Origin of the sequence: Eubacterium sp. AF36-5BH, assembly GCF_003460505.1 — a bacterium.
Classification (GTDB): domain Bacteria; phylum Bacillota; class Clostridia; order Lachnospirales; family Lachnospiraceae; genus Eubacterium_G.
Genome location: NZ_QTVG01000008.1, coordinates 1 through 57,671, shown reverse-complemented (window position 1 = coordinate 57,671; position 57,671 = coordinate 1). Strand labels below are relative to the sequence as shown.

Below are 57,671 nucleotides of genomic sequence, written 5' to 3'. Positions count from 1 at the left end.
GTACGATAAGTAATAATGCATTTGATTATGAGTATCGTATAACAGAAGGGTATCTTGAAAAACTTCGAATGAGTAAAATATTTCATACTGATTTCAAAAATATGGAGTCACCAGAGTTTTTAGATTTTGCACAAAAAGCCAAAACTGCATTGTATAGGGGAAGAGGCTTTTTTGGTGTATTATTTGAAAGTAGAAACTTTATTGCACAAGGTGCTTTAATGATAATATCTGCAACATTGATTGGAATTCAAAATGTCTTTGTGATGATATTCTTTATAATAATCTCTTTTGGCATTGCAAAAATATTAGCATTTTTTACCAGACTTGATAAAGAAAAGTTTACTGATAAAATGGCTCCGGTATGGCGTAAGATGACATATTTAGAAGGAGTTACCAAAAACTTTGATTTTGCTAAGGATATTAGAATATTTAGTATGTCAGATATTTTTGGTAGAGAATTAAATAGTACTAACGATATATTTAACAAATTAAATAAAAAACATCATAATAGATGGATTATATGCAGCGTAGATATGGAATTGGTATTATTAATGCAGAAAACTCTTATGTACATATGGCTTGTATACAATGTTATACAAGGAAATTATCAGATATCAGATTTCATTCTATATGTTGGTTTGGTAATCACTTTTCATGATTCAGTGGGATATGTAAACTGGATTTTCTCGAACATCAGAGGTAATTGTCTTTTGATTAATGATTACAGAAATTTTTTAAACTGGGAAGAAAGTAAAAAGAACGTTGTTGATAAAGAGAAAAATCATAGTTTTCATGACGGCAAATATTCCTTTGAGTTCCAGAATGTGAGTTTTAAATATCCGGGGCATGATATTTATGCATTGAAAAATATTAATTTAAAAATTAGTGACGGAGAAAAACTTGCCATAGTTGGTGTGAATGGTGCGGGAAAAACAACTTTAATTAAACTGATTATGAAACTGTATGAACCTACTCAGGGAAGAATTCTCTTAAATGGTGTAGATATAAAAGAATATAATCGAGAAGAATATTTCAAATTATTCTCTCCGGTATTTCAAAATGTAGAGTGCTTTGCAATGCCAATTTATGAAAACATATCTTTTGAAGAAGAAAAGAATACAGATATGGACAAAGTAAGAAAGGTGCTTGAACAGAGTGGATTAAAATCCAAAATAGATTGTTACGATAAAGATTTGTATTCTAATTTGCTAAAAATTTTTGATAAAGAAGGAATTGATTTGTCAGGAGGAGAAAAACAAAGACTAGCAATGGCTAGAGCAATGTACAAAGGTGGAGAAGTTATTATTTTAGATGAACCTACGGCAGCTTTAGATGCACTTGCAGAAGATAAAATGTATCGCGAATTCGATAATATGATTCAAGGAAAAACAGCTATTTTTATTTCTCATAGGTTGGGAAGTACAAGATTCTGCGACAAGATAGCGATGTTTGACGGTGGAGAGATTGTGGAAGAAGGTACACATGATGAATTAATTGCAAATAATGGAAAATACGCTTATATGTATGAAGTGCAGTCACAATATTATAAAGACAAAAATGAAATGGATGGAGGACAATACGATGAAAAATAGTAAAGAAAATATTCGTTGTTTTAAGTTCTTTGGTAAATTTGCATGGCAAAATGACAAAAAATATTATCTGTTTTTACTAATGAATATAATTGTCAATTCAGTTTCGCCATTTATTTCAATTATAGGAACACAGTATTTGATTGATGAAATTGTTGATGGTTCAAAGAGAAATATAAGTTGGATAGTATTTTGGGTAGCGTTTATTTGTATTGGCAATTTTATTATTGCGACCATGATAAAATATGTTGGAGAAAATATTGCCAGAATAGGGGAAAAATTTGATAGGATTTTCAAAACAGATTTGTGCATGAATTGTGTCAATATGAAGTTTAAATATACTGAAGATACCGAGGTTTTGGATGTTATAAAAAACGCAGAAAGGGCATTAAATGAAACCGGACAGGTAAATGGGTTAATTAATTCTTTAGCTGGGATAGCTTCGAATTTTATTGTTGCGCTGGGTGTTGTTACATTAGTTTGTACTAGAATTCCATTATTGATGATTCCTGTTATTATTTCATTTATTGTGAATTCATATACAACCGCTAAGGTTAATAAGGTAAGAAAAAATCTCTTTTCTGAAATGGGAAATCTTGAAAGAGGAAGTACATATTTTAATACTGAATTACTTGAAAGCAGATATGCTAAGGATATACGTTTATATGATGCATCTGAATTATTTGAAAAGAAATATGATGGATATGTAGATAAGTTATATAACACTAACAAAAAATACAATATAAAGTTTGTTAATTTTTGGAATATTAATAATGTATTTCGTGCCATATGTAATACTTCAATTTATATATTGTTAGCAGTTAATATATTTAATAAAGTGATTTCAATTGGTGAGTTTTCAAGTTTATTCCAGGCCACTTCAAAATTTGGAGATGCCATTAGTGGAATAGTAGATTCCTATTTGGGGATGAATTATACATCATCAATATTAAAGTATTACATTGATTTTGTTGAGAGTGTAAAATCAAAAAATGAAGAATTGATTCATGTGGATTGTAATACAGATGCTCCTAGCAGATGTGATATTGAGTTTGATAATGTTAGTTTTAAATATCCAAACACTGAAAGATATATTTTAAAAAACATATCCTTAAAAATAAATTCTGGAGAGCATCTTGCAATTGTTGGGCAAAACGGAGAAGGCAAGACAACGTTTATTAAGCTTTTGTGTCGATTATATGATAACTATGAAGGTAAAATAATTATTAATGGGAAAGAAGCCAGAGAATACAATGCAGCAGAATATATGAATATGCTATCAGTAGTATTTCAGGATTATAGATTATTTGCATTTAATATAAAAGACAATGTTACAGTATTTAAAGAGAGGAACGAAGATTTAAGTGAAATATACAAATTAGCCGGAGTTGATGAGTGGATTAATAAGCTTGAAAACAAGGACAATACGTATATATATAAAATGTTTGTTGAAGATGGTGTTGAGCCTTCAGGCGGACAGGCTCAAAAACTTGCAATTGCGAGGGCACTGTATAAAAATGCTCCAATAGTAATATTGGATGAGCCAACGGCTGCACTTGATCCCATATCAGAATATGAAGTTTATAATAATTTTGACAAATTAGTAAATAAAAAAACTGCGATATATATTTCTCATAGATTGTCTTCATGTAAATTCTGCGACAGGATAATAGTGTTTAGTGGAGGAGCAATTATTGAGGAAGGGAGTCATGAAGAGTTAATTAATAACACTTCAGGACTTTATTATAAAATGTACAATACGCAAGCAAAATATTACAAATAAAAAGGGGAATAGCATATGTGTGATAATAATTCAATAAGTTTACCGTTTACAATACCAAAATATAAGACGTATCCTTTGAATACTGCCATAAATGGTATTCTTAAAGCTGTTAATGACGATAAGATTTGGTTATATAATAATTACATTTCATTATGGATATATGCAAACAAATATGTAAAAGGTTACATGGGAGATTTTAAGTATGATATGAACTCAGAGTACTATGAACAGTGTCCTATGTTGAAAAACGAAATAATTGAATTATATAAAACAGATAACATTATTGAGATTATAAAAGATAGCATTAGAGCAAAAAAATATATTTTTACCGAGGTTGACACCTACTACATAGATTCCTGGTGGCTTGAAAGTGAAACGAAAATTCATAGTTCACATGAGATATTTGTAATGGGGTATAACGAAGAAAAGAAAGTTGTTCTTGCAGCAGATTTTTTTAAGCATATTTATTCTGTTAAGGAAATTCCATATTTAGATTTTAGGATGGCATTTGATGCAAATATGGGATATATAAGGGAACGAGATAGTGTAGATATGGTGAATGTTCTATTATTGCAGTATTCTAGAAATGAAAAATATACCTTTGATTTTGACAGAACACGTAATATGATTTCTGACTTTTTGAATTCGAAAGAGAATACAATTAATGATGAATCTGATTTATTTACAGTTTGTGAAGAAGTAGTATATGGAATTGAGTGTTTAGAGCGTATTGTGGAATATTTGAAGTATTGTATAAGTGAAGGTTCTAGGCTCGATTATAAAACGATACATTTGATATATATATTTAACGATGTAATGTGTGCCAGAATTGAATATATGATTGATAATCAGTATATATCTAGTAACGAAGAAATAAAAAGGATTTATAATGAATTCAGTGATTTGGCACACAAAACTGTTATATTAAGAACTCTTTTTATGAAATATAATGTAAAAAAAGAAAAAAAGCATGGCAAATTGATTGTTGAGAAAGTTAAGGGTTTGTTTCAGCAATTAGAAATCAGTTTAAGAGCGTTAAATGACTTTTTTGATAATTATAATGTATGAATATATCAATAGAAAGTGGTGATTTATGAAGAAAGTGTCAATAATTGTGCCTGTATACAACATCGAGTGTTATGTTACCAAATGTATTGATTCTTTGATAAAGCAAACATATAAAAATATTGAGATAATACTTGTTGACGATGGCTCAACAGATAAAAGCGTTAACATATGTGATGAGTATTCGAATAAATATGAACAAGTAATTGTTATACATCAAGAAAATCAAGGTTTATCTGCAGCTAGAAATTGTGCAATAAAAAAATCTACTGGTGAATATATTATGTTTGTAGATGGAGATGACTGGATTGATGAAAAAACATTAGAAATTTTAGTGTGGTTGATGGAAGAGGATAATGCTGATATTACAGCGATTGTCAAATCTGGACATCATTTTGAGAGTGGAGAGGTGATAATTGGTAATTCACATAAGATGCTTTTACATATGCTGTATACGTCATGTTTTGAAGTTTGGGGGAAATTATTTAAGAGAGAATTGTTTGATGATATTGAATTTCCTGTGGGAAAAATTCATGAAGATTTATATACATTACCTAAACTTGTTGCGAAGGCAGACAAGAGCGTTGTATATCATAAAGGATTATATAATTACAGATGTAGAGATGATAGTATAATGGCTAATGCAGCGAGGGATTACTATTATGAACTCATCAAATGTTGTATTGATGGAATCAAATCAAGTGGCTCTATTTTTAAGGAAAAAGAAGAAAAAGAAGAATTAGAAAAATGGTATTTATATCATATTTTATGGTATTACTACAATGTAATATGTATAGCTGATGAGGATTACTGTAAAAAGGCATCAAGAAATATTGGATTATTCTATAGGGAGGTTAAATCAGAATATAGAAAAAACACTAAGATATCATATAAAGATAAACGTTTATTTACAAAACTATCTAGATTATGATTGAATATTCCTGCATCAGAAATCCCTAATTTTGGAGATTTGGAAACCGGTGTTCAAGAGAGAACACGTAAACCTCAAATAATCGACTTAGGTGATATTAATAAGGTTCAACGAAATAGTCAAGAACCGAGAAACTTTGTGGTGCGGCTTTATTAATGAGTTGAAAGTGATAAGATTTCATCTCCCAATCACATAACTTTATTGATTTCTTTTCATCGGACAGTAGGGACATGACAACCGGAATATTTATTATGATATTTATCTTTAGAAAACTAACTCAAAATCATTTTGGTGGGTATCATTCACCGTCTTATTTGATTCTTATCTTATAAAGTATTTTATGATTTTTAGAAAAATAATTCCTTGACTAATCGAACGTATGTTCTTATAATATATTATATCGCTACTATAAATTAGCTAAATTGTATAAATGTTCAGTTTGACGTTCCCTTTTGACTGACATTCTAATGAGAGGTTGTGGTATGATAAGTTGTTGTATGATTATAACCTCTAAAATGGAGGTGTTAGTGATTGAAGAATATGATTCAGATACGTTGTGTGAAATGCAAAAAGAGATTATTTGATTATTCATCTGGCGAATTATCTATTGCAATTAAATGTAATCGTTGTGGAAGAGTTCTAAGATTTAAAAAATGTACTGAAAAATATTTAAAAAAATGTTCTTTACATGGACAAATATATATATAAAATTGAATAATAAGGCCCACCTGATAAGGGCATGCGGTTAAACATATATATGTGACCGTAGGAGCACCAGAGACGCAGGGGAAAGATATCAGTTTATTAACTGACTTTCTCTTTGCGTCTTTTTTTGTACGTAACTGAACTTCAGATAAATGATTAGTAATTAGTTTTTTTCTACCTGAACTGGTATCTGCCAGGAAAGGAGAAAGAAATAATGAACTATAACGTAAAAGAAAGCGGAAAAAGAATCAAAGAATTAAGAAAGGCAAAAGGTTATACACAGGAGAGCTTTGCCGAAGAGCTAAATATATCCCATAGAACCTACAGTGGAATAGAATTGGGAAATCATAGCACAACCATAGAGACCTTTGTAGAAATGGCATCTATTTTGGATACAACATTAGATTATCTAATAATAGGAAGGAAGAGTAGTGAATTATTAACTGATGTTCCAGAAGAAAAGAAAGAATTAGCAATGAAAATATTAAAAGGAATTCTGGAAAATATATAAACTACGCATATGATACGTAGTTACTACGTATGAAACCTCATAAAAATAAGAATTTAAAAGTTGTAAAGTTTAATTGTGATTAAGAAACGTGCACATTGATTAGTCAAATAATATGAAAGTAGGTATATAGATTTATGTGGAAAATTTTTGATGGAAAAGAAGTTGCAAATGGAGTGATATTTATCAAATCACAGAAGGATTTTAATACAGTAATTGATGTTACAAAACGCATCGGATATGAATGTAAGAAAAGACTCCTAAATGTGAATTACTGGTTTTTAGATGCAAGTGGTGAAACAGGAGTTCAGAGAAAAACTATTAATCAGTTTTTAGATGAAATGGCAAATAAGAATATTAACCTTATTGTGTTAAGAACATTAAATGACATAAGTGATGATCCTATTGAAAAAGAAGCATTTCTTTCAGTAATGAAAGAAAACGAAATAGGAGTTTATCTTTTTGATGAGGGATGTTTTGCAACAGTCAATTACGATTATGAATGTTAAGGAATATCAGAAAGTAATTTATCCCTCAGAGGTTGTTGTTTATGACTCATCGGGCAGGCGAGTAGTTGCCTGTCCGACAGAGCAGGAAGCGGATGAGTACATAGAGGAGAAGGTAAAGTGAAATATGAAGGTTGGAACGTCGGCTCTATTATCCGACAGTTAAGAAGAGATAAGAATATGACAATAGATGAGCTTAGCGAAGCTGTTGGAAAAAGTGTTTCTCATATTACGCAAGTGGAAGAGGGAACCAGAAGAATTAGCATAGATTTGTTATATGCATTGGTAACGGAATTAGATACGGATGCAAATACAATTCTTGCTATACAAAATAAACAGGGAAACATATCTGTTGATGAAGAATTAAGAAAACTCTCACCGGAAATGAGGACATATTTCAGTCAGCAGTTTGTACAAATGATAAAGGAAATACCAAATTAAAAGGAGAAAACAATGAGTAAAAGAAAGAAAAGTATAAATGTGATTGCATACTTATCTGTGACGAATGCAACAGATAAAAATGTGGATTGGAAAGAAGAAAAACAGCTTAGTTACATTAGTGAATATGCTAAAGCACATAACTTGAGAATTATTAAAATTATGCACAAAAACATTATGGGATGCAGTGTTGTAAATACGCACTTTAATAAAATGGTAAGAGAAATACAGAACGAAAAAGCAGACGGAATTTTAGTATGCAATATGGCAGCAATTTCACAAAATATAGAAGATGCCTATCAGAAAATAGGAAAAGTTATTCAGGCAGGAGGGCAGATAATAACAGTTGACGAAGGAAAATTAAATTTACAGCTTAAGAGGAGGGAAAAGGTATGAAGCAAATTATTAGAGGAGATGTTATATATGTGGATTTAGGTCAACATCCGAAAACTTCGATACAGTCAGGTGTTCGTCCGTGTGTAGTAGTAAGCAATAATAAAAATAATAAATACTCAAATACATTGTCAGTTTGTCCTTGCACAAGCAGAGTGCCAAAGAAAAAATTTATAACACATATATTGGTTACACCAAAGGATGTGAAAGGATACTTTGAAGAAGAATCATTATTGTTAGTAGAACAAATTACAGTTGTGGCAAAAAAGAAAATAATAAGTAAAGTTGGGCATATTCCAAAAACATCAGAAGTCATGAAAAAGGTGAATGACGCAATAATAAAACAGCTTGGAGTTGATATGTAATGGAGATTCAACATAATGAAAAATCAAAAGAACTAGAGTTAACAAAAAAACTGGCTGTTTTAGGATGGATAATGAGAAAAGAATACATTTCAATGGATGAATATTCAAGAATTAAGAGAAAACTGATGAATGAGTATGACATAGTAAGTTTTTAAAGAAGAGCCGACATTTTATGTTGGCTTTTCTGTAGGTTTGTTCATATTTAAGTTTATATATATACTTAAGAAAATTACAAAAAGGAGATCACAAAAATGGATGTCAAGGTTATTAAAGCAAGTGATGAACCTGTTATTAGAGATAGAAAATTTGAAGGAAACGCACTTGAATTTAATAGGAAAAGAGTGGCGGCTTATGTTAGGGTAAGCACAGATGATGAAGAACAGCTAAATAGTTTTACGTCACAAAAGCAATATTATCAAGAAAAAATATCTCAAAGTAAAGAATGGATTTTAGTTGGCATTTATGCTGATGAGGGAATTACAGGAACTAAAACAAAAAAACGAGATGATTTTTTGAGAATGATTAACGATTGTATGAATGGAAAAATAGATATTATACTTACAAAATCAATATCAAGATTTTCAAGAAATTTAGTTGATACCATACAATATGTTAGAATGCTTAAAAGTAAAGGCGTCACAGTTATTTTTGAAAAAGAAAATATAAATACTTCAACGATGGAAAGCGAGATGCAATTAGCTTTATTATCAACGCTTGCTCAGAATGAGGTGGAATCCTTATCGGCTAATGTAAAAATGGGAGTCAAGATGAAGATGAGGCGTGGAGAATTAATGGGATTTAATGGTTGCCTTGGATATGATTATCATAAAGAAGACAAGTCTATTACAGTTAATGAAGAGGAAGCTGAAACAGTGCGGCTTATATTTGATTTATATTTGTCAGGTATGGGAGGAATATCAATTGCCAAAGAACTAAAAAGACAATGTAGATTGAATAAAAAAGGAGTTTGTAAATGGACTGATAGTGGTGTAATAGGAATAATAAAAAATGAAAAGTATAAAGGAGATTTGTTATTAGGAAAGACATATACTGTTGATCCAATCTCAAAAAGACGTCTGGAAAACAGAGGTGAAGAAGACAAATTTTATATTGAGAATCATCATGAGCCTATAGTATCAAGAGAGGTTTGGGATAGAGCACAGGAAATAAGAAAAGGTAGATACAGAAGTGCGGTAAATAATGACCCTGTAATACGTATAAGAAATAATAAAATGTATGCTCTCAGTAGTATGTGCGAATGTGGTTTTTGTGGAGAAATTTATACAAGAAGAATACATCATCAATCAAGAAGTACATTAAAACCAGTATGGAAATGTTCAAATCAAATAAGAAATGGAATAGCAGCGTGTGAGCATAGTAGGGCAATTGATGAGTCAATAATAGAAAATTCTTTTTTAGAGATGATGAGTTTAATGGCAGATAATTTTGATGATGTATTAGACAATTTGTTGGCAACTATTGAAGAATCTTTAAACAGTGATGACTGTGTAAATAAGTTAAAACGCATAGATAAATCGTTGGCAAAGCAAGAGGATAAACGTAATAAATTGACCGATATGATGTTGGATGATAAAATTAATGAAGAAGCCTACAATAAAAAATATGAAGAGTTGTCATACAATATTTCAAAGTTAAAAAATGAAAAGAGAATGCTAACAGATAATAATTTGAATCAAAAAACTATTAAAAACCGAATGTGTGAAATTCGTAATAATATAAAAGATGCAAAAGTATTTGATGAATTTGACAGAGTTGTTTTTGAGAGCATTGTAAAAAAAGTTATAGTAGGCACGGTGCTCGATGATGGTACAATAGAACCATATAAACTAACATTTGTTCTGAAAGGAATGAGCGATGTTGAGGTAACATGTAAATAAAATAAACATTTAACTAGGAGGACTGGATATGAGTAATCTGGAAGAACTAGAAGTAAAAAATGTTTGTTCTTTATCCTGTGACGCCCCTACTAATATGTGTTCTTTACTTGGGGACCACACATGTGGAGACGGTGGTTAAACTTAGCCGATAAATAAAGGAGTTTCGTGGATTTGAAGGATAATTAAGTCAAAGGAAAACACTATTAAATCATTGTAAGGAAAAATAGATTATATTAAAAATTAATAGATATTTTCCGTTGATTATTTATATAATATAAAATCTGATTTACAGGTGTGGTCAATCTGGTGATTGATTGGTAAAATTGATTTAGATGTGGTGGATTTGGAAATCCATCGGTAGCTCCCACTTAGGTGGGAGCTACCGATGGATGCAGAAAGATAGAGAGGCAATTTTATAAATCATTTTCAAGAAATAATGATATGTGGAATGGTGATTGTAAGAGATGAGAAAAGTCACTTTACTGGGGATGAAAGTACAAGGAGGAGAAGGTATATTAATAAATGATTAATGAGTCATTTCGATATACTGAGAATGAAATATGTGGATTATTTGTGGAGCAATCAGCATTATATTTTGTATTGGTGGTTGGATATTAAAAATTAAAGAAAATGATAGGGCGGTATTATCAGCAGTCTGCTCGTTAGCATTTGTGATAGCTACACTTTTGGTTCAGTACAAAATGGCATTAAATTGGGTTAATAAAAAAGACTGGACAGCGTTAATGGATGTTATGCCATCAACGCTTGTAATATTGTGTGTGTATGCTATCGTTTTGATTTTGGCAAATGTGATTACAATTGCAGATAAGAAAAATAATAATTTCCAATAGTGGTAATTATGGAAAAAATAGATGTAGATGGGTGCAGGATAAAAAATTAGATTAATGCTAGATGAAATGAGGAGATAGCAATGCAAAACACTGAATTAAAAATAAATTTGCAGGATACAGAATGGAAACTTGCTTATATTAATCATGATAGAAATATAGCTAGAGCAATTGTTTATGATGAAAAAGAACAATTTTTTTTGTAAGAGCAGAACGTGATGATGATTTTGGAAAAGCAACATTGATTGAAAGGGCAGGTGGGGGTGTTGAAGAAGGAGAAGATTTAACAGACGAAATGTACAATCAACATACTAATTTTTGAGAAAAATAGTGCAATGACATATTATGTCCTTGTGTCAAACTACAATGAAAATGTAAAAGTTAATGATTTGTGTCAAAGATACGGAGGAATAAATATGGCAAAAAAAGTTAGATTTCCATTAGAAATGGAAGATGGTGTTGAAGTAAGAAGTATGGAAGAATTACGTGATAATTTTTCATTATCAAGAGTATTGGAATACTTTAATGATGGAAGGCTTGTAACATGGCTTCAGGACAGGTATGAAAATACTATTGCAGAAGAAATCGCAGCAATTAATCCAAACGAAGAGGATGTTGAAAAGAAAATTTGTGAAGTTTTAGATGTAAAATATGATGAAAATACATCTGAAGAAGAAGGTATGGCTGAAGAAAGAAAGCGTAAATTAGAGCTGCTTAAGGAATATCCTGATGCTATGAAATATGCAAAGAATGTTGACTATGTAGCTTTTGATCAGGACGATTTATACGATTTACTTGATGAGAACGCAAAAGAAATTTATTTGTGTGGTAAAAGATTTCCAATGCCGATATCTAAAGGTAATACAAAGTATATTGGAATTATTGATGGAGTTGAGGTTGTGATAGAGGCAAAACAGCCTGTTGATTTTGAATCAAAATCCATTTCATTTGTAAATTGTCAATTTGATGAGAAATATAGGAAGATAGTAGGCGCAGAAGAAAAGAATTTGTCAGTAATAGCAGAGAACAAAGAAAACAAGGCGGATAGTAAATTTGATATCTTTAATGATATTTTTGATTCAGAATCGGAATGCCAAGAAAAATCGAATGATAGTCAAGCATTAAGTAATATTGATTTGGATGAGATAAGCGAATTTGTGGATAACATAAGTGAAATTTTAGAAGAGTTTGTAGATGAAGCGTTTGAAAACGAAGAAGAAGGCTTATATGAATATGACGGTTCTATTGAGTGTGAGGCTGATGATTACAATGATTCGGGTTATTACATAAAAGCGAAAGCAAAAGCTGCATGTAAGGAGGAACTGTCAAGAGCAGTATTTGAGGTTAAAAGATTATATGAGAACGTAAAAAAAGAATTAATAGATACCACAGAAATATGCTATAAAGAATTAACATTTTCAATTGCAGCATTCTTGAAAAATGTATTTTTTGAATCTTGTGAGGCATTTGCGGATGTCTATTGTACAGGCAATACGAAAGGGTACGTTGAAAGAAAAATTGATGATTTAAAGACTTCAGTTAATAAACCAGACGAAAGTTGGGAAGAACAAATCCAAAAAAAATGTCAAAAAGCATTTGCAGAAGCTATTGAAAAATCGTTCGATGAAGAGGAAAAAGAAGTACTTGGTATTAAGGAATTATTTGAAAAATGCGAATATTGTGAAGGGTATGAAGACGATTATAGTTTTTATATTGATAGCGCATGTGAAAGTTTAGTTGATGCATATGAAAGTATTATTTATGACGCAGAGGCGGATTTTCCGAATGCTGTATACGAGTCATACGTTGAAGTAATGTATGAATATGTGAATAATTTAAAAGAATGGATAGGTAGTTTTCAAAATCGAAAAACTGTTACAGGGAGAGAGATGATTGAAAGAATGATAAAAAGACTTAATATGTAAAAATGTTAGAGCACATAAAAGAAAAATATAGATTTAGTAAGTGATTTGGGCGACCATTCGTTTTCAAAAAAGGTTGAAAATGAATGGTTGTTTTCTTTTTGAAATACTTAAAAAAAATGTCAAAAATCAAATTGACACTAAATAAAATAAATGTTATTTTTGTGACAAATATCAAAGTGGCACAAAATAAACTAATAGGAGGTAGTCATGATAAAAACATTGGAGGAAGCATTAGAACGCATTAAGGAACTGGAAGAAGAGAACAAGAAGTTGTTGTCGGAATTGGAATATTATAGAAACAGAAATTACGGTGGAAGAAAGAAACATAACGAGGCATGGATGGCTGCTTATAATGATTTTGCCGGTAAATATGAGAGTGGTATGACTATTAACGAAATTGTAGAAGAAGGCGATATTAGTAGGAGAACTGCATATCGGTATAAAGCTTATTATGATGAATTAAAAAGTGTGAAGGAGAACAAATAGCTTATGGAAGAAAAACAAAATTCAAGAAATGTATCTATTGTTAAAGATTTAAATGGAAATAACATTGTTATAATTAATGATATTGTTTTTAAGGGGAAAAAATCCATTAGTTGGAAAGATGTTGAAAAATATTTGATGAGATATGTTGGGGAATTGTACACAATAGTAGCTACTAACGAAGTGGTTTATATAGGAGCAGATTTGCCAGATGAGTATGCACATTCAGAATATACTAATATTTTAAAGGGTGCAAATGCTAAGGCTAAAGCCAATGCAGTACAAGGTATTCCCGAATTAATTAAAATTTCATCGGGATTAAAATATTTTCCAAATAAAAAGAAAAAACATAATAACGATGCAAAATATGGTTGGTATAGGTATGAATCAAGATTCGCATTACCTGTATTTGGTGAAGATGGTGAGATATTGAGATTTAATGTATTTCATGTGGCGATGTTAGTGCGTCATGCTAGAGATGGAAAGAAATATTTATACGATATTATGAATATAAAAAAAGAAACGAGCAACCTTTTCCAGTCACAAGACCTTACTCAGTGAGAAAACCCATTTCTTAATTAAATGATAGCAGTTTATTTTACAATTGTCAAGATGGAAACAAAAAAGAATAGTGATTGTTACAGAGCAGATATAAATTTATCTACTATGTAGATATCGCAATGGATAAAATCTATTGAACAATGGGAATAGAAAATTATTATTAAATTTACTTGAAATTGAAGAAAAATAACAGCCATTATATTACTTTATGTTATACTGTTTTAAAAGAGTATGTGTGGCTTAATTCACCCATATGAATGTTACAATAAGATTATAAATAGCAATAAGAGAGGACGCTAATGCTGGATAAAGCTAAAATAATAATGAAGATAATTCCATATCAAGATAAGTATAGAGATGACCTTATTTTTATGATTCTTGAAGCAAAAAATGCTTTAGGAAGAGTGCCGGGACTTAATGAAGATTTACTGGATATCCAAAAAAATTATACAGACAAAGGTGGAATGTTTTGGCTTGCAATAGACGAACATGACAGAGTAATCGGAAGTGTTGGCGTAAGCATAATGGAGAATGAAATCGAATGTTATATTCATCGTTTGTTTATTAAATATAATCAAAAACATAAAGGGATAGGTACAGAACTTTTATCCACTGCTGAGGCTTATGCAATTAAAAAAGGAAAAATTGCAACCATTGTACACTTAGGTAAATCGAAGGAACAATGGTTTGAAGCATGGGCTTTTTATCCAAAGCATGGATATGTTGAAATCGAAGATAACATAATGAGAAAAGAATTGAAAAAATTATAACAAAAGAACAGGAGTAGCAAATGAGAACGGAGCAGGTAACGCTTACCAACATGTGTATGGTGTATGATGACGACGGCAATGTGCTTGTACAGGATAAAGTTGACAACGATTGGGGAGGCTTAACATTTCCGGGTGGTCATATTGAAAAGGGCGAATCTTTTGTGGATTCGGTCATACGTGAAGTATACGAAGAAACAGGTTTGAAAATAGAAAATCCACGAATTTGTGGGATAAAGGACTGGATGGAAAAAGATGGCAGCAGATACATAGTTGTTTTTTATAAGACAAATAAGTTTAGTGGAGAGCTAAAATCTTCTGAGGAAGGAGAAGTAAAATGGATTCCACTGGAGGAGATGAAAAAAGGAAATCTTGCAATGGATATGGATGATATGCTGAAAGTTTTTCTGGAAGATGATATTAGTGAGTTCCATTACACTGTGGAAAATGGTCAATGGAAACACGAACTAAAATAGTAAACAAAATAATGAAAAGGATGGTGAAGAAAATGTTATTTATTTGTTACCCAAAATGTTCAACATGTAAGAAGGCTAAAAAGTGGCTTGATGAGCATGGTATAGAATATACAGAACGTCATATTGTAGAAGAGAATCCTTCTTATGATGAATTGAAAAAATGGTACACCGAAAGTGGATTGCCATTAAAGAAATTTTTCAACACAAGTGGGATGCTTTATAAAGAAATGCATCTTAAAGATAAGCTACCAACAATGAGCGAGGATGAACAAATACAGTTATTGTCGACAAATGGTATGTTAGTAAAACGTCCGTTAGTTGTGGGTGAAGGTCAGGTATTGACTGGATTTAGAGAAGTAGAGTGGACAGAGAAACTTCTGTAAAGAAAGCTTCAAAATATAAATTACTGAAAAATAGATTTAAAGTTTCAGAAAATAAAGATGGAGCAAGTATAAAATCATATACTGTTAATTCGGATGATGTCATTGAATATGTTGGAGAAGATGCATATTGGAAAGATGGTATAAACTTTCTAAGAAGCGCCAAGATAACAGGAGGAGACACAGAGTATTATGTAGCTTTGTTTGATTCTAAAAGACCTATAAAAAAAGAGGATTTAGATTAATAAAAAACAGAGCAACTTCAAGAAAGGTTTATAAAAAAGAGGTGCAACCATGAAAACAAGAAAACAGGCAACAGATTTTGGTTTAACATTTGAAAACACATATTTAGACACACCTTTCAAAGACACTAATTGGCAACTTATAAGAGTTAAAGGCAGCAAAAAGGCATTCCTTTGGGTGTACGAGAAAGATGGCTTTGTAAATTTAAATGTAAAAGTAGACCCCCAGTGGAGAGATTTTTGGAGGCAGACTTATGAATCCGTAATCCCCGGTTACCATCAGAACAAGGAACATTGGAATACTATAATTTTAGATGGAAGTGTACCTGATAAAGAAGTAAAAAGAATGATAGCTGAAAGTTACGATATTATCACTGACAGTCCAACCAAGAGAATATATGAAGCTGTAAAAAAGATACCGAAGGGTCATGTAGCAAGTTACGGCAGAATTGCCGAGATGGCAGGAGAACCGAAAATGGCAAGAGCTGTTGGCAACGCACTACACAAGAATCCAGACCCGGAAGACATACCTTGCTTTAGGGTGGTTAATTCAAAAGGAGAACTTTCGGGAGCTTTTGCCTTTGGCGGAAAAGATGAGCAGGCTAGACGGCTTATTAAGGATGGCGTTGAAGTTGTGGATGGAAAAGTGGATTTGTCCAAGTATGGAATATAAAAATTGTTAAACCGGGAAAGTACAGAGTAGTTGCAGAGATGTCATTTTATTCTTACTTTGATTGGCATAATTGCCCAAGTCCGGAAAAAATTTCACTTACTATTAAAAAGAAACCAGTTAATGGTGTTAATGTAACAGAAACTAAAGGATTGAAAAGTCAGAAAGTTAGAGTAAAATTCAAAAAAGTTGCAGGCGCAAAGAAATATCAGGTTAAAATTGGTGGTAAAGTAAAAACAATTAAGAAAACATCTTATGTATCCAAAAAGTTAAAAGGTGATAAATACTATGGTATTTCTGTTCGTGCAAAAGTGGGAAAGAAATATGGTCCATGGAGCCCTAAGAGAAGAGTTTGGGTTAGAGAAAAATAAATATAAAAAGTATTTAATTATATAAGTTAAATATTGCAAAAAGAGGTAATTATGATTTGATTATGAAAATTGTAATTACCTCTTTTATTGTGCAGAAAAAAATCTTATATATCACTCTTCTCAGTATTTTGGGAACAAATTACAGCTGGTAGTGAGTTATACAAAATAACTGAAAAATACTCAAACAATTCTGTTTGGTCGCATTTGTTTGGATTCTGAAATAAGTTAATTAACATACCAGCCAATGCTTCAGTATAAAAATTGCATAAGAAAAACCTAAAATGGTCGGTTATTTTAGCAGTGTATTTTGCTTCTGTATCTCTAACAATATTTGTCCGTATTTGCACAAATTATGCCATGTCTTATTTTGGCTACTTATAAGTGGCTTGATAAATTTGAATACAGACCATTTGTGCCATCATTTAAAGGTTTCGGAAATGTTGTAAGAAAAGTAATGATACCTGTTTTCGTAATATTCGTCATTGTAATTGTGCCATCATTTTTAGCATCAAATTCGAACAGCTTTAGTTATGGGGCATCAAAGATTTTTAATGAGAAAACAAAAACGGGAGCAGATACGGCGAAGATAGAAAAAGCATTATATCCTATGTTGATACAGTGGGAACAGAAATACCTGAAAGTTACTTAGATAAGGAAATTTATTCAAAGTTATGTTCAGACAAATATACAAGAATGGTTATTTCAGTTGATGCTGAATATGAAGGTGAGAAAACTTTTAATCTTGTAAAAAAGATTAGAAGCACAGCAGAAAAATATAACTGCAAAATGTCACAGGGTAGCGTTGGCATGGCATTGGGCAAAAGGCGTAGCCTCACCTATTATGGGTGTAATGAAGAAAAGTTATATTGATGATGCAGTAGGTGTATTAGATGTAAAATTAACAAAAGAGGACGTTGATTATTTAGAGGAGTTATATGTGCCACATCCAATTGTAGGGGCAATAAAAACAAATCCAAAACAAGGCGTAATGTTGTTAGATGAAAAGAAATAACATATTTCAGAATAAAAAATTATTCATAGGGTGTTATCTTAGACGAAATGTGGTAAATTATTTAAGTAGAGGAAAAATATTTATTATTGAAGATAGAAAATAATTCTTAAATAAGATGAAAAATAATTCTTAGAGAAGAGGAACAATAATTATTTTAGTAGAAAACTTAAATAACAGAAAGAAGGTAAATTTTATGAAAATTAAAACAGCCCTTATAACAGGTGCAACATCAGGTATTGGAATGGAGTTTGCAAAGAGATTTGCGAATATGGGCTACAGACTTATTTTAACAGGAAGAAGAGTGGAGCGATTAGAACAGTTAAGCGAAAGTCTTAGTGTTCCATGTAGAATAATTCCGGCAGATTTGTCAAAAGAATCAGGCTGCTATGAATTGCTTGAAGAAATAACAGATGAAGATATTTATGTATTTATTAATAATGCCGGATTCGGTGACTGTGGAAACTTCAGTGACACAAAACTTGAAAAAGAACTTTCAATGATTAATGTAAATATTAAAGCAATGCATATTTTATTTAAGAAAGTCCTTAAGAAAATGCTTAAGCAGGGACATGGAAGAATTTTGAATGTGGCATCATCAGCAGGACTTCTTCCGGCAGGCCCTTACATGGCTACTTATTATGCAACAAAGGCGTATGTAGTTAGCCTTACCAAAGCAGTGGCACAGGAATTAAAGGAAAGAAAAAGCAATATATATGTTGGCGCTCTTTGTCCGGGACCTGTTGACACAGAGTTTAATGACAATGCAGATGTAGTTTTTGCATTAAAGGGAATTACAGCAGATTATTGTGTTAAGGAAGCTTTAATGGGAATGAAGTATAGAAAGACAATAATAGTGCCATCCTTAAAAATGAAGCTTGCCGTTACAGGACAGAAGCTGTTGCCGGAATGTATTTTGCTGAAAATTGTTGCAAAACAACAAAAAAGAAAACAAGGCAAATAACATTTGACATATACCCATAGGGGGTATATAATTTCCTACATAAAGAATGTTTAGGAGGTTATTATGATTAAGACAACATTAGGAATAGATGGTATGATGTGTGGCATGTGTGAAAGCCACATGAATGATGCAATTAGAAATAATTTCAAGGTAAAGAAGGTTAATTCTTCACATGCAAATAAGACTACAGAAATTATTTCAGAAGGTCAGTTAGACGAAGATAAGTTAAAGCAGGTTGTTGCTGATACTGGTTACACAATGACATCTATTAATACAGAAGAATATGAAAAGAAAGGTTTTTCATTATTCCACAGAAATTAAGAGTTAAAAAATAATGACAGAAATTAATATTAATGTTAAAATGTCCTTTGGCGCTTTTTTGCGCTAGAGGATTTTTTTCATATAATTAATAGAAAATTTCAAAGAAAGGATGCCCTTGTGGCAATTTAACAGTTACTGTTAAAACAGGGACAAAAGATGCAGGAAAGAGAAAAATTAAAATCACGATTGGGATTCTTGCTAATCTCAGCAGGGTGTGCCATTGGTATTGGTAATGTATGGAAATTCGCTTATGTTGCAGGACAAGGTGGAGGTGGAGCTTTTGTATTAATATATTTAATATTTTTAGTTTTACTTGGTCTTCCTATTATGACAATGGAATTTGCCATAGGTAGAGCCAGCCAGAAAACACCGGTAAGAGCTTACAAAGCATTGGAAAAGCCAAAAACAAAATGGCACATACATGGATATATAGCGTTATTTGGTAACTATGCACTTATGATGTTTTACACAACAGTTGCAGGTTGGATGCTATATTATTTTTATTTAACAGCTACAGGAAAATTTGAAGGTTTAGATTCAAAGCAGGTTGGAAATGTATTTAATGAAATGTTAGGACAACCTGTAACCATGGGTGTGTGCATGGTAATTGTTGTAGCAGTTGGAGTTTTTATCTGTTCAAGAGGCTTACAGAACGGACTTGAAAAAGTAACAAAGGTTATGATGGTGGCATTACTTTTAATTATGGTAGTGCTTGCTGTAAATAGTTTCTTTATGGATGGGGCAAAAGAAGGGTTAAGCTTTTACTTAATTCCAGATTTTGGAAGAATGAAAGAAGCAGGAATTATGAACACCGTTGTTTCGGCAATGAATCAGGCATTCTTCACTTTAAGTGTAGGTATTGGTGCCATGGCAATTTTTGGAAGCTATATTGGAAAAGACCATTCATTGTTAGGGGAGTCAGTTAACATTGCCTGTCTTGATACATTTGTGGCACTTACATCGGGCTTAATAATTTTCCCGGCTTGTTACACATTTAATGTTAATCCAACTCAGGGACCAAGTTTGGTTTTTATCACACTTCCAAATATTTTTAATAATATTCCATTAGGAAGAATGTGGGGAAGCTTGTTCTTTGTATTTATGACATTCGCAGCATTTTCAACAGTGCTTGCTGTATTTGAAAATATTATTGCATGCGTAAGCGAGCTTACACACTGGAGCAGAAAGAAATCAAGTTTTATAAACTTTATCGTTATTACTTTATTATCACTTCCATGTGTACTTGGATACAACGTATGGCAGTGGAAATGGTTAGATGTTTTTGGTGGAGCAATACTTGATTTGGAAGATTTCCTAGTAAGTAATATTTTACTTCCACTTGGTTCATTAGTATTCCTTTTATTCTGTACAGGAAAATCAGGCTGGGGCTGGAACAATTTCAAGGAAGAAGCAAATACAGGAAAAGGTGTAAAAATACATAATTGGATGAGAGCTTATTTAACATATGTATTGCCTTTAATAATTATTTTTATATTTGCAATTGGAATTTACGATAAGTTTGTAGGTTAAAAGTAATATACAGGCAGATTTAAAACAATAAATTTATAGGTAAAAAAAAATAAATAGATAAGTTAAAACGGATTATGGAGAAGTTACTCTGTAATCTGTTTTTTTATATAATAAGAAATTCTTTCGTAATTTCTTATTATATAAAAAACAATCCACTAGGGATGCACCCTGGTGCAAAAAGAAAATAGTTGTATGACAACACGCACTGGTTGCGGAGAATGTCGCAAACAACATTCTTTCTTGTTATTTAAGCTTTATTTTCTTTGGTTTAGACCATTTGCTGTAAATTATAGTGTTATCGACTTTTTTTAAGGCTCTAACTTTAACGTATAACTTTTTCTTATTGCGAAACCTTTTGTTTTTGAAAACAAAAGAAGCTTTTTTGACAATTTTAGTTACAGTTTTTTTCTTTGAAAACTTTTTAGAAGTAGATACCTTAACAAGATATTTAGCTTTGAAAACCTTCTTTAAAGTAATTTTAATTTTTGCAGCTTTACGTTTTTTAACAGCTTTCTTAACCTTTGATTTCTTTACAACAATTTTCGAGGTAGCTTTATCAGTCTTAGTAGTCACATTTGAATAAACGCTTTCATTATCAGATGTAGCTATGTCTGAGGAAACATTTTCACTACTAGATGTAACTACGTCTGAAGAAGCATTCTCATCAACGGATGTAGCAACGTCTGAAGAAGCATTTTCATCACTGGATGTAACTACATCTGAAGTTACATTACTACTGGTAGATGTAACTGATTCCAATGAACTACTTTCAGTGGCTGATGTAGTTTGAGAAGTGCCAGGGTTCTCAGTTGTAGCCTTTGGTGTAATAGTAGGTGCTGTAGTAGGTGTTGTAGTAGGTGGAACTGTTGTGGCAGGTGCAGTTGTAGTAGTTTCAGGAATTGTCTGATCTAGGAGTGATACAGAGAATCCGTTAATATTAACACCGCCCATGCTGCCTGTAAGTTTAATTGTATTGTTTGTTCCAGGATTTAAGTCAACTATACATGTTGCAACACCAGTGTAATCGTTCCAAGTTGTAGTAGGATCGAATCTTAAAAAATAACCAGTGTTTGCAGTGGCATTGTCAATGTGAAAACCTGAAATGGTTTTACCATTAAAGTTGGCGTTTTTAACTTCAACATTTGTAAGCCCGTAATCAGTTTTCTCTACAAATTCTGATTTGTCATATGTCTTATGTAAAGATTCGTATTCATTAGGAACAATAGGACCAACAGCAGATACGCCATCTTTTGTCTGATTTACTTTTTGAATAGAACCATCTTCATTGAAAAATACTTCATCTACACAAACAGATCGTAAGTTACCACGTCCTGAAAGATCAGAATTGTGATAGAACATATACCAATGATTTTTGTATTCAACAATAGAACCGTGTGTAGTGTCACAACTTGTTGCATCTAAAATAACACCACCATCTTTAAAAGGTCCATAAGGTGAATTTGAAGTAGAATATCTCATTAAGTTATGGCCTGATGTATTGTCAGCATACATTGCATAATAAATTCCATTTCTTTTAAATACTCACATTCCTTCATGGAAATCTTCAAGAGTTTCATCAATTTCTACAGGATCTTCTGCTAAGGTCTGCATATCGCTACATAACTTGGCAACATAGCATTTAGAACCACCACCGGTATAAAGATAGTATGAACCGTCATCATCCTTAAAAATACAAGGATCAATTTTTGTTACATAAGGACTGCCGTCTTTCATTTTTACATATCCGTCATCTTTGCATGTAAAATCTAAAGTAGGTTTTTTGCTTGTCGCTACACCAATTCTCCAAGTGCTGTTCCAATCATCGTTTCCAGTTGGATGTGGAAAATAGAAGTAGTATGTGTCATCGACATGTGCAGTATCAGGAGCCCACATTAAACCACCTTTGCTACGTCCCCATGATACGTCAGCAGCTGAAAGAATTTCTCCTTCGTCCTTCCATGTAACCATGTTGTCGGAAGAATAAACATGATATTTATCCATGTTTCCACAACCTTTTGCCGGCATCATATCGTGCGAAGCGTAAATGTAAATTCTACCATTCTCTTCCCAAACATGAGCGGATGGATCAGCGGTAAAAATATTTGTAATGATTGGATTACCGGCCTTGTATTCAGTTTCGTTTGTTAAATTAGTGCTGATAGCATTAAAAGTGTTATTGCCCTGAATAGTTGTACTACCTAAGGCTGGAAAAGTTTGCACAATAAGCGTTAAAGATAGTGCAATACTCAAAAGTTGTTTTTTCATTTCTCCCTCCTAACCTGCCGATTGTAATCGACAAAATAATAATATTTAACAACTCGTTAAGTATAAGTTGAATAAAAAAATTGAACAATACAAAATTCTATATGGAAAACGTTTTCTATATAAAATTTGATATAAAACAGCATTTCATACAAAAAATTATATAAGAATATAATGAAAAATGTATTATAATTTAACGCTTTATTAAACTAAAATATTATATTGTATATTAAAATACATGTTGTTACAAAAGTTGACATATGTTTCTTTGATGAAACAAAACGGATGTACAAATCGCCAAATGTGTAGAAAAAATATACAATCTAGTAATTTAACAATCATAAAAAAGAAGGAGGGAAAAATGAAAAAGTTAAATACTATGGTATCGAAATTAGTAGTTTTAGCTTCAATGGTTTTGGCAATTATTGCAACCACACTGATTTTTGATACAAGCAGATTCTGCACAGATGTTGCAGCAAAAGATATTACAGATAACTATGTTTTATCTACAATATACGAAAAAATCCAAGTGCCTAGAAGTGAAAATACAAATGGCACAGTGACTTATCAGGTATATACTAGAAATTTAAACATAGATTTATCCAGTGTAGATGACAGTAAACTTGCATTAAGCATGAAAGTTTACGTTAAACAAATTGAAGGAATAAGAGCCCCATTAGATATTTTCAAGGAGGGTAACGGCCTAGGATTCTTAGAGTTGGCTAATGCACAACTAAATACTGAAAGTTATTTAAATTTGAAGGTAAAAGGCTTAAAACGAGCAGATGGCAAGGATTTAGTTCCGGGAGAATGGAACGATGTATTGATTCCATTTTCAACAGGAACAAAGAAAGCATCGTTTGATAAGTCAAAAATTACATGGTTCAGACTTTGTTTGGCATATCTTGCAGGCGATACAGGATACCAGTCATTCAGATTAAAGGACGTATGTATTGTTGATACATCAAGAGCTGCACAAAAAGAAGAAACACCGGAAGTTAAAAATTGGGACACAACATATAATGTAGGAAGCATTCCTTTTACATGCGATATAACTACAAAGAAGGATACTACTGTTATAGCAGAGAAGAAACTTGATACACCTATTGATGCATCAAAGCACAATCCTGCAAAATTACAATTAAAGTTCGATGCGGAATTATCAAATACAACAGATCCTGGAAATGTAGCACCATTAATGGATAATGGTGGTTATGCTTTCATCCAGTTATCAAGTAGTGGAAGCGCCGACAAGGACATGGTTCAGTGGTACATTAGAAAAGTGGCTTGGAAGAATGGAAAAGCTACATATACTGTTGACTTCTCAAGTTATGAAAATGGTAAAGATGGTGAGATAGATTTATCAAAGATAAACTATATGAGAGTTTTCTTTGCACATACATTTATTTCTGATGAAATTAATATGAAGATTAGCAATGTTAAAATTGTTGATAGCACAAATATATGTACTGTACCTTCTATTTTCAGTGATGGAATGATGTTACAGCAGAATAAGGATATATCAGTTTGGGGTACAGCAAAACCTGGTAACACGATTACTGTTAAGATTTCAAAAGCAGATGGTACAGCTGTAACAAGCAAAGAAGTTAAAGTAGGAACTGACGGATCCTGGAAAACAAAATTAGACAAGCAGGCAGGAAGTTATACTAAATATAAAATGGAAATCCTTGATAATGGGGATTCAGTAAAAACTATTAATAATATATTAATTGGAGAAGTTTGGTTAGCATGTGGTCAGTCAAATATGGCATTGAATGTAGGAAGTGATATGGATAGCGAAAACATTTTAGCAAATGCTACAAATGACAATATCCGTATATTCCTAGAGCCTACATACCCATATGGACAGACAGGAACTCAGCTATATGATCCAACATATGACGTTCAAGGTGCATACTGGGGAAGCGGAAATGATAAGGATGCTGTAAATAAAACATCAGCCGTAGCTTATGCTTTTGCAAAGAAATTACAGTCTCAGTTAAATGTACCTGTTGCTGTTTTAAATACACCAATTGGTGGTACTGTAATAGAAGGATGGCTTCCAAGAGAGGCAATTCAGGGAGATGCAACATTAGTAAAGGAATTAGAAAAGAGAGGACTTTACTATGAAGAGGATTTCTGGTCAGATACAGCAGGAACAATGTCAACACTTTACAACCAGAAAATTGGACCTATAACAAATTACAGCATTGCAGGTGCAATTTGGTATCAGGGAGAAAGTAATAGTGGTAGATCAGAAATTTACGATAGAGAATTGTCTTTATTAAAGAAGAGCTGGAGTGAAAAATTTGGATTTGAAAATAATTCAATGCCATTTATATTCACACAGGTAGCACCACATCATTATAATACAGGTACAGAACATTTAGGATACTTAGCTAGTGCAATGGAAAGAGCATTTAAAGAAAACATAAAGAACAATATGGCAATGCTTACAATTTATGATTGCCCATTGTATCATGTTAAAAACAAAGTGTCTTCAGACCCAATTCACCCACGTACAAAAACACCTGTTGGTGAAAGATTTGCTAAGGCTGCAATGAATATGGTTTATAAGGGTGGAGATGTTTACACGGCACCGGTATACAAGGCAAAAGAAATTAAAGGTAATGCAATTTATATTACATTTAATTGTGTAGGAAAAGGTTTGTCTATAATTAAAAATTCAGGAAATACATTACATGGATTCACAATTGCAGGAAGTGATGGAATTTATGTAAATGCTAAGGCTGAAATTGTTAGTAAGAACAGGGTAAAAGTGTATAGTGACCGTGTAGAAAATCCAAAAGAAGTAATATATGCTTTTAATAACTTTAATTGCAATGCTAACTTAATGAATAGTGCAGGAATTCCAGCATCACCATTTAGAACAAAAACAATTGAAGAAGTTGATACAACTTTAAATCCGGCAAAAGGCATTACATATTTTACAGCAAATGACTGGATTTATGCTGATGAAGATGAGTGGGTATACGATCCAACTAACGTAAAAGTTAATAATGATGACGATGATAACAGATGTTTAGGCTATAGACCTGCATGGAAGACAACCAATGGAACCTATTCATATGATTCAACAAATAAGGCAGAAGGAAAGGCATCAGTTAAGTTAGCTTACACTGGAGCAGGAACATCTTCAGTTGGACCAATTGTTACATATGAAAGCGAAAAGATTTCTTATGGTAACTTTAAAACTATAAGTGCAAAAATTAGCAATCAGACTAATACTGCCAAATCAGTTGCATTAACAATAGTAAGTGGAAACAAAACATATACTGTTGTGCCTGAAGCAGGACAGCAAATACAGAACAACAAAGTTACTTTAGCAAATAATAAATCATTCAATGAAGTTACATTTGACATGACAACATTAATGGATGGAAATACTAAAGTAACAAACACATCTGATATTTGGAATAATATTACAGATATGAAGTTTGTTTTTGAAACATCCGGTAAGGGTAGTGTTAATGTAGATGATATTTCATTTGGTTTAATAAAGAAGGTTTCTACAGATGTAGAAGAAAGTGATGAACCTGTTGCATCATACAATTTTGACAGCGATACACCATCAGGCATCAATATGAAATGTGGTGAATTAAAAACTAATAGTAATTATACAGATTGGTTTATTGAAAAAGATGGTAAGAAATGTGTTAATTTAGGTCAGTACAAATATATTCACTTTGCTGTTGATAGTAATGTAGTTACAGAAAATGACAGTAACTTAATGATTAGAATAACATATTTCGATAATACTAATGCATATTTCGGAATGCAGTACAATACTTTATATGATGGTACATTAGCAGCTGAAACAAGTGACACTAAATTCAAAACAGCATCAGTTATGCGTGGTGGTACTAATAAATGGGTTACAACTACAATTTGCTTAAGTGATGCTTCATTTAGACATGCGCAGTTTAATACATATGATTTTAGAATATATGGTAACGGACAAGCCGGAACATATATTTCAAAGGTCGAAGTAATTAAGAAATCAGTAAATCCTGATACTGAAGCAATTACTAACAGAAGAGGAAAAACAGAACATGCTGAATTTACAGGAAAGAGTTTCGCAGGATATCAGGCATGGTTCGGAACAGGAACACAGAAAACAAGTTGGGGACATTATGATTATGGTAAGGCAGAGGAAGATGGAACAAGCTGGCCAAGAAAAGACCATATTTCAATCGACTACTTCCCATATGTAAAGGATTATGATGAAAGTGCATTAGCACAGACAGGTTTTGATAATCTTGGAAGTGGAGAACCAACTAAGTTATATGATTCAACAAATGAAAATGTAATTAACACACATTTCAAATGGATGAATCAGTACGGAATTGATGGTGCTGCAATTCAGAGATTTGCAGGAACAATTAAGGGTCGTACATTATATAATGATCCACAGGATACTTTATTATACAAGATGAAAACAGCCGCTGAAAATAATAACAGTCTGTTCTACATTATGTATGATATTAGTGGTGGTGACCAGATTAAAGATAAAACAGATGACACAACAATTAGTAGCTGGGTAGAGGATATTAAATTTGACTGGGTATACAATATTGAAAAACAGCTTCAAATGACTAATTCAGATGCTTATGCAACAGTTGATGGAAAACCTGTAGTTTGCTTATGGGGAACTGCAGTATCAGGAAGACCTGACAGAGTTGTTGATTATCAGGAAATGATTGATTTCTTCCATAAGAGGGGATGTTATGTAATCTTTGGTGTTGGAAGAGATTGGAGTACAAATACAGCAACAATGGCAAAATATGAAAATATCTTTAAACAGGTTGACATGATTTCACCTTGGATGGTTGGATCTAACATTAGTACAAAAGAATCAATAGATAGTTTATATTCTTCATTTATTGAGAAACATTGGGCTTGGTGTAAGGCTAATAATGTAGATTATTATCCTGTACTATTCTCAGGATTCTCATGGGCATTATGGCATGGAGATCCAAACGATAAGCCAAATGCAATGCCAAGAAATGCGGGACAGAACTTCTGGTATCAGGCATACAAACTTAAACAAATGGGAATCCCATCATTCTATATAGCAATGTTTGATGAATATGACGAAGGTACAGCTATTGCTAAGAATGCCAGTGATTATTTTGATATTCCTAAGGATCAATGGTTCGTAACTGCAAGTTGTGATGGATATTGGTGTTCACAGGACTTCCAGTTAAGAACAGTTGGAGAATCTATCAAGATGGTTAAGGGAGAAAGAGAAGCTGTTAAGGAAAATCCTGTACCACAGTCAGAAGGACCAATTTACTACAGAAATAGTTTTGAAAGTAAGTATGTAAAATGTCCGGCAGAAAACAGCAAGTATAATGGAGACTATGCAGTAGATCCATGTTTCAAAAATGATACACAGCTAGAAAATGATGGCGTAACAGCAACAACTACTATTGAGAAAAATACACTTGCAAAAACAGGTGATTACATGGTAACAATTGGTGGTAATGCTAGTAAGGATAATGCAAATTATTTATACAGAATGTCTGAAACAAAGATTAATATGCAGAAGGGCTTAAAACTTTCATATTCAGTTTATGCGGCAAATGAAGCTGGCAAGAACACAAGAGTAGTATTGTTATGTGATGACAATTCTAAGATTATTGCAAAACCTTCACAGACATTAACAGTTGGAAAGTGGACAGATTGCACTTACGAAATGCCTGCATCAAGTATGAATGGAAGAAAGATTGTAGGTATTGCACTTTCATATACTGGAAACAAGGGCGACTTCAAGGCATATTATGATGACATTATTTTAGAAGATGACCCTACATATAGTGTTAATAAAACTGAGTTAAACAAGGTTAACGAAAAGGTAAATAATTTAGTTCAAAGTGATTATACTCAGGAAAGCTGGGCAAATCTTCAGAACACAATTACTTTTGCAAAAAATCTTCCTAATACATGTACTCAGGAAGAAATGGACGATGCTGTTAAGGCTATTGAACAGGCAATTACAAATCTTGTAAAGGCTGAAAAGACAACAAGTGGTCAGCAGACAACAAGCAACCAGGAAACAACAGGTGGTCAGCAGACAACAAGCAACCAGACTACAACAGCTAGTCAGCAGACAACAAGCAATCAGACAACAACAGGTAGTCAGCAGACAATAAGTAATCAGACAACAACAGGTAGTCAGCAGACAACAAGCAATCAGACAACAACAGCTAGTCAGCAGACAACAAGTAATCAGACTACAACAGGTAGTCAGCAGACAACAGGCAATCAGACTACAACAGCTAGTAATCAGCAGGAAACAACTACTGCAAAGCAGCAGGGCGTTTCACAGAAAATCAAGTTAAATGTAACTAAGAAAAAACTTGGAAAGAAAGAGAAGTTTAAGATTAAAGTTAAACTTACCGGCAAGAAGTCAAAGGTTATGTTTAAGTCAAGCAATGCAAAGATAGCAACAGTAAATGCCAAGGGCGTAGTTAAGGCTAAGAAGAAGGGCAAAGTTATTATCATTGCATATACAGATGAAGGAGCAACAGCAATTTGCAATATTACTGTGAAGAAAGCACCAAAATACGTTAAGTTTAAGGCTCAGTCAATTGAAATCAAAAAGGGCAAAAAGAAGAAACTTAAAGTGAAACTTTCTAAAAATAGTGCAGGTAAAGTAACCTTCAAAGTTCAGAACAAGAAGATTGTTAAGATTGACAAGAAGGGAAGAATTACTGCTATTAAGAAAGGAAAGACAGTAGTTACAGCAAAGACTTATAATAAGAAAAAAGCAAAGATTGTAATTATTGTAAAGTAGACTCCTTTATATATAAAAAAGGGAATGTCCTAAAACCATAAGGTTAAAAGGGCATTCCTTTTTATGTTAATCTTAATTAACAAATAATAAATTATATGTTTTTCTTACAAATATCTTCAAGGCAACATCTTTCGCAATGAGGTGTTGTTCTAGCTGTACAGACTTCTCTTCCGTGGTAAACAAGTCTGTGGCAAAAATCACTTCCTTTTTCAGGAGGAATAATCTTCCATAGTTCCATTTCTACTTTTTTAGGTTCTTTAATTCCATTTACAAGTCCAATTCTATTACATAATCTAATGCAGTGTGTGTCTGTAACGATTGCAGGTTCTCCAAAAACATCCCCCATAATTAAGTTAGCACTTTTTCTTCCTACACCTGGTAATTTTAAAAGATCCTTCATATTGTCAGGCACTTTGCAGTCAAATTCATCTTTTAGCATTTTCATGCAAAGACTAATATCTCTTGCTTTACTTTTGCCAAGACCACAAGGTCTAACTATTTTTTCTATCTCTTCAACGGGTGCATCGGCAACGGCTTCAATAGTTGGATATTTTTCGTAAAGAGCCGGCACGATTTTGTTGACACGTTCATCGGTGCATTGTGCAGCTAGTCTAACGCTAATTAACAGCTTCCAGGCATCGTTGTAATCAAGAGTGCAATCAGCATCAGGGTATTCTTTTTCTAATCTTTTAATAACTTCTAAAGCTAAATCTTTTTTTTTCATAATAAAATCCTTTGTGAAAATAAATATATAAATCTTGTTTTTGTACATTGAATTATACCATAGCTTTAATAAATATTTCACAGTATTTTTAGTTTTTTTATTTAAAAAGAGTGTTATAATTATATTTATAAAAAAGAACGTACCATAGTGATTTTTAGTCACGGAAAGGAGTATATATGGTAAATAGAATTATTTTAAATGAAACATCTTATCACGGAGCAGGAGCTATTGGCGAGATAGCTACAGAAGCAAAAGGAAGAGGCTTTGCAAAAGCATTTGTTTGTTCAGACCCGGACTTAATTAAGTTTGGTGTAACAAAGAAGGTTTTAGATGTTTTGGAAGGAGCAAATTTAGCATACGAAGTTTATTCTAACATCAAGCCAAACCCAACAGTTGAAAATGTAAAAACAGGTGTTGAAGCATTTAAGAAATCAGGTGCGGATTACATAATTGCCATTGGTGGCGGTTCATCAATGGACACAGCAAAAGCTATAGGAATTATTATTAATAACCCTGATTTTGCAGATGTTGTAAGCTTAGAGGGCGTGGCACCTACAACTAAGCCGGCTGTACCTACTTTTGCGGTACCAACAACAGCAGGAACAGCAGCAGAAGTTACAATTAATTATGTAATCACTGATACTGAAAAGAATAGAAAGATGGTTTGTGTAGACCCACACGACATACCGGTTGTTGCGTTTATTGATCCGGACATGATGTCATCAATGCCAAAAGGACTTACAGCAGCTACAGGAATGGACGCATTAACACATGCAATTGAAGGCTTTACAACAAAGGCTGCTTGGGAAATGACCGACATGATGCATCTTAAGGCAATTGAAATTATATCAAAGAGTTTAAGAGGGGCAGTAGAAAACACACCTGAAGGAAGAGAAGGTATGGCTCTTGGTCAGTACGTTGCCGGTATGGGATTTTCAAATGTAGGTTTAGGAATAGTTCATTCAATGGCACATCCTTTAGGCGCTGTTTATGATACACCACATGGTGTTGCAAATGCCATTATTTTGCCAACTGTAATGGAATATAATGCAGAAGCTACAGGCGACAAGTATAAATATATTGCAGCAGCAATGGGCGTTGAAGGAACTGAAAAAATGTCTGTTGAAGAATACAGAAAAGCAGCAATTGATGCTGTAAAACAGTTATCAAAGGATGTAGGAATTCCAGTAGACTTAAAGGAAATTGTAGATCCAAAAGATTTAGATTTCTTAGCACAGTCAGCTTATGATGATGCATGCAGACCGGGCAATCCAAGAGATACATCTGTAGAAGAAATTAAGGAATTATATAAGTCATTATTATAATTTCGCGACTCATTATTGGACCTTAATAGTATAGAGGGCAGAAGTAAATATAATTTCTACCATAAGGTAGTGAGTGAACAGGAAGCATTACATGCAACTCTTCTTCGAAAAATGAGAAAGAGTTGCATGTTGATGGTTAAATGAAATTACATAAAAGACAAGGCAATAGAAAGAGGAACATAATGGAAAATAACAAAGTACAATTTACAACATCCCAAATGTTGAAGTGGATGGAGTATGTAGCTGATTTGAAGGAAGTTAGTCCTGAAAAAATTAAAATGTTAAACACATGTGGAAAAAGACGTAACATTTTGGCAACAATCGCTACACACAAAATGATTTTAATTTTTGCAGATGAAACACACAGCAATATGTTATATAAATGTTGGGAAGCAGGATATGGTGATTATGAAATGTACTATGGTACAGGCTATGAACCATCAGAAATGAAACACTGTAAGGTAAGCGACTTAATGGATGATGGAATTTCAGGCCCAACAGTTATTTTTATAGTTAATGAAAATACAAGAGAATCAATGATTTTCGGTATGAAGAATGATAATTTTTCAATGGGAACTGTAAAATACGTTGGTCACGAAATCCGTTCAGTAATTATGAATAAGTTGGAATTAGACGTAAGTGATGTAGCGTTAATGGTAAATTCAGAAAGTATAGCTATCGAATCCTCAATGGTTGCTTATGAAGGCGTTATTATTGCTGATGAAAGAGATGCAGGTTCATACAGAACAATGGAAGAAAATGTGGACAAATTTGGTGTACATAACATTGAGATTATCTCTGATTTGAAAGAGGAAACATTAAAGAATCTGCCAACACCAAGAATTGCTTTTATTGTTGCAACTAAAGAACATATTGAGGATGATATTATAAGTTTGCTTGCAATTAATCCTAACATTAAATTAATGTTCTACACATTGGAGTTGGATATTTTATCAGACATTAAATACATCCTTGAAAAACATGGAATTAATGTAACTGAGGTAATGCAGATAACAGTATCAAAAACAGACAAGAACAGCATATTTGTGGCACAACCATCACCATGGATTATTACAGGTGAAAAATAAATTACAAAATAATAAAATATAAAATTATAAAAACTGTGTATTAGTTAGTGAAAGAATTATGTAACTAGCTGATGCACAGTTTTTTTGTGTAATAAGAAATTCCTTCATAAATTCTTATTACATAAATGAATGTCCACTAGGGAGGCACCCTGGTGCGAGAAGAAAATAGTTGTGAACGGAGGCATAGCGGGGGCAAAGAATTACGCCAGTGATTGGTTTTGTTCTAAATTAAGTGCGTTTAGAAAAAAAGAAACATAAAAATATGTTGACTATATAAATAAAACGTGATAATATACAAACACCGAATAAATAGCAACGTAGTGTATATGATGAAACAAAGCAAGGAAAATGTGATTTTTATAGCTGGTTAGTCTATTATAAAAATCAATCCCCTAAGGGCAATTTATTTGGAATAAAAAAGGAGGTAGATATATATGGATGTATTCCTACAAGAACACGGAAAAACGATTTTTATCGCAGTTTGTATTCTACTGTTAGTTGGTGTTGCCTATGTAATAGGACCGATTATCAGTAATGCAGTGAAGGACGTTGTAGAGAGCTACTCATCATCTGTAACATTTGGTTCAGTAGCTGGGAAGATTCCTTCGGGAAATTAAAGAAATAGCATTTGTGTAACAATTAATATTAAGAGGTCAGGAGTAGAAAGATGAGAAAACTGTCATTACCGGATAGAGCCTTTGGCGATTTATTAAAATATATATTAGACGATAATATAACGGACATTAATTGGAGTAGGGAATTATGGATTAATCATTTGGAAAAAGGAAGATATAAAGTTAACAATTTCAAATTAGATGATATTTTTATAAAACAGTTTTATACACGAATAAGCAACCTAATGAATGTTCAGTTTAATCAAAATAACCCTTTATTAGAAGCGGAAACAGAGAATTTAAGAATATCCATACTACACGACTCTGTGACGAATACAGGAATAAGTATTAGTATTAGAAAAACTCCGGCAATAAGAAGAATTAATAAGGACAGATTAATTTCGGAAGAATATTGCACAGAGGAGATTGACGCATTTATGGAGAATGCAATAAAAGCTCATTGTACAGTGATTGTAGGAGGGCTTCCGGGAGTGGGAAAAACAGAATACATAAAATATTTAACAGGTTATATACCGGCATATGAAAGAGTTTACACGATAGAAGATAATTTGGAGCTTAGATATGCGGCAATAAATCCGGATAAAGATTGTGTTGAAATAAAAGTAAGTGAAAACTTTGGTTATGCAGAGGCATTGAAGGCAAGCAAGAGACAGTTGCCAACTTGGGTTTTACTGGCTGAGGCAAGAGGAAAAGAAGTTAAATATCTTTTAGAAAATATATCAGCAGGAGTTCACTGTTTAACAACAATTCATCTTGATGATGCCGGTAAAATTCCTGACCGATTAAGAAATATGGGAGAAAACATAAATGAGAATGATGTGTATTCTTTCATAGATATTGGTGTAGTGTTACATTCAAATGTTAAACAGGGAGAAAAAATAACAAGACACATAGCACAGGTTATGTGCTTATCAAGACATAACGAAAAAAATGAAAAAGTTATGATATATGAGGATGGAAAAATTTTAACTAAGGATATACCGGAAGATATATTGCGAAAGTTTAAATTACAAGGTATTGATAATCCATTTATAAGATAGAAAAGGGAGGAAATGAGTGAAAGAAAAAATATTGCAGATAATAAAGGATTCGGCGAAGATTCTGGCAGTAGTAATTATTGTGTGTTTAGTCTATAAACTAGATCCTTTGGGTATAGCTGTTTGTCTGTTGGCAGCCATAGCATTTAATTTCTTTTTTCAAAAAGAAGAAAGAAAAAGGGAAGGTTATTTAAGAAAATTCCATGATGTGCTTCTTTACATGGAACAGATGATTTATTCCTTTAAGAAACAACCGAAAATACGACTTGCCCTGTCAGATGCGCAGAAGGTAAGTTCAAATAGAATGAAAGAAATCATTGAGGAAGTTATAGTAAACATAGATTCAAAAATGACTGACAAAATATATGAAGAATCCTTAGAGATTATAAGACGGGAATATGATTGTAAACGATTAAGGTCCCTACATGAATTTCTGATTAAAATAGAACAGCATGGCGGTGAATATGAAAATTATTTAGACATTCTTTTAGAAGATATAAAAGAGTGGGGGGATAGAACATCTCTATTTATAAAAAATGTAAACAGGGTAAAAAGGAATGTAATAATATCCATTTTTTCAACGCTAATAACCTGTGGTTTTATGGCATATTTAATTCCGGCAGAATACAGATATACTAATCATATTGTTTATCAAATTTGTTCAACTGTTGTAATTTTATTGATGCTATTTTCTTATTTGCTTATTATGAAAAAATTAAATTTTGACTGGATAAAGGAGAAACAATCTCTGCAGGATAATATGGTTGTAAAATATTATATTTTAGTTGAGAAGGCGTACTATGACAAAGAAAAATTAAGTATTATGGAAAGACTTACATACAAAAAAGCAAAGAAAACTTTGGAAAATGAAATCAAGAAGGTTTTTCCGGACTGGATAAGAGAAGTGGCAATTAATTTACAGAATGAGACAGTGCAATCGGCAATAGAAAATTCTTACGGTAATTTGCCTTTTGTTTTAAAAAGACCAGTTAGAAAACTACTAATAGATTTTGAGCAATATCCGGTAGGGATTGAGCCTTATGATAACTTTTTACGGGAACTGGAATTGGAGGATATTAAATCATCTCTTAAAATGTTTTATTCAATGAATCAGTTAGGAAAAGAGCAGTCGGATAAACAGATTAATTCGATTATTGACAGGAACAATAAGCTTACACAACAGGGTGAACAGATGAAGAATAATGACAAAATAGGAGCGGCAACAATGTTTACAGCAGTTCCAATGACAGTTGGCGTAGTGAAAATTATGATTGACATGATTTTAATGATTATTGTGTTTACCTCGTCAGTGGCAAATGTTATCAATGGTTAAGGTGTTAAGGAAGGTGGTGAGCAAATGAAAATATTATTATCAGAGGCAGGTCAATGCATAATATATGGAGTTTTATTTGTGATTATAATAACAGGATTTTACGAAATATTAGAAAAAGTAACAGGATAGTTTTGTTAAAGATATTTGAAAAATAGGAGAAGGGAGAAAAGGTTATATGGAAGAATTTTTATCAGAACATGGACAAACATTAATTAGCGGAATTATATCGGTATTACTTATTATTTTGATTTTGGCAGCCATGGCAGCAGTAGGAAATATGGATGAATATGAGATAAATTCTGTTATTGGAAAGTAATATATTAGCATTTTAAGAAGATAGAAGATAAGGAAATAAAAGATGTTATTAGTTAGGGAGAAATATAAAGTGTTGTTTTTTAAAAAAACAAAGGATGATTATTAAAAAGTATAAGGTGCAAGGTGATTAGGTATGGAGAATTTTTTAAGCGAGCATGGAGAAATAATTTTATATGGTCTAATTGGAATTATGGTTGTTGTAATAACCTGTGGGTTATGTAAAAACAAATGGAACCAAATAACACCTGAATACAAAAATGAAAAAAGTCAAAGCAATGAAAAATTTTTAAAAGAAAGTAAAGACAAATATCCTGTTATTGAAGGCCAGGAGGTTATATATCTTGAGTATTTAAGTAAGGAATTTGATTATTCAAAATATATTAAAGCAAAAGATTATACAGGAAAAGACATATCAAACAAAATCAAAGTATACGGAAATATAGATTTTAAAAAAAAGGGAATTTATAAACTGAAATGTGTTGTTAAGTCAGACAATGGACTTGCATGCACAAAATACATAAACGTAATAGTGGAGTGAAATATGAGAGTAGCAATAGAAATGTTTTCGATTGTAATTGCAATAACTTTAGGGTGCATATTGTTTGCCTCTTTTATTAGCAGCAACAATCAGGTATCTAATGCAAGAGATTTTTATAATGTGGCTGTAAATAGAATAGAGGATAGTAACTGTAATGACCAGGTTATAAGCCAGTGTAAAAGTGAGGCAGGCGAAAAAGGATACACTTTGGAGATAGAAGATTTGACTATTTACAATGAACAGCCAAGCAGACTTGTAATATTAAAATACAGCATTACAATGCCGGTGTTTAGCCTGTTTGGTAATGGCTTAAGCAAGCAGGGGGTGATTGAGGGGTATGCCAGATAAAGTTGAAAAACAAAGAAAAAGTAAAAGAAAAGATAAAAGAAAAAATCGAAATGTAAATATAAATTGGGGAATGAATTTGTTAAAAAGAATAAAGGTGGATCTATTAGAAATAATAGAAAACAAAAAGGCGAATTTAAAAAAATATATAATAAACTGTATGAAAATGACTGGTATCAAAATTAGTATAGTGACTATTTTGGCTTTAGGCTTTAGTACAGCATTTTTCTTTAATAGTGTGTATGCTTTAGCTGGTTCAGGTACGGCAAAAGATCCGTATATTGTATCAATTGAGGATGAACTAAGAGATGTATTGCTTACAAAATTTACAAAGTCATGGGTTTACGTGGGTGTAAAAAAATCAATAACAATAACAAGGAACATAGCAATTAGTAAGGGGAAATTTAAAATTTATGCCTATGATAGCAATGTAACATTAAAAAGAACATCAGATGGAGAAAAATCAATAAATGGAGGCGAGTATCCTAAATATTGTATGACTTTAAGTGGAACTGCCGAGATAGACATGGGTGTTACGGCCATAAAAAGTAAGACTTTAACTTTAGGTGGAAACAAAAGTAATTTTTCTACTAAAAAGAGAAGCTCAGGCTGGCTTTATTTAAAAAGCGGAACTAAAGCAACAATAAACAGTAATTGCGTAGTGAAAAATGTAATGAATAATAAGGAAGAGGACGGCGGTTCTGCAATTTGCACTTTTGGAACTTTAATTTTAAATGGAACTATTGAAAACTGTGAAGGTTCTGACGGCGGGGCCATTGGAGTGAAGAAAGGAAGTGTAACAATAAATAATAATGCTGTAATTAATCAGTGCAAATCATATACAGAAGGCGGTGGCATTTTTGGCATGGATGGTTGTACCATCAAAATTAATGGTGGAACAATATCTAATTGTGTAGCAGAAGAAGAGGGCGGAGCAATATTTGTAAGTGGTAGTTCAAATTGTACAGTTGAGAACGGCACAATAAAACAGAATAGTGCAGGTTTATCAGGTGGAGCCATATTTTCAGGATATGGGGCAAATTTAACTATTGGAAAAAATGGAAAAGGTCCTTTAATAAGTTCAAACAATGCCAAAGGTAATGGCGGAGCAATCAGGTGCAACGGTGGTAGTGGAAAGAATGCCGGCGGAGAAACAAAAATCTATGGTGGAACAATTTCTAATAACTTAACTAAGGATAATGGTGGCGGCATATCCTGTGGAAATGGTGGAAGCTCAGGTTCTTCAAAAATAATAATTAAAAATACAAATATTTCTCAAAATGAAAGTGTAAATGATGGCGGAGCCATTAATTTTCCAAGCAAGTTAGTAGGTATCGACAATGACTATGTAGAAATAACAGATTCTGTTATTGATAATAATTACGCACAAGGAAAAGGCGGTGGTCTTGTAGTTGCTAACAAAGTCATTTTCTCAAAAAACACGTTGTCTAATAATGAAGGGGTAAAAAGTGGTGGTGGAATTCATATAAATAATGGTGATGTGACTTTTAAAAGCGGTGAAATATACGGAAACAAAACAGGCAATAACGGTCAGGGAATATATGTAAATGGTTTGTTAAAAATCAAAGGAAGTATTTATTTTAATGATAATAACAATGTATATTTAAAGAAAAATAAGTATGTGGAAATTACGGGCAGTTTAAGTAGAAAAAGTGGCTTTATTGCAAAAATTAATTCGGAAGAAGAAGCTCCCGGTACAAAAATCATAAAAGTAGGTTATGGAAATAAAAAGGGGAGTGATGAATTATATTATGCAAATGGAGAAGAAAAATATACCTGCACAAGTAATGGTAGTTCTAAAATATTACGTCCTACAGACGAAGTAAGTGGCTATGAGGACAATTGGATTATTATAAGCCGGCAGTATTCCATAAGGTATGAAAAAAACTGTCAGGATATAGTGACGGGGATGCCTAATAGTCAGCACAAATACTGGAATGAAAATATTAATCTTAGTACAAAAAATGTTGAAAGAGCAGGTTATGAATTAAATACACAAAAACATTGGAACACAAGTGAAAATGGTAACGGAATAAAGTATAGTCCGGGAAGTATTTATAGTGGAAATGCAGATTTAACATTACATGCAATATGGGAAAAAATAACTGTGAACGAAATATACATTACTACCACAGACCGTTATTATGTGGTCGGTCAAAAGATAGTTTTAAATAAAGACGAGATTTTAAAGAAAGTAAAAGTAGATGATGACTTACATACAGGTTATAAATATGTTTTAAAAGTAGTAAGTATTAAAGAAAGAAATATGGATACAGCCTTGGTTACAGGCAATGACATACAGGCAGAAAATTACCTGAATACTAATGAAATAAAAGAATATACAATTAAGATTGTAACTAATTCGGCAGATAAAAAAGTGACAGCCTATGGAACAATGAAAGTCTATGTGTTAAATACAGATTTAAGTGGGCAGAGAGTACGCTTTATATCTGAAAAATATATTGGAACTTTAGATGCTAATTCCAAATGGAGTAGAAGCTTAAGTGGCAAGTTGCAAGATTCTATAAAAAGAACAAATAGCAGTCAGGCAAAGTATTATATAGAAATTTCTGATAGCAAAAGAAACAATATTAGAGACAAGGTAAAGGAAAACAATTACAAAAACAGTGAGAATTTAACAAGTATAATAAAAGGAAAATTAGGACTATGAAACAGACAGTTATTGTATCAGGATTTATAGTGGTTATTTTAATTACGGCTCTTACAATTCTTTCAGTTGAAAGTAAGCAGGACAGAAAAGATGAGTTGGAGAGAGTTGTTGCAGCAGCAGTTAAACAAACTGTAAAAGATAGCCAGATTAAGGAACAGAAAATAATAAAATCAGATAAAGACATGATTGCAAATTTTGTTCAAAATGTTTGCATATCATTAAAGGCAAAAGGCGACATATCAGTAAAGGTTATGGGAGTGGATTACAAAGAAGGCTTGTTAGACGTGTATGTTCTGGAAAAGTTTGAATATTTAACAGGAAAAAATGGCACAGTTTCCGTAAGAAAATGCGCCATTTATGAATAAAAATATGAACAATATTATATAAAAAATAATATCAAAAAATAATATCAAATAGTTCTTTTTAGAAAACGTAATAAATAATGTGCAGTTGTGGTATGCAAAAATACCATCTACAAATATTTATTTATGAATTTTTGTGCTGACTTCTCCGGATGACAGCCATTTAGTAGTACCGTCTTCAAATTGAACTTTAAGACGGCAGTTTTTGTCAATATCAATTGCTTTGGCAACGGAAGTTTTAGAACCTTCAATTACGGTAATAGTTTTACCGATAATCATTGAACGTTCAATATATTCTTTTACATAGGATTTTGATTTGAAATCCTTGTAATATTCCATAAAATAGTCAAGGAGATTGGCAATCAAAATACTACGTTTGTTAATGGAATCTGTTTGTTTGTCAAAAATTGCAGTGGCAATATCCTTAATGTTGTCAGGAAAACCACCATCAGGAATGCAAACGTTTATACCGATTCCAACTATGGCATAATCAAGTTTTCCGGTCTCCACGTTAAAGGCACCTTCAGTAAGAATTCCACAGGTTTTTTTATCTTCAAGGTAAATGTCGTTAACCCATTTAATAAGGGCACGTTTGTCACTTACATCTTCAATAGCCCTAGCTGTGGCAACGGCAGCAGATGTAGTTAAAAATAATGATTCCTCTGCGGGTATATCAGGTCGAAGAAGAATACTTATATAAATTCCGGTACCCTTAGGAGAATAGAATTGTTTTCCGGTTCTTCCACGACCGGCAGTTTGTTCTTCAGCAATAATAACAGTACCTTCTTTTGCACCCTGTTCAGCCATTTCCTTTAAAATGGTATTAGTGGATGTAACAGAAGAAAAAACAGATATATCCAAATGGGGATTTTTTAAATGTTGTTTAATACTGTATGAAGATAAAATATCATTTTTTTCTGCAAGGCAATAACCCTTGTTTGGTATGGCATTGATTTCGTAACCTGATTTTTCCAATGCTTTAATTGCCTTCCAGACAGAATTACGGCTGACACCCAGATTGTCAGCAAGTTGGCCACCTGAAATATAGTCACCTTTGTTATTTTCAAGTTCTTTTAGAACTTCATCTTTTACACTCATAATATTTTCGTGTGCTGCTATTTAACCATTTGCATTGCTGTTTAATCCTTTAGTTCATTGCCGGTTTAATAGGCACACATGCTCCTTCCATAAATTAATAAGAACTAGAAACAAGTATAACATTATTTTTTGGGGGCTTCAACATAACAGAGAAGAAACGTCACCCAAATAACAAAATAGGTTGACAATCAAAAGAAACTGACTTACAATGACTTAGTCGCAAAAAAATGTTATGTATTTAGGAGGAAATTATGAGTAACACACAGAAGAAATTTTTATCAGTTCAGGATATGGTACTAATAGCTGTATTTACAGCAATAATGGCAATTTGTTCATGGATTAGCGTGTCTGCAGGTCCTGTTCCATTTACTTTACAGACTTTTGCAGTTTTTGTAACAGCAGCTTTACTTGGCACTAAGAGAGGCACAATAGCAGTTGTGGTTTATATTTTGCTTGGAATAATTGGTGTACCTGTATTTGCAGGACTAACAGGCGGCCCATCAGTAATCGCAGGTCCAACAGGCGGCTTCATCGTAGGCTTTATTTTAACAGCAATTATTATTGGTTTATTAATGAATTTAGCAAATGGAAAAAGCGAAGTTGTTAAACTTGTTATTACAGTAGTTGCAATGGTATTAGGCGATGTAGCATGTTTTGCAATAGGAACAGTTTGGTTTATGGTTGTAACAAATAATACAGTAGCAGTTGCTTTAACATACTGTGTTATTCCATACATTATTCCAGATATTGCAAAAATAGTTGTAGCAACAATTATTGCAAACAGAGTTAAGAAATATGTGCAGATATTCAATTAGACCACACCATTTATTATGCCTTCAGTTTTTTGAAGGAAAAGGGTATAGCAATGGATTTGTGGAAAATATGACAAAAATTCATAATGAAATGTTAAGTAAGAATCCTTATGTTGAACTAACAGAAGGGGCAGATGATATATGCGAAAACTGTCCTAATAATGAAAATGGAATATGTACTCAGGAAAAATCAGTTTCAGGTAATGATAGACGCACATACGAAGCAATAGAGGATGAACTGAAAAAACAAAAAGGTGACCTTACATGGAACCAATTAACAGAGATGGTTCACAAGTGCATTATTGATGTTAATAAGTTACGGGCAGTTTGCGGAGTATGTCGATGGTCAGATATATGTGATTCTTACAACAAAAATAAATAATATTAAGAAAATCTCTTGGTACAGAAGACAACCAATCTGTATGGAGAGATTTTTTATATATAATGGATAGAAAATAAAAAATATGTTAGTATATACACTAGAGATTTTTGACAAAGAGAGGTAGACAATGGAAGTAAAAGACTTACAACAATACGAAATTATTATAAATAAGCATATTGAAGAAGTTAATTCAAATGCATACTTACTAAAACATAAAAAAACAGGTGCAAGAGTTGTTATCTTATCAAACGATGATGACAATAAAGTTTTTAATATTGGTTTTAGAACACCGGTAACAGATGACACAGGAGTTCCACATATTATAGAACATACTGTTTTATGTGGTTCAGACGATTTTCCGGTAAAGGAACCATTTATGGAATTAGTTAAAGGTTCACTTAACACATTCCTTAATGCAATGACATATCCTGACAAAACAGTTTATCCTGTGGCAAGTTACAACAACAAAGATTTTAACAATCTTATGCATGTTTACATGGATGCTGTTTTTCATCCGAATATCTATAAGGAAGAAAACATCTTTAAGCAGGAAGGCTGGCATTACGAATTAGAAAATAAAGATGATAACATTACAATAAACGGTGTTGTATATAATGAAATGAAGGGAGTATTCTCATCAGTTGACGGTTTAGGTGCAAGAGTTTCACTTCAATCATTATTCCCGGACAACGGCTACAGTAATGAGTCAGGTGGAGATCCTGATTTTATACCTGAATTAACATATGAACAGTATTTAGATTTCCATAGAAAATATTATCATCCATCAAACAGCTATATTTATTTGTATGGAGATATGGATGTAGTTGAAAGATTACAGTGGATAGATGAAAATTATTTATCAAAATACGATTATTTAGAAGTTGATTCAGAAATAAAATATCAAAAGCCTTTTGATAAGCCGGTAACAGTTACAAAGGAATATGCAATTTCAGATAGTGAGAACGAAGATGAAAGTGCAGTCTTAATTTCCAACTTTGTAATTGGCGACAACTTAGATACAGAGTTAAGTATCGCTTTTCAGATTTTAGAATATGCAATAATGGAAATGCCGGGAGCCCCACTTAAGCAGGCTTTAATTGATGCAAAAATTGGAAAAGATATTTCAGGCTCATACGAGGATGATGTTTTACAGCCAATTTATACAATTACAGCTAAATATGCTAATCAAAAGGACAGTGACAGATTTAATGAAATAATCAATAATTCATTAAAAGAAATTGTTAAGAACGGTATTGGCAAAAATGCTTTACGTGCAGGTCTTAACAGTTTGGAATTTAAAGAAAAAGAAGCAGATTTTGGAGGTTTTCCAAAAGGCTTAATTTGGGGACTTAATCTAATGGGTGCCTGGATTTATAATGAAGAAAATCCATTTGCAAGTTTGGAAACAAACAGGATTTTTGATTTATTAAGAGAAAAAATTGACACAGATTATTTTGAAAAAATTATAGAAAAATACATGATTAACAATAATCATCGTTCAACTGTAATTATGGAACCTAAAAAAGGTTTAACAGAGGAAAAAGAAAAGCAGTTAGAAGTAAAACTTAAGAGTTTAAAAGACTCAATGACAGATGAAGAGATTGAAGCGTTAATTATTAAAACAAAGGAATTAAAGAATTATCAGGAAACACCTTCAACACCGGAGGAACTTGAGACAATACCTTTACTGGAAATTGAAGACATTAATGAAAGTCCAAGACCATTTATTTACAAGGAAGAAAAGTTGCCTGAGTTTACGGCAGTATATAATGAATTATTTACTAATGGTATTGGATATTTGGATGTGACATTTAATTTCGAAAAATTGCCAATTGATTATGTTCCATATGTAGGTTTGTTTAAATATGTTTTAAGTTACATGGATACAGAAAGAACTTACACAGACTTAAATACTGACATTGATATGAATCTTGGTGGTTTAGGTTTTGGAACGGGAATTTATGTAAACAGTTATAACAATACATCAAAATACCAGATGGAAGTTCATACAAAAGCCCTTTACGACAACCTTGAGAAAGCAGTAAACATAATTGAAGAAGTTCTTACAAAAACAAAATTTGATGATTACAAACGTCTAAAAGAAATTTTAGAAGAAACAAAGTCAAGACTAAATAAGTCAATTATTCAGTCAGGTAATGTTGCAAGTAGAATGAGAACCATGTCTTACTATGGCAGCGAGTCATATATTAGGGAATTATTATCAGGCATTGCTTTTTACAAGTTTGTTGAAGAACTGCTAGATGATTTTGATAATAAGAAGGAAGAAATAGCGAAGAAGATTTCTGATACGGTTAAATATGTATTTAGAAAAGATAACATAACTATTAACTACGCAGGAAATAAGGAAAGCTTTGAAAAAGTAAAAGCTTTAGTTTCAAATCTTCAGCGGAAAATGAATGAGCCTGTAGACTTTAAAGAATCATTTGACGGCTGGACTTTTGAAAAGAACGAAAAGAATGAAGGCTTCACTACTTCAGGTCAGGTTCAGTATGTGGCACGTTGTGGTAATTACAAGGACAGCACAGATGAACAATTCGACGGTAGTATGCAGGTTTTATCAAGCATTATGAGTAGCGAATACCTGTGGAATAACATTAGAGTATTAGGTGGTGCTTATGGTTGTGGCTGCTCTGTAAGCAGAGGAGGCGACATTATGTTTACATCTTACAGAGATCCAAATTGTAAGAGAACAAGTGATGTTTACTTAGATGCACCCAACTATATTGAGAATTTCCAGGCAAGTGAAAGGGAAATGAGAAAATATATTATCGGTACAATAAGTGGCATAGACACCCCAATGAGTGCGGCGGACAGAAGTGGAAGAGAATTTGCAAGCTACATGGCACAGGTTAAATTTGAAACATTAGTTAATGAACGAAAAGCAGTGCTTACAACAACTGTTGAAAAAATAAGAAGTCTGGCACCTAAATTTAAGAAGGCGTTGGATAAAAATTACATTTGTGTAGTTGGTGGAAAAACTGCAATAACAAGAGACCAGGAAATTTTAAAAGAAGTAAAGGAATTAGGATAAGAGGTACAAATGGATAAGAATTTTAAATCAGGATTTGTTGCATTAATTGGTAGACCAAATGTAGGTAAGTCAACTTTAATGAATCAAATCATTGGACAAAAAATAGCAATTACATCAAAGAAACCACAGACAACAAGAAACAAAATTCAAACAGTTTATACATGTGATAAAGGGCAAATTGTTTTCTTGGACACACCGGGAATTCATAAGGCAAAAAATAAACTTGGTGAATACATGGTTAATGTGGCAGAAAAAACATTAAAAGAAGTTGATTTAATTATGTGGTTAGTTGAACCTGATACTTTTATTGGAGCAGGTGAACAGCACATTGCAGAACAGTTAAAGAACATTGACGTTCCTGTTATTTTAGTAATCAACAAAACAGATACAGTAAAGCAGGAAGAAATTCTTAAGTTTATTGATGCCTACAGAAAGATAATGGATTTTGATGAAATTATTCCGGCATCAGCTCTTAAAGGAAATAATGTGGATACAGTTATTGAGCAGATTTTTAAATATCTTCCTGAAGGACCAATGTATTACGATGAAGATACTGTTACAGACCAACCAATGAGACAGATTGTTGCCGAACTTATAAGAGAAAAAGCCCTTCATGCATTAGATGAAGAAATTCCACATGGTATAGCTGTAACAATTGAGCGAATGAAGAAAAGACGTCACAAGGACATTTATGATATTGAGGCAACTATCGTTTGCGAAAGAGATTCTCACAAGGGAATTATTATTGGCAAAAAAGGCAGCATGCTAAAGAAAATCGGCACAAATGCCAGATACGAAATTGAACAGCAGCTTGACATGAAAGTAAATTTACAACTTTGGGTAAAAGTCCGTAAAGACTGGCGTGACAGCGAATTGCTAATGAAAAATTATGGCTACAAGGAAGAAAGATAATTAAATAATGCATACAAAATCTTCTATTGTAAATCCTAACTATATAGATGCGGGTGTCAAAACACTGTGATTATAATTAAACGGATTGTTATGTGCAAAGCACTCTCATAATCCTATCTTTTGACACTATAATCATACAACTATTTACAGGGAGGATAAGATGGATAATTTAGAGAGTTGGAGAATGTTTGAATCCACAGGAAAAATAGATGATTATTTACAGTATGCTAAAGAGAAAAAAATTAATAAAGCAAGAGAAAATTTTATTTCAAAAATAGAAGGCGAAAGAAATGGTAGAGACAATAACAGCGGTAGGTATGGTGATTTCAGCGACACCTATAAGTGAATACGATAAAAGACTTGTAATACTCACAAAAGAGTTTGGTAAAATAACAGCTTTTGCAAGAGGTGCAAGAAAGCCTACAAGCCCATTTCTTGGTGGCAGTCAGCCAATGGCTTTTGGAGAGTTTACATTGTATAGAGGGAGAAATGCATATACAGTTACGGCAATGAAAATTAATGAGTATTTCAGCAACTCCATGAATGATATTGACAGTATGTATATGGGAATGTATTTTTTAGAACTTGCCGACTATTATGGAAGAGAAGGCATAGAGGCGAAAGATACATTAGAGCTTTTGTATATTGCAATGAAACAGCTAAGCAAAAAAGCCATTCCCATTGACCTGATTCGATGTATATATGAATTGCGTACGTTGGTTATTAACGGTGAGTATCCAAATGTTTTTAATTGTGGAAAATGCGGTAACACAGAAAATCTTGATTGCTTTGATTTGGAACACAATTCGGTAATTTGCAGTAATTGCCATGGCAAAATACGCAAAAACAAGATTCTTAATCCGTCAACTGTATATGCATTACAGTATATTGTAACAGCAAAAATAAATAAGCTTTTCTCATTTAATGTAAAAGAAGAAGTATTAGCGCAACTAAAACAGGTAATTGAGAGCTACATAAATAAGATAATTCATAAAAAATTTAATTCTTTAGAATTTCTGGAAAATTTATATTGAAATTAGTTCTCATAAAGTTTAAAATTACTATTTAGGTATGCAAAAATACAGGAGGGACATTATGAGATATATTTTAAAGAGGGTTTGTGCGTTGTCATTAGTGCTTGCCATGGCTTTAAGTTTTACAGCCTGTGGAAAAAAGGTTGGGGACATTAAGTTAGACAGTGGCGTTAATGCAATTTACATTGATGAGGATGGCGCAGTCAGTTACGGCGTAACAGAGAAGTTCGCTGACAAAGACTATGACAAAGATGCGCTTGAAAAATACATTAATGATGAAGTGAAAAAATACAACAGTAGTAGTACAGCATCAGTTGATGATGCTATTTCAGTGGATAAGTTTGAAGTTGAAGATAAAGAAGCTTATTTGATTTTAAAATTAGCTACGGTGTATGATTTTAATTCATATATACAGAATTACAACAAAGCAGAAGAGGGTACTTTTTATGCAGGAACAATTGAAGAGCGAGGTGACTGCAAAATAAAAGGTGAATTTACTTCTCCTGACAAAAAGGAAACATTAAAGGCAAAAGAAATCAAGAAAATGAGCAATGCCAACATTCTAATAGTAGATTCAAAATACAAAGTGGAAATTGGCAGTGATGTAAAATACATTAGCTCAAATTGCAATGTAGATGAAGATGGAATTGTAACAACTTCTGACAAGGAAAAGAGTTACATTGTATATTAAATGTTAATGTAAAGCTAAATGGCTTATAAACAATACATAAAAATGGAGGATTTTATAATGGAAAAGACAATGGATAAGATTGTAGCATTGGCAAAGAGTAGAGGATTTGTTTATCCGGGTTCAGAAATTTATGGAGGTTTAGCTAATACTTGGGATTATGGAAATCTTGGTGTTGAATTAAAAAACAACGTAAAGAGAGCCTGGTGGAAAAAATTCGTACAGGAAAATCCATACAACGTTGGTGTTGATTGTGCTATTCTTATGAACTCACAGACATGGGTAGCATCAGGACATTTAGGAAGTTTCTCTGATCCATTAATGGATTGTAAGGAATGTCACGAACGTTTTAGAGCAGACAAGTTAATTGAAGATTACATGGCAGACAACGGAATTGAAATTGAAGAATCAGTTGATGCATGGTCACATGAGCAGATGGCTTCATACATTGATGAAAATAATATTTGTTGTCCATCATGTGGAAAACATAATTTTACAGACATTAGAGAATTTAACCTTATGTTTAAAACATTCCAGGGTGTTACAGAAGATGCTAAGAATACAGTATATTTAAGACCTGAAACAGCTCAGGGTATATTTGTAAACTTCAAGAATGTACAGAGAACATCAAGAAAGAAAATTCCATTTGGTATTGGTCAGATTGGTAAGTCATTTAGAAACGAAATCACACCGGGTAACTTTACATTTAGAACAAGAGAATTCGAACAGATGGAACTTGAATTCTTCTGTGAACCTGATACAGATTTAGAATGGTTTGAATACTGGAGAGGTTTCTGTCGTGACTGGTTACTTAATCTTGGAATTAAGGAAGACGAAATGAGATTAAGAGACCATGAAAAAGAAGAATTATCATTCTACTCAAAGGCAACAACTGATATTGAATTCTTATTCCCATTTGGTTGGGGCGAACTTTGGGGTATTGCTGATAGAACTGATTATGATTTATCAAGACACATGGAAACTTCAAAAGAAGATTTAACATACTTTGATGATGAAAAGCATGAAAGATATGTGCCATACGTTATTGAACCATCACTTGGTGCAGACAGAGTAACATTAGCATTCCTTTGTGCAGCATACGATGAAGAAGAAATTGGAACACCTGAAAAGCCTGACACACGTACAGTTCTTCATTTTCATCCTGCAATTGCACCTGTTAAGATTGGAGTTCTTCCATTATCAAAGAAATTAAATGAAGGTGCAGAAAAAGTATTTGCTGAACTTAGCAAATATTACAACTGTGAATACGATGATAGAGGAGCTATCGGTAAGAGATATCGTCGTCAGGATGAAATCGGTACACCTTTCTGCGTAACATACGACTTTGATTCAGAAGAAGATGGAGCGGTTACAGTTCGTGACCGTGACACAATGGAACAGGAAAGAATTAAGATTGAAGATTTAAAAGCATACTTTGAAGAAAAGATGGCATTTTAAATAATAAGTCATAAAGAAAGTAAATGATAAATATCTTAAATATTGAAAAATAAATAGCTTAAATAATATTAAACGATAGAGAATACTAGATGATGTTTAATATTAAAGATAAAAATATTTAAGATATTAATATTAAAGATAACACTAGCAGAAGCAGACAGCTAATATCGAAACTGTTTAAGATTTTTTGAAATCAACAGTAAAGATATGGCTGTCTGTTTTTGTGTAGTGAAGAAATCTTTTTTTATTTTGCGTTATATCAAAAAGCTAATCACACAGGTGTGAAGCAACATAAAGAGAAAAATCAAAAATCCCATAAAATAGCATATTGAAACGATTTTATACAACTTTCATAAAAATAATAAAAATTATTTGTATAAATATTACAATATACATTTAGGGGTAAAATGTTATAATTTTTACAGGATTGTGATAGTGCAAAACTGTAACGATTCGCACGATTAGGATTAGAAGAATTACTCAATCTAATCAATACAGGGAAATTGAAAGAATACTTTGGAGTTACCTACTATACATGAAAATATGCTAATGCATAACATGCCGAAAGTTATGCATTTTATTACGAAATGAGGTAGTTTAATGGAACCAACAATCAAAATGATTCAGACAGTCCAAGGTGATGACGTAAAATGGAGAAACTTAGGTGAACAGGAATTAAGAGATTATTTTAGTTTCAGAATGGATACAGTTGTTGTAGACAGTAGCCAGGAGTTTCAGACACATTTAGGATTTGGAGGAGCGTTTACAGAAGCGGCAGCGTACGTTATGGAAAACGCAAGTGAAGAAGCACGAAAAGAAATTTTAAAAGCATATTTTAATAAGGAAACAGGTTTAGCTTACAATTTAGGAAGAACATCTATTAATGGATGTGACTTTTCATTAGAACCATATACATACGTAGAGGATGAAGATGTTGAACTTAAAACTTTCCATATGGAAAGAGAAGACAAATATGTAATTCCTTTCATAAAACAGGCAAGCGAAGAGGCAGGAGAAGACATTGGAATTCTCTGTGCTCCTTGGAGTCCACCAGCATTTATGAAAAACAATAAGGACATGAACCATGGTGGTAGACTTTTAAGAAAGTATTATGGAACATGGGCTAAGTATATGGTTAAGTATGTTAAGGGAATGCTTGACAGAGGAATTAATATTTTAACAATCAGTGTTCAAAATGAACCAGAGGCTAAACAGATATGGGCTTCATGTAAATATGATCCAACAGAGGAAGCAATGCTTGCTGTTGACTATATGTATGAAGAGTTGAAAAAAGAAGGTCTTGAAGAAAAAGTTAAGATTGTAATTTTAGATCATAACAGAGACATAATGTTTAGACGTGTTCGTGAAACATTGGCATATAAGAACGCAAAAGATATTATTTGGGGAATTGCTTACCATTGGTATGGCTCGGATAAATCTGAAATTCTTACAATGGCACACGAAATATATCCTAAGCAGCATCTTATTTTTACAGAAGGTTGTGTTGAATTAGTAAACAATTCAGGAAACACAAGCTCTAAGGCAGGGATAGGTGCTTGGAAACATGGTGAGATTTATGGTCACAACATGATAAATGATTTCAATAACTATACAGAAGGTTGGATTGACTGGAATCTTGTATTAGACGAAAAGGGTGGTCCTAACTATGTAGGAAATTATTGTGAAGCACCAATTATGTTAAATACAGAAACAAATGAAGTTATTTACAATATTTCATATTATTATATTGGACATTTTTCAAAATATATTAAGCCGGGAGCAAAAAGAATACTTTGTTTAAATGATTCAGACAAGGGAATTTATTCTGTTGCGTATAAGAATCCCAACGGACAGATTATTGTTGTAGTTCAAAATGAACTAAGCAAACGTCACAGACTTGCAGTGGCAGTGGATGGTAAGGGTATTAATACTGAAGTACCTGCACATTCAATTACAACATTTATAGTCGACAAATAATACGCAAAAACCCCTTATAACAAAGGAAAAAAGTGGAATTTTTTATTGACTATAAAAGTGCGTATGTTATAATTAACTTTAGGTGCAAATGCGCCCTTTTTCAGCCTGTAAATTTACACAGGAATATTATTAAAAAGACTGGGCGGCATCAAAAATAGAGTGTATGAGTTACTTATGATGGCCATATTCCATAGGACTCATGACATAAAATACTAATTAATTAGGAGGAAAGAAACATGGCAAACAAATGGGTATACCTTTTTAGCGAAGGTAATGCTAACATGCGTGAACTTCTTGGTGGTAAGGGTGCTAACCTTGCAGAAATGACAAGCTTAGGACTTCCAGTACCTCAGGGATTCACAATCACAACAGAAGCTTGTACTCAGTATTATGAGGACGGCAGAGAAATCAATGAAGAAATTCAGGGACAGATTAACGAATACATCGTTAAGATGGAAGAAATCACAGGAAAGAAATTCGGTGATAAGGAAAATCCTTTACTTGTTTCTGTTCGTTCAGGAGCTAGAGCTTCAATGCCAGGTATGATGGATACAATCCTTAACCTTGGTCTTAACGAGACAGTAGTAGAAGCTATTGCTGAAAAATCAGGAAATGCTCGTTGGGCTTGGGACTGCTACAGAAGATTCATTCAGATGTATTCAGACGTAGTTATGGAAGTTGGTAAGAAATACTTTGAAGAACTTATCGACAAAATGAAAGCTGACAGAGGTGTTAAGCAGGACGTTGAACTTACAGCAGAAGATTTACAGGAATTAGCTGGACAGTTCAAGGCAGAATATAAAGAAAAAATTGGCGAAGACTTCCCAGATGATCCTAAGGAACAGTTAATGGGTGCTGTTAAAGCCGTATTCCGTTCATGGGATAACCCACGTGCTAACGTTTACCGTCGTGACAACGATATCCCTTATTCATGGGGAACAGCTGTTAATGTACAGTCAATGGCATTTGGTAACATGGGTGATGACTGTGGTACAGGTGTTGCATTTACAAGAGATCCAGCAACTGGTGAAAAGAAGCTTATGGGTGAATTCTTAAAGAATGCTCAGGGTGAAGACGTTGTTGCCGGTGTTAGAACACCAATGCCAATCGCTCAGATGGAACAGGAATTCCCAGAAGCATTCGAAGAATTTGTAAAGGTTTGTGAAACACTTGAAAACCATTACAGAGATATGCAGGATATGGAATTCACAGTTGAAAATAGAAAATTATATATGTTACAGACAAGAAATGGTAAGAGAACAGCTCAGGCTGCTTTACAGATCGCTTGTGACCTTGTTGATGAAGGTATGAGAACTGAAGAAGAAGCTGTAGCTATGATCGATCCTAGAAACTTAGATACATTACTTCATCCACAGTTTGATGCTGCTGCTCTTAAGGCTGCTACACCAGCTGGTAAGGGACTTGGTGCTTCACCTGGTGCTGCTTGTGGTAAAGTTGTATTTACAGCAGATGATGCTGAAGCTTGGAATGCAAGAGGAGAAAAGGTTGTTTTAGTTCGTCTTGAAACATCTCCAGAAGACATTACAGGTATGAAGGCTTCACAGGGAATCTTAACAGTTCGTGGTGGTATGACATCTCACGCAGCCGTAGTTGCTCGTGGTATGGGTACTTGCTGTGTATCTGGTTGTGGAGATATCACAATGGATGAAGAAAACAAGAAATTCACATTAGCTGGAAAAGAATACCATGAAGGAGATTACATCTCAATCGATGGTTCAACAGGTAATATTTATGATGGTATCATTGAAACAGTTGATGCTACAATCGCTGGAACATTTGGACGTATCATGGGATGGGCTGACAAGTACAGAACTCTTAAGGTTAGAACAAATGCTGATACACCAGCAGATGCTAAGAAAGCTAGAGAACTTGGTGCAGAAGGTATCGGTCTTTGCCGTACAGAGCATATGTTCTTCGAAGAAGACAGAATTGCTGCATTTAGAGAAATGATTTGTTCTGATACAGTAGAAGAAAGAGAAGCAGCTCTTGAAAAGATTCTTCCATATCAGCAGGGAGACTTCGAAGCTTTATATGAAGCTCTTGAAGGATGTCCAGTAACAATCAGATTCTTAGATCCACCTCTTCATGAATTCGTACCTACAGAAGAAGCTGACATTAAGAAGTTAGCAGACGCTCAGGGCAAATCAGTAGAAGAAATCAAGGCTATCATTGATTCACTTCACGAATTCAACCCTATGATGGGACACAGAGGACTTCGTCTTGCAGTTACATATCCTGAAATTGCTAAGATGCAGACTAAGGCAGTTATCCGTGCAGCTATCAATGTTCAGAAGAAACATTCTGATTGGACAGTTAAGCCTGAAATCATGATTCCATTATCATGTGATGCTAAGGAATTAAAATATGTTAAGGATATCGTAGTAGCAACAGCTGATGCAGAAATCGCAGCAGCAGGTGCTGAACTTGAATATCAGGTTGGTACAATGATCGAAATCCCTAGAGCAGCATTAACAGCTGACGAAATCGCTAAGCAGGCAGACTTCTTCTGCTTCGGTACAAACGATTTAACACAGATGACATACGGATTCTCAAGAGATGATGCTGGTAAGTTCTTAGATGCTTACTATGATGCTAAGATCTTCGAAAACGATCCATTTGCTAAGTTAGATCAGGTTGGTGTTGGTAAGTTAATGGAAACAGCTATCAAGCTTGGTAAGCCAGTTAACCCTAACCTTCACGTAGGTATCTGTGGAGAACACGGTGGAGATCCATCTTCAGTAGAATTCTGTCATAAGATTGGTCTTGATTATGTATCATGTTCACCATTCCGTGTACCTATCGCAAGATTAGCAGCAGCTCAGGCAGCTATCGCTAACAAGTAATACACTGACAAGTGAAAAGAATATAATTACTTAAAATAATGAACTCCTGTATACCAGAAATGGTGTGCAGGAGTTTTTGTAAAAATAATATGATAAAGAGTGGTTCAAAAATGAAAACGAAAATCTACTATGAAAGTCAGACAAATTGGACAAAGGATGACTATTATTATTTACATCGTTACCTTCATAGGATGTTATTTTATTATGAAAAGTATTCGCAGGAAATAAGAATGTTAAATATAGAAAAAATGTCAGCAGAAACAAAGGTATTAATGTATTGAATAGTAAAAAGAATTATTATGTAAGAGTGAGAGGATACATCAAGAAGGGCAAGAAACAGTATTACTCAAACTGGAGTGCATGCGCAGAAAGAATTGTATGGAATTCTAAATGGGAGTTTGCAGGTTTCTCAAAGATACATACAGATTCAACAACATTGTATTTTTCGAATGTAGCAAAACCTAAAAACAAAACCGTGTGTATAAATGCCGGTCATGGAACTAAAGGTGGTGAAAGTGTTAAGACTTTGTGCCATCCTGATGGAAGTCCAAAAGTAACCGGTGGAAGCACTGCAGCAGGAGCCACAAAAGCTGCGTTAGTCAGTGGTGGAACAGTATTAAATGATGGAACAGCTGAATCAAAAGCAACCTTGAAAGTAGCAATGACAGTGAAAGAAAAACTTTTAAAGGCAGGTTACAATGTTTTGATGATAAGGGAAAGTGAAGATGCTCAGATAGACAACATTGGAAGAACTGTGTATGCAAATAATAACGCAGATTACCATATTGCTATACATTATGATTCCACATCATCAAACAAGGGTGCATTTTATATCGGTGTTCCAAACATTAAGTCATACAGAAATATGTATCCGGTTTCAAAAAATTGGAAAAAACATAATAAGTTGGGACAAAATCTTGTGTGGGGAATGAAAAAATCAGGAGTTAAAATATATGGAAGTGGATCAATGGCAATTGATTTAACTCAAACATCATATTCTACAATAGCATCTGTTGATTTGGAAGTGGGCGACAAGAAAAGCGACCATTCCAGTAAGGCATTGAAGAAGATTGCTGATGGAATTGTAAAGGGCATGAATAAATAGATGAAACCTCCAAAGTAGATAGGTAAAATAACCAAAATCTGCTTAGGAGGTATTTTTATATCTAGATTTTCTTATTTACTAGATTTTAGAGATATGATTGCTCAAGAGTATTTAAAGGAAGTTTTATTTTATTAGATAAAATGCTTGACTTTGCCCATAGGGCAGGGTTTATTATTTACACATAGATAGTTGCAACTTCTTAAAAATCAGTCTTGCACATATACTCACCGAAAGATTATTGTGCAAAATAAATAAGAAAGTGTAGAGAATATATGAACGAAGAAAAATTTGTTGAACGATAGGGCAAAAATGGTGCATCGTTCAACTATGTGCAGGTGGATGTGAAGGTAGGAGAGTTTATAGGGATTTGCACTCCGCAGATGAATATTGTCCATTTGTAAGAGGAGAAAAAATGGAAATAGAGTATCAATTAGGAACAAAGAAAGATTTGGTTCACTCAAATTATTTGTGTACTTTAATTGTAAGTATGTAAGTGGTAGCTATTATGCTACAAGTACAATATAAGAAAGGAAGATAAATAGATGGAAAAAAAATTTTTATGTAGCTGTTAAAGCATTAGTATGTTATGGAAGAAAGTTTTTGTTGATTAAACGTACTACAGAGGCAAGAGGAGATTATTATCATTGGGAATTCCCAGGAGGTAGATTAGAATTTGGAGAATCTCCGATGCAAGCCTTAAAAAGAGAAATAAATGAGGAAACAGGTCTTGAAGTTGAAAAGTTAATACTATTAAATGCATGGAATTCTTTTAAAGATGAATGCACAGAGATAATAGGATTAACTTATATATGTACAGCAAATGGAGATAATGTGATGCTTTCAAAAGAACATAGCGATTATGAATGGGTTACATATGAAGAAATGAACGATTACAATTTGGTGAAAGGTATGAGTAGACAATTGGAAGAATTGAATCGTAATTATATAAATAAGTATATAAACGATAATATTGGAAGGGGTTTATGAAATATATGTTAATAACTCAAAATAATAAGTCAAAGCCTTTGATAAATATAGATTATATTCATGTATTGTATAAATATTTGTTTCTACATGAGCAAATTTATCAATTGATAGAAATTACAAAGGATCATATAGAAAAATTTATTGTGTATTGGTTCCCAAGAGTCTATTTGGTTGAACGATAGGGAGAAAATGGTGCATCGTTCAACCAACAGAAGCAACAGTAATATTAAATCCTGATACAGGAGAAGTTGAAAAAAATAAATATACCTATCAATTTTTTTGATAATCTTAATGATTCTGATTATGAGATGATAGAATACAAAGTATCAGAGCATTTACAGGAAAAAGGATTTGACGAAAACTATGAGGCAACAGAAGAAGGAAAAATTTGTGAATCAATACTTGATATGTTATAGAAAGCATCTTGCAGATAATGGCAGGATGTTTTTTTGTGGGAAGGAGAAAATATGGTAAGAGATGATTATCATGTAATTGTGTATCAGATATTATCATATTTGTACCAATGTTTAAAAAAGGTGCTGTCATTGATAGTAAGAACTTTGAACACAACTGTAAGTACTTTCAAATCAATAAAGATTACTGGGTGTACATATTATACAATATGCAATGCGTAGGTAATGTCAGTACACCAGACAGCGTTTAGACACTCAGGATTAAACTGTTCATTAAGAATGTTATGAAGTTCACGGCTAAAGTCAGAGTCTTTTGTTGTGGCAATCCATGGTTTTGACCATTGTGCCCTGATGCCTCTACCTTTGCAGCAACCTCTGTATAGATGGCTTCGGTTAGTCTTTTCCCAGAATGCCTATGACTTAGTATTATCAAGTATTGTTTTTTTCAAAATTTAACATATTGAAATTCACTATTTTTCTTTCAACCATTTTTGGGATGTTGAAACGTTTAAAGTACCAAATATTGAACAAAAATATTTTATTACAAATTCTCTCTTTAAATCTTTAACTATTTTGGTTCTAAACTTTACTTGGGGGTAAAGTTTAGAGCCTTTATATTTTTACATAAAAAAATAGGCATAGACACCCAAATCCATTATAATTAAATCACCACAAAATAACACAA

57 protein-coding genes (1 of these 57 running past the window's edge) are annotated in these 57,671 nt (G+C 32.8%); 53 read left to right on the top strand and 4 right to left on the bottom strand.

Features of this window, described 5'->3' with window-relative positions; translation table 11 throughout:
- The 28 genes from DW006_RS09620 to DW006_RS09500 all read left to right on the top strand — a co-directional run.
- Window positions 1-1,592: the 3' portion of an ABC transporter ATP-binding protein gene (locus DW006_RS09620; RefSeq protein WP_118000131.1), read on the top strand. The gene continues 247 nt to the left of window position 1, outside the view; the window shows 1,592 of its 1,839 coding nt (coding positions 248-1,839); its start codon lies off the left edge, out of view; the stop codon is at window positions 1,590-1,592.
- The gene (locus DW006_RS09615) at window positions 1,582-3,372 is read left to right on the top strand and encodes an ABC transporter ATP-binding protein (protein WP_158561112.1); all 1,791 of its coding nucleotides are present in this window, start codon (window positions 1,582-1,584) and stop codon (window positions 3,370-3,372) included. The genes DW006_RS09620 and DW006_RS09615 overlap by 11 nt, the downstream gene beginning before the upstream one ends.
- A 15-nt stretch (window positions 3,373-3,387) precedes the next feature.
- On the top strand, window positions 3,388-4,440 hold the full coding sequence (locus DW006_RS09610; RefSeq protein WP_118000126.1) for a hypothetical protein: 1,053 nt from the start codon (window positions 3,388-3,390) through the stop codon (window positions 4,438-4,440).
- A gap of 25 nt (window positions 4,441-4,465) precedes the next feature.
- Complete coding sequence (locus DW006_RS09605; protein ID WP_118000124.1) at window positions 4,466-5,368, top strand: glycosyltransferase family 2 protein; 903 nt, start codon at window positions 4,466-4,468, stop codon at window positions 5,366-5,368.
- Between the two features lie 919 nt (window positions 5,369-6,287).
- A complete protein-coding gene (locus tag DW006_RS09600; protein WP_005363046.1) occupies window positions 6,288-6,584 on the top strand; it encodes a helix-turn-helix transcriptional regulator in 297 nt (98 codons plus the stop codon).
- 134 nt (window positions 6,585-6,718) lie between these two features.
- Window positions 6,719-7,090: a hypothetical protein gene (locus DW006_RS09595; RefSeq protein ID WP_118000122.1), complete on the top strand. Its 372-nt coding sequence runs from the start codon at window positions 6,719-6,721 to the stop codon at window positions 7,088-7,090.
- Window positions 7,091-7,207: 117 nt separating this feature from the next.
- Window positions 7,208-7,528, top strand: coding sequence for a helix-turn-helix transcriptional regulator (locus DW006_RS09590; protein ID WP_040447147.1), 321 nt, complete (start codon window positions 7,208-7,210; stop codon window positions 7,526-7,528).
- 12 nt (window positions 7,529-7,540) lie between these two features.
- Window positions 7,541-7,921, top strand: coding sequence for a recombinase family protein (locus DW006_RS09585; RefSeq protein ID WP_118000120.1), 381 nt, complete (start codon window positions 7,541-7,543; stop codon window positions 7,919-7,921).
- On the top strand, window positions 7,918-8,283 hold the full coding sequence (locus DW006_RS09580) for a type II toxin-antitoxin system PemK/MazF family toxin (protein WP_118000118.1): 366 nt from the start codon (window positions 7,918-7,920) through the stop codon (window positions 8,281-8,283). Before DW006_RS09585 ends, DW006_RS09580 begins: the two co-directional genes overlap by 4 nt.
- Window positions 8,283-8,438, top strand: a complete 156-nt coding sequence (locus tag DW006_RS12180; protein WP_005363035.1) for a hypothetical protein — start codon at window positions 8,283-8,285, stop codon at window positions 8,436-8,438. Before DW006_RS09580 ends, DW006_RS12180 begins: the two co-directional genes overlap by 1 nt.
- Window positions 8,439-8,534: 96 nt before the next feature.
- A complete protein-coding gene (locus DW006_RS09575; protein ID WP_005363033.1) occupies window positions 8,535-10,181 on the top strand; it encodes a recombinase family protein in 1,647 nt (548 codons plus the stop codon).
- A gap of 560 nt (window positions 10,182-10,741) precedes the next feature.
- Window positions 10,742-11,032: a hypothetical protein gene (locus tag DW006_RS09570; RefSeq protein ID WP_118000113.1), complete on the top strand. Its 291-nt coding sequence runs from the start codon at window positions 10,742-10,744 to the stop codon at window positions 11,030-11,032.
- A gap of 80 nt (window positions 11,033-11,112) precedes the next feature.
- Window positions 11,113-11,235 carry a hypothetical protein gene (locus DW006_RS12375; protein ID WP_278286624.1) on the top strand — a complete coding sequence of 41 codons (123 nt, stop codon included), beginning with the start codon at window positions 11,113-11,115 and terminating at the stop codon, window positions 11,233-11,235.
- Window positions 11,236-11,445: 210 nt separating this feature from the next.
- Window positions 11,446-12,954 carry a hypothetical protein gene (locus DW006_RS09565; RefSeq protein WP_118000111.1) on the top strand — a complete coding sequence of 503 codons (1,509 nt, stop codon included), beginning with the start codon at window positions 11,446-11,448 and terminating at the stop codon, window positions 12,952-12,954.
- Window positions 12,955-13,161: 207 nt separating this feature from the next.
- Window positions 13,162-13,440 carry a helix-turn-helix domain-containing protein gene (locus DW006_RS09560; protein WP_118000109.1) on the top strand — a complete coding sequence of 93 codons (279 nt, stop codon included), beginning with the start codon at window positions 13,162-13,164 and terminating at the stop codon, window positions 13,438-13,440.
- Between the two features lie 3 nt (window positions 13,441-13,443).
- Complete coding sequence (locus DW006_RS09555) at window positions 13,444-13,998, top strand: hypothetical protein (protein ID WP_118000107.1); 555 nt, start codon at window positions 13,444-13,446, stop codon at window positions 13,996-13,998.
- Window positions 13,999-14,297: 299 nt separating this feature from the next.
- Window positions 14,298-14,768 carry a GNAT family N-acetyltransferase gene (locus tag DW006_RS09550; protein WP_199521905.1) on the top strand — a complete coding sequence of 157 codons (471 nt, stop codon included), beginning with the start codon at window positions 14,298-14,300 and terminating at the stop codon, window positions 14,766-14,768.
- A 20-nt stretch (window positions 14,769-14,788) separates the two neighbouring features.
- Entirely contained in the window at window positions 14,789-15,241 is a 453-nt protein-coding gene (locus DW006_RS09545) for an 8-oxo-dGTP diphosphatase (RefSeq protein WP_118000105.1), read from the top strand.
- A gap of 32 nt (window positions 15,242-15,273) precedes the next feature.
- A complete protein-coding gene (locus DW006_RS09540) occupies window positions 15,274-15,624 on the top strand; it encodes an arsenate reductase family protein (protein ID WP_118000210.1) in 351 nt (116 codons plus the stop codon).
- The gene (locus DW006_RS09535; protein ID WP_118000103.1) at window positions 15,603-15,866 is read left to right on the top strand and encodes a hypothetical protein; all 264 of its coding nucleotides are present in this window, start codon (window positions 15,603-15,605) and stop codon (window positions 15,864-15,866) included. Before DW006_RS09540 ends, DW006_RS09535 begins: the two co-directional genes overlap by 22 nt.
- 49 nt (window positions 15,867-15,915) lie before the next feature.
- On the top strand, window positions 15,916-16,536 hold the full coding sequence (locus tag DW006_RS09530; protein ID WP_118000101.1) for a methylated-DNA--[protein]-cysteine S-methyltransferase: 621 nt from the start codon (window positions 15,916-15,918) through the stop codon (window positions 16,534-16,536).
- A gap of 38 nt (window positions 16,537-16,574) precedes the next feature.
- Window positions 16,575-16,904, top strand: coding sequence for a hypothetical protein (locus tag DW006_RS09525; protein ID WP_118000099.1), 330 nt, complete (start codon window positions 16,575-16,577; stop codon window positions 16,902-16,904).
- 352 nt (window positions 16,905-17,256) lie between these two features.
- Complete coding sequence (locus DW006_RS09520; protein ID WP_118000096.1) at window positions 17,257-17,553, top strand: hypothetical protein; 297 nt, start codon at window positions 17,257-17,259, stop codon at window positions 17,551-17,553.
- A complete protein-coding gene (locus DW006_RS12090) occupies window positions 17,523-17,774 on the top strand; it encodes a hypothetical protein (RefSeq protein ID WP_158561111.1) in 252 nt (83 codons plus the stop codon). Before DW006_RS09520 ends, DW006_RS12090 begins: the two co-directional genes overlap by 31 nt.
- Window positions 17,746-17,916, top strand: coding sequence for a hypothetical protein (locus DW006_RS12085; RefSeq protein ID WP_243002607.1), 171 nt, complete (start codon window positions 17,746-17,748; stop codon window positions 17,914-17,916). The genes DW006_RS12090 and DW006_RS12085 overlap by 29 nt, the downstream gene beginning before the upstream one ends.
- A gap of 193 nt (window positions 17,917-18,109) precedes the next feature.
- The gene (locus DW006_RS09510; RefSeq protein WP_118000094.1) at window positions 18,110-18,877 is read left to right on the top strand and encodes an SDR family oxidoreductase; all 768 of its coding nucleotides are present in this window, start codon (window positions 18,110-18,112) and stop codon (window positions 18,875-18,877) included.
- Between the two features lie 63 nt (window positions 18,878-18,940).
- Window positions 18,941-19,198 carry a heavy-metal-associated domain-containing protein gene (locus tag DW006_RS09505; RefSeq protein ID WP_022165582.1) on the top strand — a complete coding sequence of 86 codons (258 nt, stop codon included), beginning with the start codon at window positions 18,941-18,943 and terminating at the stop codon, window positions 19,196-19,198.
- 156 nt (window positions 19,199-19,354) lie between these two features.
- The gene (locus tag DW006_RS09500; RefSeq protein ID WP_118000092.1) at window positions 19,355-20,728 is read left to right on the top strand and encodes a sodium-dependent transporter; all 1,374 of its coding nucleotides are present in this window, start codon (window positions 19,355-19,357) and stop codon (window positions 20,726-20,728) included.
- 243 nt (window positions 20,729-20,971) lie between these two features.
- On the opposite strand, the gene DW006_RS09495 is transcribed toward DW006_RS09500, so the two are convergent.
- Window positions 20,972-22,240: a hypothetical protein gene (locus DW006_RS09495; RefSeq protein ID WP_118000090.1), complete on the bottom strand. Its 1,269-nt coding sequence runs from the start codon at window positions 22,238-22,240 to the stop codon at window positions 20,972-20,974.
- A gap of 30 nt (window positions 22,241-22,270) precedes the next feature.
- On the bottom strand, window positions 22,271-22,993 hold the full coding sequence (locus DW006_RS09490; protein ID WP_118000088.1) for a family 43 glycosylhydrolase: 723 nt from the start codon (window positions 22,991-22,993) through the stop codon (window positions 22,271-22,273).
- A gap of 358 nt (window positions 22,994-23,351) precedes the next feature.
- On the opposite strand from DW006_RS09490, the gene DW006_RS09485 reads away from it, so the two are divergent.
- On the top strand, window positions 23,352-29,810 hold the full coding sequence (locus DW006_RS09485) for an Ig-like domain-containing protein (RefSeq protein ID WP_118000086.1): 6,459 nt from the start codon (window positions 23,352-23,354) through the stop codon (window positions 29,808-29,810).
- A 91-nt stretch (window positions 29,811-29,901) separates the two neighbouring features.
- Here the strand turns inward: DW006_RS09485 and nth are convergent, their stop codons facing one another.
- Window positions 29,902-30,534 (bottom strand): endonuclease III, encoded by a 633-nt coding sequence (gene nth, locus DW006_RS09480; protein ID WP_118000208.1) that lies wholly within the window; start codon window positions 30,532-30,534, stop codon window positions 29,902-29,904.
- A gap of 176 nt (window positions 30,535-30,710) precedes the next feature.
- Between nth and fucO the strand changes: the two genes are divergently transcribed.
- The 10 genes from fucO to DW006_RS09435 all read left to right on the top strand — a co-directional run bounded on the left by fucO (window position 30,711) and on the right by DW006_RS09435 (window position 40,207).
- Window positions 30,711-31,859 carry a lactaldehyde reductase gene (gene fucO / locus DW006_RS09475; RefSeq protein ID WP_118000084.1) on the top strand — a complete coding sequence of 383 codons (1,149 nt, stop codon included), beginning with the start codon at window positions 30,711-30,713 and terminating at the stop codon, window positions 31,857-31,859.
- 182 nt (window positions 31,860-32,041) lie between these two features.
- Window positions 32,042-32,947, top strand: a complete 906-nt coding sequence (locus tag DW006_RS09470; protein ID WP_118000082.1) for a Precorrin-6B methylase 2 — start codon at window positions 32,042-32,044, stop codon at window positions 32,945-32,947.
- A 434-nt stretch (window positions 32,948-33,381) separates the two neighbouring features.
- Window positions 33,382-33,564, top strand: a complete 183-nt coding sequence (locus DW006_RS09465) for a hypothetical protein (RefSeq protein ID WP_118000080.1) — start codon at window positions 33,382-33,384, stop codon at window positions 33,562-33,564.
- Window positions 33,565-33,614: 50 nt separating this feature from the next.
- The gene (locus tag DW006_RS09460; RefSeq protein WP_118000078.1) at window positions 33,615-34,622 is read left to right on the top strand and encodes an ATPase, T2SS/T4P/T4SS family; all 1,008 of its coding nucleotides are present in this window, start codon (window positions 33,615-33,617) and stop codon (window positions 34,620-34,622) included.
- Between the two features lie 16 nt (window positions 34,623-34,638).
- Window positions 34,639-35,952: a DUF4118 domain-containing protein gene (locus DW006_RS09455; RefSeq protein WP_118000075.1), complete on the top strand. Its 1,314-nt coding sequence runs from the start codon at window positions 34,639-34,641 to the stop codon at window positions 35,950-35,952.
- Window positions 35,953-36,127: 175 nt separating this feature from the next.
- Window positions 36,128-36,268 carry a hypothetical protein gene (locus DW006_RS12080; protein WP_022165590.1) on the top strand — a complete coding sequence of 47 codons (141 nt, stop codon included), beginning with the start codon at window positions 36,128-36,130 and terminating at the stop codon, window positions 36,266-36,268.
- A gap of 132 nt (window positions 36,269-36,400) precedes the next feature.
- Window positions 36,401-36,805, top strand: a complete 405-nt coding sequence (locus tag DW006_RS09450) for a hypothetical protein (protein ID WP_118000073.1) — start codon at window positions 36,401-36,403, stop codon at window positions 36,803-36,805.
- Window positions 36,806-36,808: 3 nt separating this feature from the next.
- Window positions 36,809-37,153: a hypothetical protein gene (locus tag DW006_RS09445; protein ID WP_022165592.1), complete on the top strand. Its 345-nt coding sequence runs from the start codon at window positions 36,809-36,811 to the stop codon at window positions 37,151-37,153.
- Window positions 37,143-39,842 (top strand): hypothetical protein, encoded by a 2,700-nt coding sequence (locus DW006_RS09440; protein WP_118000071.1) that lies wholly within the window; start codon window positions 37,143-37,145, stop codon window positions 39,840-39,842. Before DW006_RS09445 ends, DW006_RS09440 begins: the two co-directional genes overlap by 11 nt.
- The gene (locus DW006_RS09435; RefSeq protein WP_022165594.1) at window positions 39,839-40,207 is read left to right on the top strand and encodes a hypothetical protein; all 369 of its coding nucleotides are present in this window, start codon (window positions 39,839-39,841) and stop codon (window positions 40,205-40,207) included. The genes DW006_RS09440 and DW006_RS09435 overlap by 4 nt, the downstream gene beginning before the upstream one ends.
- 117 nt (window positions 40,208-40,324) lie before the next feature.
- Here the strand turns inward: DW006_RS09435 and DW006_RS09430 are convergent, their stop codons facing one another.
- Window positions 40,325-41,302 carry a biotin--[acetyl-CoA-carboxylase] ligase gene (locus DW006_RS09430; protein ID WP_118000069.1) on the bottom strand — a complete coding sequence of 326 codons (978 nt, stop codon included), beginning with the start codon at window positions 41,300-41,302 and terminating at the stop codon, window positions 40,325-40,327.
- Window positions 41,303-41,553: 251 nt separating this feature from the next.
- Here DW006_RS09430 and DW006_RS09425 point away from each other — a divergent pair, with 251 nt between their 5' ends.
- The 14 genes from DW006_RS09425 to DW006_RS12070 all read left to right on the top strand — a co-directional run bounded on the left by DW006_RS09425 (window position 41,554) and on the right by DW006_RS12070 (window position 56,989).
- Window positions 41,554-42,117 (top strand): biotin transporter BioY, encoded by a 564-nt coding sequence (locus tag DW006_RS09425; RefSeq protein ID WP_118000067.1) that lies wholly within the window; start codon window positions 41,554-41,556, stop codon window positions 42,115-42,117.
- Window positions 42,098-42,496 carry a DUF1284 domain-containing protein gene (locus tag DW006_RS09420; protein ID WP_118000065.1) on the top strand — a complete coding sequence of 133 codons (399 nt, stop codon included), beginning with the start codon at window positions 42,098-42,100 and terminating at the stop codon, window positions 42,494-42,496. The genes DW006_RS09425 and DW006_RS09420 overlap by 20 nt, the downstream gene beginning before the upstream one ends.
- 127 nt (window positions 42,497-42,623) lie before the next feature.
- Window positions 42,624-45,548, top strand: a complete 2,925-nt coding sequence (locus DW006_RS09415) for an insulinase family protein (protein WP_118000063.1) — start codon at window positions 42,624-42,626, stop codon at window positions 45,546-45,548.
- Window positions 45,549-45,557: 9 nt separating this feature from the next.
- Window positions 45,558-46,460, top strand: coding sequence for a GTPase Era (gene era / locus DW006_RS09410; RefSeq protein WP_022165700.1), 903 nt, complete (start codon window positions 45,558-45,560; stop codon window positions 46,458-46,460).
- A gap of 160 nt (window positions 46,461-46,620) precedes the next feature.
- Window positions 46,621-46,806 carry a hypothetical protein gene (locus DW006_RS09405; protein ID WP_022165701.1) on the top strand — a complete coding sequence of 62 codons (186 nt, stop codon included), beginning with the start codon at window positions 46,621-46,623 and terminating at the stop codon, window positions 46,804-46,806.
- Window positions 46,751-47,494 carry a DNA repair protein RecO gene (recO, locus tag DW006_RS09400; protein ID WP_118000060.1) on the top strand — a complete coding sequence of 248 codons (744 nt, stop codon included), beginning with the start codon at window positions 46,751-46,753 and terminating at the stop codon, window positions 47,492-47,494. The genes DW006_RS09405 and recO overlap by 56 nt, the downstream gene beginning before the upstream one ends.
- A 61-nt stretch (window positions 47,495-47,555) precedes the next feature.
- The gene (locus tag DW006_RS09395; protein ID WP_118000058.1) at window positions 47,556-48,185 is read left to right on the top strand and encodes a hypothetical protein; all 630 of its coding nucleotides are present in this window, start codon (window positions 47,556-47,558) and stop codon (window positions 48,183-48,185) included.
- A 57-nt stretch (window positions 48,186-48,242) separates the two neighbouring features.
- Entirely contained in the window at window positions 48,243-49,640 is a 1,398-nt protein-coding gene (locus DW006_RS09390) for a glycine--tRNA ligase (RefSeq protein WP_118000056.1), read from the top strand.
- Window positions 49,641-50,240: 600 nt separating this feature from the next.
- A complete protein-coding gene (locus DW006_RS09385) occupies window positions 50,241-51,617 on the top strand; it encodes a glycoside hydrolase family 30 protein (protein ID WP_118000054.1) in 1,377 nt (458 codons plus the stop codon).
- 236 nt (window positions 51,618-51,853) lie between these two features.
- Entirely contained in the window at window positions 51,854-54,481 is a 2,628-nt protein-coding gene (gene ppdK, locus DW006_RS09380; RefSeq protein WP_118000052.1) for a pyruvate, phosphate dikinase, read from the top strand.
- Window positions 54,482-54,591: 110 nt separating this feature from the next.
- Window positions 54,592-54,762, top strand: coding sequence for a hypothetical protein (locus tag DW006_RS12075; protein ID WP_158561108.1), 171 nt, complete (start codon window positions 54,592-54,594; stop codon window positions 54,760-54,762).
- On the top strand, window positions 54,759-55,586 hold the full coding sequence (locus DW006_RS09370) for an N-acetylmuramoyl-L-alanine amidase (RefSeq protein WP_347475127.1): 828 nt from the start codon (window positions 54,759-54,761) through the stop codon (window positions 55,584-55,586). Before DW006_RS12075 ends, DW006_RS09370 begins: the two co-directional genes overlap by 4 nt.
- A gap of 534 nt (window positions 55,587-56,120) precedes the next feature.
- Window positions 56,121-56,573, top strand: coding sequence for an NUDIX domain-containing protein (locus tag DW006_RS09365; RefSeq protein ID WP_118000046.1), 453 nt, complete (start codon window positions 56,121-56,123; stop codon window positions 56,571-56,573).
- A 248-nt stretch (window positions 56,574-56,821) separates the two neighbouring features.
- Complete coding sequence (locus tag DW006_RS12070) at window positions 56,822-56,989, top strand: hypothetical protein (RefSeq protein WP_158561106.1); 168 nt, start codon at window positions 56,822-56,824, stop codon at window positions 56,987-56,989.
- The last annotated feature ends 682 nt before the right edge of the window (window positions 56,990-57,671 follow it).

Coding starts and splice junctions, on each gene's coding strand:
- DW006_RS09560 (WP_118000109.1), top strand. CDS start 13,162: ATGATAAAAACATTGGAGGAAGCATTAGAACGCATTAAGGAACTGGAA.
- DW006_RS09470 (WP_118000082.1), top strand. CDS start 32,042: ATGGAAAATAACAAAGTACAATTTACAACATCCCAAATGTTGAAGTGG.
- DW006_RS09490 (WP_118000088.1), bottom strand. CDS start 22,993: ATGAAAAAACAACTTTTGAGTATTGCACTATCTTTAACGCTTATTGTG.
- DW006_RS09435 (WP_022165594.1), top strand. CDS start 39,839: ATGAAACAGACAGTTATTGTATCAGGATTTATAGTGGTTATTTTAATT.
- DW006_RS12085 (WP_243002607.1), top strand. CDS start 17,746: ATGGGTGTAATGAAGAAAAGTTATATTGATGATGCAGTAGGTGTATTA.
- DW006_RS09440 (WP_118000071.1), top strand. CDS start 37,143: ATGCCAGATAAAGTTGAAAAACAAAGAAAAAGTAAAAGAAAAGATAAA.
- DW006_RS09450 (WP_118000073.1), top strand. CDS start 36,401: ATGGAGAATTTTTTAAGCGAGCATGGAGAAATAATTTTATATGGTCTA.
- DW006_RS12075 (WP_158561108.1), top strand. CDS start 54,592: ATGAAAACGAAAATCTACTATGAAAGTCAGACAAATTGGACAAAGGAT.
- DW006_RS12080 (WP_022165590.1), top strand. CDS start 36,128: ATGGAAGAATTTTTATCAGAACATGGACAAACATTAATTAGCGGAATT.
- fucO (WP_118000084.1), top strand. CDS start 30,711: ATGGTAAATAGAATTATTTTAAATGAAACATCTTATCACGGAGCAGGA.
- DW006_RS09385 (WP_118000054.1), top strand. CDS start 50,241: ATGGAACCAACAATCAAAATGATTCAGACAGTCCAAGGTGATGACGTA.
- DW006_RS09495 (WP_118000090.1), bottom strand. CDS start 22,240: ATGTATGCTGACAATACATCAGGCCATAACTTAATGAGATATTCTACT.
- DW006_RS09510 (WP_118000094.1), top strand. CDS start 18,110: ATGAAAATTAAAACAGCCCTTATAACAGGTGCAACATCAGGTATTGGA.
- era (WP_022165700.1), top strand. CDS start 45,558: ATGGATAAGAATTTTAAATCAGGATTTGTTGCATTAATTGGTAGACCA.
- DW006_RS09465 (WP_118000080.1), top strand. CDS start 33,382: ATGGATGTATTCCTACAAGAACACGGAAAAACGATTTTTATCGCAGTT.
- DW006_RS09485 (WP_118000086.1), top strand. CDS start 23,352: ATGAAAAAGTTAAATACTATGGTATCGAAATTAGTAGTTTTAGCTTCA.
- DW006_RS09395 (WP_118000058.1), top strand. CDS start 47,556: ATGAGATATATTTTAAAGAGGGTTTGTGCGTTGTCATTAGTGCTTGCC.
- DW006_RS09585 (WP_118000120.1), top strand. CDS start 7,541: ATGAGTAAAAGAAAGAAAAGTATAAATGTGATTGCATACTTATCTGTG.
- DW006_RS09520 (WP_118000096.1), top strand. CDS start 17,257: ATGCCATGTCTTATTTTGGCTACTTATAAGTGGCTTGATAAATTTGAA.
- DW006_RS12180 (WP_005363035.1), top strand. CDS start 8,283: ATGGAGATTCAACATAATGAAAAATCAAAAGAACTAGAGTTAACAAAA.
- DW006_RS09390 (WP_118000056.1), top strand. CDS start 48,243: ATGGAAAAGACAATGGATAAGATTGTAGCATTGGCAAAGAGTAGAGGA.
- DW006_RS09505 (WP_022165582.1), top strand. CDS start 18,941: ATGATTAAGACAACATTAGGAATAGATGGTATGATGTGTGGCATGTGT.
- DW006_RS09430 (WP_118000069.1), bottom strand. CDS start 41,302: ATGAGTGTAAAAGATGAAGTTCTAAAAGAACTTGAAAATAACAAAGGT.
- DW006_RS09445 (WP_022165592.1), top strand. CDS start 36,809: ATGAGAGTAGCAATAGAAATGTTTTCGATTGTAATTGCAATAACTTTA.
- DW006_RS09615 (WP_158561112.1), top strand. CDS start 1,582: ATGAAAAATAGTAAAGAAAATATTCGTTGTTTTAAGTTCTTTGGTAAA.
- DW006_RS12375 (WP_278286624.1), top strand. CDS start 11,113: ATGCAAAACACTGAATTAAAAATAAATTTGCAGGATACAGAATGGAAA.
- DW006_RS09555 (WP_118000107.1), top strand. CDS start 13,444: ATGGAAGAAAAACAAAATTCAAGAAATGTATCTATTGTTAAAGATTTA.
- DW006_RS09525 (WP_118000099.1), top strand. CDS start 16,575: ATGTCATTTTATTCTTACTTTGATTGGCATAATTGCCCAAGTCCGGAA.
- DW006_RS09530 (WP_118000101.1), top strand. CDS start 15,916: ATGAAAACAAGAAAACAGGCAACAGATTTTGGTTTAACATTTGAAAAC.
- DW006_RS09405 (WP_022165701.1), top strand. CDS start 46,621: ATGGATAATTTAGAGAGTTGGAGAATGTTTGAATCCACAGGAAAAATA.
- DW006_RS09540 (WP_118000210.1), top strand. CDS start 15,274: ATGTTATTTATTTGTTACCCAAAATGTTCAACATGTAAGAAGGCTAAA.
- DW006_RS09570 (WP_118000113.1), top strand. CDS start 10,742: ATGTGGATTATTTGTGGAGCAATCAGCATTATATTTTGTATTGGTGGT.
- DW006_RS09420 (WP_118000065.1), top strand. CDS start 42,098: ATGTGCAGATATTCAATTAGACCACACCATTTATTATGCCTTCAGTTT.
- DW006_RS09595 (WP_118000122.1), top strand. CDS start 6,719: ATGTGGAAAATTTTTGATGGAAAAGAAGTTGCAAATGGAGTGATATTT.
- DW006_RS09550 (WP_199521905.1), top strand. CDS start 14,298: ATGCTGGATAAAGCTAAAATAATAATGAAGATAATTCCATATCAAGAT.
- ppdK (WP_118000052.1), top strand. CDS start 51,854: ATGGCAAACAAATGGGTATACCTTTTTAGCGAAGGTAATGCTAACATG.
- DW006_RS09425 (WP_118000067.1), top strand. CDS start 41,554: ATGAGTAACACACAGAAGAAATTTTTATCAGTTCAGGATATGGTACTA.
- DW006_RS09580 (WP_118000118.1), top strand. CDS start 7,918: ATGAAGCAAATTATTAGAGGAGATGTTATATATGTGGATTTAGGTCAA.
- DW006_RS09565 (WP_118000111.1), top strand. CDS start 11,446: ATGGCAAAAAAAGTTAGATTTCCATTAGAAATGGAAGATGGTGTTGAA.
- recO (WP_118000060.1), top strand. CDS start 46,751: ATGGTAGAGACAATAACAGCGGTAGGTATGGTGATTTCAGCGACACCT.
- DW006_RS09415 (WP_118000063.1), top strand. CDS start 42,624: ATGGAAGTAAAAGACTTACAACAATACGAAATTATTATAAATAAGCAT.
- DW006_RS09600 (WP_005363046.1), top strand. CDS start 6,288: ATGAACTATAACGTAAAAGAAAGCGGAAAAAGAATCAAAGAATTAAGA.
- nth (WP_118000208.1), bottom strand. CDS start 30,534: ATGAAAAAAAAAGATTTAGCTTTAGAAGTTATTAAAAGATTAGAAAAA.
- DW006_RS09610 (WP_118000126.1), top strand. CDS start 3,388: ATGTGTGATAATAATTCAATAAGTTTACCGTTTACAATACCAAAATAT.
- DW006_RS09500 (WP_118000092.1), top strand. CDS start 19,355: ATGCAGGAAAGAGAAAAATTAAAATCACGATTGGGATTCTTGCTAATC.
- DW006_RS09605 (WP_118000124.1), top strand. CDS start 4,466: ATGAAGAAAGTGTCAATAATTGTGCCTGTATACAACATCGAGTGTTAT.
- DW006_RS09460 (WP_118000078.1), top strand. CDS start 33,615: ATGAGAAAACTGTCATTACCGGATAGAGCCTTTGGCGATTTATTAAAA.
- DW006_RS09575 (WP_005363033.1), top strand. CDS start 8,535: ATGGATGTCAAGGTTATTAAAGCAAGTGATGAACCTGTTATTAGAGAT.
- DW006_RS09545 (WP_118000105.1), top strand. CDS start 14,789: ATGAGAACGGAGCAGGTAACGCTTACCAACATGTGTATGGTGTATGAT.